Below are 56,554 nucleotides of genomic sequence, written 5' to 3'. Positions count from 1 at the left end.
CATTTCACGATTAGCCATGACTATACCCTCATTCTCTCTCGGGAGACTGCGGTCCCCGCCTGCTAGGTTCGCGGCAAGGGCTAGCCCGTTTCCCCGGCGTTTTCAATCGATCATAGAGGAATAAGACAGCGTTTAAGGACTTTAGATCAGTGAACCTGTTGTGACACTCCTCCAGCCGGTCCCATCGCTGAACACCACGCCCGCCCCACCTGCCAGATCAGGCACGAAATAGAGCGCTCCCGCTCCAGCGTCCGACGCGCCAGGAAGGCTCGCACTCGCCGCGCTGCCCAGCCTTACGGCCCCGGCCACATGCAGGGCACAGCTCGGCGACGTCGTGCCAATACCGACCCGGCCAGCCGACGTAATCCGCACACGCTCATTCACGCTCCCGACGCCTGTCCAGAAGCCGAGCGACATTGGCACCGCTGTGCCAGAGACCGGCCCATCGACCTGCGCATTTACCAGCGCGCTCTGGACCCATGCACCCCCGGTCGCAAACCCGCGAAACGAGAAGCCCCCGCACCAGTCACCAGACTGGACCGGCAGCGGCGTATTAAGGCTTCCGCGCGCGCGCTTCTGAATGGAAAAGGACGAATAGGTCGCCGGGTTCGCATAAGTGTCGAGGCTGGCCGTCGCGAAATAGCCGTCACGGACCATGCTCAAGGTTGGCTGGTCATTCGTGGCAGCGGACTGGTCAATGACTGAAAACCTCCCGGTCGGCGCACCTCCGACCCCAACATTGGCCGTCGCCGTATCCACGCTGAGCGCTGTGTCGAACGCGGTCCCGTCATCGCTAGTGCGGAGCTCGAACCCGCCATTCGCGGCCAGCCCGAACTCCGCCTCGCCGGTAAAATCGGTCTGGAACACCACAGACGCGACCTTCGTGCCATTCGCCCGGTTGATGATCTTGCGCGCATTCCCCGTGCCCGGCGTGACATCATCATAGGTCAGCAATTCAGCGTCGCTGCGCACGGTCAGCCTATTGGTTTCATCGGCCTCGGAATTGATACCCAGCGTCTCAAAGGGCCCGCCCCCGGCGCCCTGCACGGCCTCCCAACCGTCTCCGGTCAGCACTAAAAGAGACGCTTCGTCCTCTATCCATGCAAGCCAGCCTTCGCGCGGCGCGATCTCGAACCAGGCGCCATCCTGAAAGCTCGCTATGGCCCCATCGGCCATGAAATCCCAGTCCTCACCGCTCTTGTCCGTCGGCAGGATGTAGGATGTCGCCGCCAGCGGCGCCTCGGGCTGGGTCGCCTCACTCCGGCTCACCGCGCTCAGCTGCACAACCGCATCCAGCCGCCGCAGGCTTTCATTCAGGGTGACATGCTTCATGGCCTGATTGGCGGAAAGATATGAAAGGCCGATACGTGGGGTCTGGTCCATCTGGGGCTCCGGCAATTGACTGGAGCGGTGACCCTAGACGTGCACCTCTTACGGTCTGAAAGTTCAGCCCTCTCTGGCCAGCGCCTCACTGACAAGACGGGCAAAATTGGGCAGCTCGGATGCGGAAACCTTCTCGTCCGTCCCCGCTTCAGACCAGCCTTTCGCGAGTTCCCCGGCAAGGCCGTCCAGCACCGGCGCCTCACCCGTCAGCCCTTTACAGACCGCCGCCAACAGCGCCAGCCGCCCTGCCAGACTTAAGTGAACCCCATCAGGCTGGAACAGAGCCTCATCGCCGACCTTGGTCGCCAGTTCTCGCATCAAGGCTGCAAAATCCGAAGACGGAACACCCCGTTCACTTGCGACACTGACCGTGACATCATTTGCGCTCGGAGCACCTTCGCTGAGCGGCCTTGACCAGTCGAACCGTTCCATCACGCCAGAGGCTGTCGGCGATGTCAGAACCAGCCCCGATAGCCCCGCATCAACCAGCCGCCCAAGCCTTGCCGACATGAGCGCGGCCAGCGTTTCCTGGGTTGAAGGGTGCGGTCCGCTATCTTGAAGGACGAAGCGCGCCCCGGTCCGGTCGCCGAGCATTTCGATCAGCGCATCGACCGCGTCACCGTCATCCGGGGAGCCTCCGAAGATCGCAAAAAGCGGCTTGTTCGCGGCTTCGAAAAGCCGGTTCAGGCCGAGCTCTGGAAAAACCACCGGCAGAAACACCGCCGGTACACCGTCAGTGCACCGTAAAAATTCGACTTCACCGGCAAAAATGCTGTCCCCGAACAGGAGGACGGGCGTCCTGTTTCCACACACGTCAATCGCGGACCGCCAATAGACTTTCCGGCGGGACTTTGCGTGTTGATCCCCCGCCAGCCAGGCGCTTCGAGGGTCAGCCGCCCCAGCGCTCATCAGCTATTATTGCCGGGTTCGCCGATCAGCTGGATGCTTGGCCTCCGGCCACGATAGCGCTGGCGAAGATGGAAATCCTTGTTCATCGTCAGGATCGGATCGAACATGCCGATATGCTTGGCCATCATCGTATTATAGTAATCGCGCGGCAGGTTCCGGAAGATCGGCTTCGATGAGTTCATCGAGAGATCAAAGCGCTTGGACAGACGCGCTTTCGCCCAGTCCCATGCCCGCTTTTTCAGTCTCCACGTCCGGCTTGGCGCATCATACTGGGCGTAATTCTTCTTGTAGAGCTCATGGAAGCGTTCATGCTTGGCTTGAAGCTTCTTATAGTCTTCGCTTTCCTTGTCCTCGGCCCAGTTGCGATAGTGATGGATGGTCACATCGCGCGTGTAGACAACATCGCGGCCAAGGAAGAGCACTTTGGCCGTCAGGTCAGGGTCGATGCCATAGTCGCGGAATTCCTCGCTGAAGCCGCCAACAGCGCGCATGACCTCGGTCGGCAGCATGCCCTGATTGACGTTCAGGATCCCGATTGGTGAGACGCCGCCAATGTAGGGCGCCTTCACGAATGGGCCTTCCTTGTCCTTCACCTTGAGGCCGACCATGCCAATTTTCTTGTTCGCCTGAAGAATGCGAACCGCCTTGTCGAGGCCGTTATCGACGATCTCATTATCATCGCTGACCCAGCAGACATAAGGCGTGTCGACCTGCATGAAAACGTCATTATAAGCACGCGCCTGACCCAGCAGCTTGCCAACAAAGATCGGGCGTACGCGGTCACTCGCGACAGATTCCAGATACTCGATCGTGCCATCGGTCGAGCCAGCATCGGTGATGTACAGGATGTACGGAATCTTGGTCTCGCGCTGCACGGACTCGACCAGTCTTTTCACCTGGTCACAGCGGTTATAGGTGCCCGCAACGATCGAAAGAACGGCATCCGTCATTCAATTATTCCCATAGTTTTCAGGACTGCTGTGTCTTGAACCAGTCCGCATAGCGTTTCAATCCCGCCTCAAGGTTGACTTTCGGCGAGAAGCCGAGACCGCCTCGAAGGTGTGTCGCATCAGCCACCAGATTCACCGGATCACCAGAGCGCGCCTTGCCGTTAAAGCTCAGCGGCGTGTCATATCCCGCAGCCTTGACCAGCATGGAAGCCAGCTCACGCACAGAGATTGCAGTCCCGCTGCCGCCATTGAACAGGCGCACCGTCCCCTTGCCGCCCGGCCTGGCAGACAGCGTCGCAAGAATGGCAGCCGCGTCATCGACGTGCACGAAGTCGCGCGTCTCATCACCGCTGCCCCAGAGGTCCAGCGTCGTCTCCGGGTCAGCGCTCACGCGGCGCATGATGTCCCAGAGAAGCTGTTTGCGAAGCCCTTCGCCAAAGATGGAGAATAGCCGCACGATGGACACATCCAGCCCGTTCATGCGCGCCTCGCCGGTGACCAGCTCCTCGCAGACATGTTTGTGCAAGCCATAGGGCGACATCGCCTCGCAGGGGTCGCTTTCTGACAGGCGGTCCTTGCCCTGATTGCCATAGACAGCTGCAGACGAGACGAGCACGAGCCGCGCCTCAGGCGCTTCTTCGCGAATGAAATCGAGGATCTCGACCGTGCTGCCAACAGACAGGTTGAAATCGCCGCGCGGATCATCCCATGACCGGCCGACAGACGCCCCGCCAGCCGCATGAATGATGACATCAGGCTTGCCATGATCAGCCATCGCCGCGTGGAATAGCTGGCGCTGGATCAGGCCCTCAGCGTGGTGGACATTGCCCTCGCGCACGAAAGCGCCCTGCGGCGCACCAAGGCCCAGCGTGACAACTTTCCAGCCCTGCGACGCCATCAGCCGGGCTGTCGCGGTTCCAAGAAAACCGCCGCCCCCGGCAATCATCACAAGGCCGGGTGAGGCGCTATTTCCGCCAGTAGTTGGCACGGCGTGGCTCCTCGATCTGCAGCGGCTCAAAGCCCTCTACGCTGACATCATCGCGGGTCAGCAGCCAGATGCCGCGGCGCGGATGACGGGTTTTAAGGTCCCGGAAATCATCATGCTCCACCGGCAGCTTACACTCATAGACATGGCTGAAACCCGCCGCCCACATACCCCGCTCAAGCGCGGCACGGCTGAGTATCGTGGCAAGTGGCTGGATGCCCTGGGTCGCATTTGGGTTCTCGCGGGCAATGCGGCCGACGAAATCGCTATCCGGCACGATCATCGTCTCGAGCAGCATCGCCTTCCCGGTCATCGCCCCCATCATCCGCAATGCGCGCAACGGGTTTTCAAGGTGATAGAGAATTCCGAATGACAAGGAAAAATCGCGCGCCGGCAAAGCGTCGGACGTCGCGCAATTGTCAAAATCGAGCACGCTGAACTCACATCCCGGTGCCCGTTCACGCCCTGCCTGAGCGACGTCCTCTCGGCCTTCGAGCGCAACGACATCAAGCTGAGAGTCCATCAGGCGCTTGGCAAACCAGCCCGGCCCTGCCCCGAAATCATAGGCAGTATCGAGTGCCATACCACCGGTTCGCAAAGCTTTCAGAACCCGCTGGGCAATCGTCCACCGCGCCTCATTGATGGCGAGATAGTTATCGACGTCGAACAGGGCGGTCGCAGGCGCCTGGCTCATGACTCGCGCTCCGTTGACCAGTCCAGGCGAGGACGCAGTCCGCCTGGGAAGTTTCTTGAATAGCGCCCGCGCGCCCGCGCGAGGTCATCGCCCTGCGGCTCATAGACTGAGAACGAGACGGCATTGTCGACGCTTTGGTGACGCGTGAGCGGGTCCGCTGTGACCATCACCACACTGACATAGTGCAAGCCTTCATTCAGAAGGTTAGCCGGAATACGTGCGCGGCTTTTATAACGTCCAGGCTTGTTGATCGCGCCCGGATAATCACCATCGGTAAATGCGACAACGAACATGAGGTCGCCGATCTCATTCTTGACGTGCAGGGCTGGCTCCACCCGCATATCGGCCTGCAGCACGTCAAACGCGATCTCGATCGCGCACGGCGTATCAATCTTGACCGAACGCGCAATCTGGCCGGCATCATCCAGCACGCGCGCCGTCACGAGCTCAGCGACAGGCCCATCGACCTCAGCCTCAAGAACGCTGGCCGTATCGGGCTTGCCCGATTTGCCGCTGCTCTTCTTCTCATCTTTTGCGGGCTCGCTCTTCTCAGGCGCTTGATAGGTCGCGGCGACGTTCATCATCTGGGCCTCATAGGCCTCGGTCACGGTCATGACATCGTCATCCATGACGACCTCACCATGATCGATCCAGATGCAGCGGTCGCAGAAACGGCGGATGGCCCCCGTGGAGTGCGAGACAAATAGAAGCGTCCGGTCATGGCCGGTAATCTCATCCATGCGCTGCAGGCACTTCTTCTGGAACGCTGCGTCGCCGACCGACAGCACTTCGTCCAGCATCAGGATGTCAGGGTCGAGATGGGCGGCGACGGAGAAACCGAGGCGTGCGCGCATGCCGGTCGAATAGGTCTCTACCGGCTCTTCGATGAAGCGGCCAATCTCTGAGAAGGCGACGATCTCATCCATGCGCTGGTCGATTTCCTTGCGGGTGAGGCCATGCAGCGCGGCATTGAGATAGACGTTCTGGCGCCCACTCATCTTCGGGTTAAAGCCAGTTCCGACTTCGAGCAGGGATGTCGCCCGCCCATAGATAAAGGCTTCGCCATCACTCGGATTCAGCACGCGGGACAGGATTTTGAGCAGCGTCGACTTGCCCGCACCATTATGGCCCATGATGCCGACACGGTCGCCTGACCAGACCTTGAAGCTCACATCCTTCAGAGCCTGATAGTATTGCTCCTTGTGGGTGTTGCCGTCCTTGTCTGTCCGCGTCACCGCCGACGTCATCCGGTAGCGCTTCGACAGGCCGCGAACGTCCATGACAAGCTGGCGCTCATCCTTATCGGCTGCCGCCTCGGGCGCAGTTTGTGGCAAGGTGTCAGGCATCATACTCGCTCAGCGTAACTCTTTGCCATCCGGTCGAGAAGCAGCAGCCCCACTATCGTAAAGCCCACCGCCATGAGCGCAGACACACCGAGCGACGTCCAGTCGACCTGCTCTGGAGCAAAAAGCGCGCCGCGCAGACCGGTCAGCACACCGACCATCGGGTTAAGGTTGTAATAGTTCTGGATCACCTCTGGGAGGATCTCTTTGGAGAACAGCACAGGCGACAGGAACAGACCCAGATAGACCGCTGTCTCGAGGAATTTCGAATTGTCCTGGTGGATCAGATAAAGCGCCGAGAACAAAACACCGATCCCGAAGGCGAGCACGAACATGACGAGCACCACCGGCACCATGGCCAGAATGTCCCAGGACAGGGGCACGCCCAGATAAAGCTGGAACGCGATCACCGCTGCGGAAATGATAAAGATATCGACCCAGCGCGCGGCGACCGTCGCGATCGGGCTGAGGATAAGCGGGAAATAGACTTTCTTGGAAATCCCCGAATCGAGCCGCAGGGAGCCTGCCGACTGGATTACCATTTCTGCCCAGAGAAACCAGAAGCAGAGGCCGCTGAAAATAAAGAGCGGATAAGGGATCTGCGCGCCGAGATTGGCCGCCGACATGTGACGGATGAAGACGAGTGCCAGCGCCATGATGGCCGGGCGGATGAACCCCCAGACGATGCTGATCGGCGAGTTCAGGATGCGCGAGCGGATATTCCGGTTGATCATCTGCCCCAGCAGGACCCGGAATTTCCAGATTTCAGACAGGCTCAATATGCCGACAGGTCGCTGCGGCCGGATATGGATCACTTGCTGGTTGGACGGCGTGGACATATCGGAAGGTCTAGCTCCGCAGCTTCCGGCGGATGAAATCCTTTAGCCGGAACAGAAAATTCTGCGACGCAAGTTGCGCGCGTGCGCGAGGAGAATCAATGGCTGACTGCATCCTTGCGATGCGCTCACGCCGCGCTGCCTCATCGCTGACAGGATCGTAATCGAGAAAGCGCTGGCGCATCTCCGGCGGCGCCTTGGCGAGCGTCGCCTGAACCAGCAGCTTGTCGCTCTTTGCCGCAAAAGCTGAATTGCTCTCAGCAATCATGCTTCCAATACGCGCCAGATCTTCTGGATTATCCCGCAGCGATAGACGCGCATTGCCGAGCCAGCGGTCAAACGCCTCCTGCGTGACGTGAGGATGCTTGCCGATCTCATCGAAGAGGGCCGGCGCCGCCTTCGCGATCACGGCGCCCGCATCGTGGCGCGCAGGGTCAAAGCGCTTTGCGGTAAATCGGGCGATGTCCATGAAGGTGCGTGCGCGGTCAGTAACGTAGACGGCGTGCCGCGCGCCAGCATCGGCAAGGCTTGGGCGCGGCGGCAGCTCCGCGCAGAAGCCCTCGAGCGCACTTGCCAGCGAGTTCACGTCATTGGGATCAAAAAAGACCGAGCCTGCTGGCGATTGTTCGCGGTGCACCGGAATGTCGGAGAGAAGCCCCGGCAGACCGAGCGCGCGGGACTCCTCAACAAATGTGCTCCAGCCTTCAAAGAGGCTTGGCTGCACAAAGCCGCGCGCGCCTTTTAGAAGGGCGAGCTGTTCGTCGCGGCTGATCCGGTCGGTGATGGTGACCCGGCGGGCAACGTCCTCGCGGGCCAGAAGCTCACGGATGCTGGCGGCATAGTCCGGCCAGCGCGTATCCTCGATGGCGCCGGTCATCACGACATGAACATCAAGCTCTGGCCGAGCGGCCAGCGCCTCGACGATCTGGAGGTGGTTCTTGTGGCGCCAGAACTGGTTGCAGACGATGAGATAGTCGCCGGGCACATTAAAGCGCGCGCGCACCGTATCGGTATCGCCGCTCCCGTCCTGCCAGAAGCCCTCATCGAAGACGGCTGGGAAGTGGAAAATCTTCCAGTGATCCTTCTCGAACTCCGGAAACAGTTTCGCCGTGTCTTCAATCGCCTGCTGGCTTGAGAAGACGCAGGCCGCCGGGCCGCGCGCAAGCTCTCTATACTGAAGAAAGCGGCGGGCCTGCTCTTCTGGCGGGAACAGCTCCGGATAGTGCTGGCACTGCCAGTCAGGGATCCAGCCAGCCCAGGGCGCGCCGAACGGCGCTTCGGGAAGCTGCGTCGCCGGATAGACGAAATCGAGGTTCAGGGACGCGGCATCTGAAAAAGGCGCGATCTCATCGGCAAGGCCGGCGTGTTCTGCGGCAATCTCTTCGGCTTGCGGCGCGCTGGTCAGAAAGGTGATGTGCGGTTTCTCACCATCGGGCAGCGTTCTCAGCATGCGCGCGATGTTGAGAACGTAGTTCACACCGCCCATCCATGCCGGGTTATAGAATATGCGCAGCCCAATTCTCATGGGAGCTCCTGAGCTTGTTTCGCTTGAGATGCGAGGCGTTATCAATGCTCGTTAATTGGGTAAAGCCATTTGCTCAAGCTGCGGCGCTATAGCAGGCGGGGATATGCTGAACGCTGGACTTGATCCACGGCAAATAGAAAACTAACGCTGTTGAGCTGGTGAGGGAGAGTACCAAATGCGCGGCGCACTGTACCCGGACGATCACGCGTTCGCGGAAGGGCTTGTCTATCCCAGAGTAGCTTCACTCTCCGAAGCTGCAGGCCAAATCCCCGGCAATGAAGCTGACGCCCAGCGTCTTCTGGATGTATGGAATCGGTTCTCAAAGGGCGCTGTCGTCGATGACAATGTCAAACTCGGCATCAAGGCGCGTCTGATCAATGGGGGGGCGCCAGAAAACGTCCGCATTCATGGCCCGACCGCGATACGTGGGATCCTGAAGGCTGAAGGCGACGCTACCATCCAGATCGGTAAGTACACCTATGTCGGCGACGACACGATCCTGTCGGCGTCCCAATCGATCACGATTGGCCAGGCGACCCTGCTGGCGCACGGCGTTCAGCTGTTCGACAATGACTCCCACCCCACGCATGCCGACCAGCGCGAAATCCAGTTTCGCCGCATGCTGGGCGACAAGCGGATCGCCATTCCTCTCGAAATCCGCTCAAAACCGATTGTTATCGGCAGCCGGTGCTGGATCGGACTGGGAAGCGCTGTGATGAAAGGCGTGACAATTGGCGACGACACCGTCGTGGCGGCGCAGTCTGTTGTCACCAGCGACCTGCCCGCAGGTGTCGTTGCCGCAGGAAACCCCGCAAAGGTCGTGCGCGAGCTTAGACCTGAAGAGCGGCGACCAACACCTAATCCGCCCGGTGGCTGACACGATATCAATCAATGATTGATCCGCCTCTGCAAAACGCGCCAGTATCGGCCAACGGCGAAGAATGGAAGTAACCAAGCGCTTATGTCCTCAAAACTGAAAATGCCGCCTCGCTTCAAAGGTGCAACCAAGCCGTTCACGCCCGAGAAAGGCTTTGCGTCCTGGCCTGACCTGATCGCCGCATCGAAAGGCCAGTGGGAAACCGATGTGAAGTCGGCCGCTGGGCCGCGCGTCCTGATCGGCTCGAATACAGGCATGCACGGCGCGGTGACTAATCTGGACGGCGTGCTGGCTGCAGGTCTCACCAAGGCCGGGGCGCAGGTTGGCCGCGTATTCTGTGATGGCTCGATGCCAGCCTGCCTGATGCCGACCTATGGCGAGGCAACGCCGCCCGACATGATTGCCGAGTTCGGCCTTGTGAACCGCCTCTGCAAGGCGTGCTTCAATCGCGGCACGAACAATCATCGCCCGATGGGCCTGCCGGAGTTTCGCTATTCAGACCATCTGAAGCAGGAAGACTTCAGCGAGGCACAATCGCTGGCAGCCAGCGTCGATCTTGCCTCCATCTCGGACTGGAAACTGGACGGCATTGCGGTCGGCGAACACGCGCTGGCTGGCGCGCTTCGTTATTATGCGACCGGCGACCTTGAAGGGCAGCCGCGCGCAGAAGAGGTGCAGCGCCGCTACCTTGAGGGCGCGATCCTTACCAAGCGCGTCTATGAACGCATCATCGCCGCCTGGAAGCCTGAAGTCTGCGTGCTTCACCACGGCATCTACAGCCCGCAGGGCATCGCTGCCGATGTCTGTCGCAAGGCAGGCGTGCGCGTCGTGACCTGGGTCGTCGCCTACCGGAAGAACTGCTTCATTTTCAGCCATGACGACACTTATCATCACACCATGATGAGTGAGCCCGTCGAGACGTGGGAAGAGCTCGACATGTCTGAGGCAGTCCGCGCCGAAGTCCGCGCCTATCTCGAAAGCCGGGCCAGCGGCGGCAAGGACTGGATCTATTTCCACGAAGAGCCGGATTCGGATTTCAAATCCTTTGCCGAGAAGAAAGGCATCGACCTTTCAAAGCCTGTCGTCTCCATGCTGACCAATGTCATGTGGGACGCGCAGCTGCATTATCCGGCCAACGCCTTCCCGGGCATGAAGGACTGGATCATCGACTCCATCCGCTATTTCATTGACCGGCCAGACCTTGAAGTCGTCATCCGTGTTCACCCTGCCGAAGTGCGCGGCGCGATCCCGTCTCGCCAGCGCGTCATCGACGAGGTGAAGAAGGCTTTCCCGGAACTGCCGCGCCACATCCACATCATCGCGCCAGATGAAGACGCCAGCACATATGCGCTGGCGCACGCCTCCAACGCCGTCATCATCTATGGCACCAAGATGGGCACGGAGCTCACTCCGCTGGGCAAACCTGTCATCGTCGCAGGCGAAGCCTGGATCCGCAACAAGGGCGTCACGCAGGATGCGAGCGACAAGCCGCATTACTTCAAACTGCTCGACCAGCTTCCAGCCGCCCCCGGCCAGTGGGCGCCGGACCGTGAGCGCGCGCTTCGTTACGCCTACCACTTCTTCTTCCGCCGCATGATCCCGCTGCCTTTCCTGCAGCCTAACGGGACGGGCGCGATGTTCGATATCGAAGTGCCAAGCGTCGATGAGCTTGCACCTGGCAAATGGCCGGGCCTCGACACGATTACCCGGGGCATCCTCGATGGCGCCCCGTTCGTTTTCAATGCAGAGCATCAGGGTGGGGACCTCTAATGAGCTTCAAGGTGCCGTTATTCGTCGATCAGGCGATACGCTTCGTTCGGCGTAATTTGCCCAAGCGCAAGTTCCAGCCTCGTGACGGGATCGAAAGTGAATCCTGCTCGGCCAAGATGCTGAAACTGTCGAGGTTCAAGAACGGGGTCGCGATCCATCGCCCGGAAGACAAGAGCGAGCAGGAGCAGTTGCTCAACCCGTTCGGTGATCCTTGGATCACAAGGGAAGCCCACAACCCATTCATCCCGACCATGACGGGATCGCTGATTGCGTTCCTGAATTCCAAGGTTGGCAAGATGGGGACGCCGCTGCGTGGCGGCCCCGACGTCACTCACGCCTATACCCGCTATTCCGGATACTCCCCTAGCAATTATCACTACGATGAGAGCGTCTGTAAGCTGACGATGAAAATGCCCGCCTTCGAGAAGATGCGGCAGGTTTTCAAGCGCAAGGGACTGAACAAGCGCTTCATCGGCTATGCCGTTCTGAACTATGATGACGGCTACCTTTTCGGGCCGAATGCGGGCCTGCCGGAAGAGTATTACGTCCACAATCCGGACGAGAGTCTCGAGCCGAAGCACCGTCTGAAATTCGTCGAAGGCCCGGCGCTCGACGCTGAAGGCTGCGTTTTCGATATTCGCAGGCCAGAGGTGCGCTCGGCACTTTGCAACCGCGTCCTCGAAATCATGAAGACCAATGAGATCGATGCCGTCCTGATCGATTACGCCGTCCGCCGCTATGGTTTCGGCGCGCCGAGCCTCATCTTCGATATGCCGAAAGACTGGTTCCCAAACTTTCAGGAGAACCAGATCCTGTTGTTCCGCGAGCTTCATGATCTGCTCAAGGCGAATGGGAAAACGCTCTTCCTGAACGGCACGATGCTCGACAGCATCCTCGTCACTGAGCCGCAACTGGTGCGCCAGTATCTCAAGATTTCGGACGGGATGTTCTGGGAGCAGCCCTTCCGCTGGGAATGGCGCAACTATGAGCGCGACGGCATCGACTATTATGACCGCCTGCAGCAATTCTTCGACAACTCTCATGTCATGAAGAAACAACTCATCGTGAAGTCCGGCACCTACCGGTTTCACGGCACCGAAGACAAGATTTCAGGCTGGACCAAACGTTTCGAGATGACCGATGCTGGCCTTGAGCGTCATCTGGCTGAGTATCTGACCTGCTTCTTCATGCTCTACGCAAACCGGCATTTCGACGTGCTCTTCCATACGCATCCGGCGAAGTTCTTCGATATCTACACCAGCGAAGCCTATTTCGACATCTGGTCCAAACGGGTCGGTCAGGGCGTCACGAAGCGCGTACGCTATTCAAAACATGTGCATATGCGCGAATTCGACGAGGCCTTCGTCTTCGTCAATAATACGCTCGACCCGGTCGAGCTTGACCCATCGGTGGTCGAGGGTGAGTTCTCGCAGCCAATCCCGGCCATCACGCTGGAGCCTCTCTCCGGCAAGATCGTCATGAAGGACGAGCTTGCGGCAATTGAAGGCGGCGCAGCCACCAATTGACCTTGCCCGGGCTGGCTTTAATCGGCTAGCACCGGGACGCGCGCAGCCGCCGCGCGAGTAAAGACGATCACAGGAGCTGTCATTGCTGGACACATTCGATCCGCAGAACGTGAAATCCCTGATCAATGGAGAGGCCGTTTCCAGTCAGACCACGTCTGACATCCTCAGCCCCCATAGCGGCAAGGCGATTGCCAAGCTGCACCATGGCGGCGCCGACGAGGTCGAGAAGGCCATCGCCGCTGCCAAGGCTGCGCAAAAGGCCTGGGCCGATACGCCTGCCGTCCAGCGCGGACAGATCCTGCACGCTGCCTGCAACCTCATCGAAGCGCGCGCCGAAGAACTTTCAAAGATCGTCGCCGAAGAAGCCGGCAAGCCGCTCTCTGCTGCCATGGGTGAGACGACCGGCTCCGTCATGTGCGGCCGCTTCTATGCCGGCGAAGGCCAGCGCCTTTTCGGGCGCACCATGCCATCCGGCGCGCCGAACAAGTCCTGCATGACGGTTCGCCAGCCTTGCGGTGTCGCGGCCCTGATCGCCGCCGCCAATACCCCGGCCCCGAACTTTGCCTGGAAGGTTTTCCCGGCCCTCATCTGCGGCAACGCCGTTGTGCTAAAGCCCGCAGAAGACACACCGCTTTCGGCTGACTGGATGGCCCGGGCCCTGATCGAAGCTGGCGTGCCCGCAGGCGTGATGAACGTCGTTCAGGGCCTTGGCCAGGAAGTCGGCCCGCCGCTGACCGCTCACAAGGATGTCGACGTCATCTCCTTCACCGGCTCGACCCGCGTTGGCCGTGAGATTGCTGGCAAGGCGGGCGCCGACCTCAAAAAGGTCTCGCTGGAGCTTGGTGGCAAAAACGCTTTCATCGTCTGCGATGATGCTGACATCGAAAAGGCCGTCCACTGGGCTTCGCTCTCTGCCTTCTCCAATGCGGGCCAGCGCTGCGCGTCGGGCAGCCGCTTCATCGTGATGGACGCCGTCTATGACAAGTTCGTCGACGCCTTCGTCGCCAAGGCGAACTCCCTCAAGGCCGGTGTCGGCGACGATTGTGAGCTTGGCCCTGTCATCAATGAGCGCCAGCTGAATAACATGCTGAGCGCTATCGAGCGCGCCAAAGGCGAAGGCGCCAAGGTGCTATGCGGCGGCGAGCGTATTGGCGGAGACCTCGCAGGCGGCTTCTACCTTCAGGCCACGCTGATCGAAGGCTCTCCGGCAGACTCTCACCTTTCAACGACAGAGCTCTTCGGCCCGGTCGGCGCGATCTACAAGGTCAGCAGTTTCGAAGAGGCCGTCGCGCTCGCCAATGACAGCCCATATGGCCTCACTGGCACGATCCACACGACCAGCTGGGACCGCGCCTGGACGTTCACGAAAGAGCTCAGCACGGGCGTCGCTGTCGTCAATGCGGGCACGTTCGGTTCAGAGCCGCACATGCCGTTCGGCGGCCTCCGCGCCTCTGGCAATGGCACGCGCGAGCCGGGCACCGAAGCGCTGGATGTCTACACAGAGCTGAAAGACATCTACCTCATCACCGAACCGGGACGGCTCTAGGCTCATGGCAACGGCGTCTTCCCCCAGCTGTATCGCGCTCATCCCGGCCCGCTCTGGCTCCAAGCGCGTGCCGCACAAGAATATCGCGCCGCTGATGGGCCACCCGCTGATCGCCTATACGATCGCAGCGGCCAAACAGTCCGGCATTTTCGGACGCGTCATCGTCTCAACTGACTCGCATGACTATGCGAAGGTCGCCCGCCACTATGGCGCGGAGACGCCTTTCATGCGCCCGCCGGAGTTCTCTGGCGACAAGTCGCCGGACATTGACTGGATCCAGCATGCGTTGCGCTGGTTTGCCGACAAGGGAGAGGCCTATGACGCTTTCGCCCTGCTGCGCCCAACGAGCCCGTGCCGCCTGCCCTCCACCATCCAGCGCGCCTGGGACCAGTTCACCCGTCAGGAAGGCGTCGACAGCCTCCGCGCGGTCGAGCCTTGCGCCCAGCACCCCGGCAAGATGTGGGTCGTGCGCGGTGAGCGGATGCATCCGCTCATGCCGATGCAGCCGGAAGAGATCACGCCTTACCACTCGACCCAGTATCCCGGCCTGCCGCGCGTCTACGCCCAGAATGCGAGCCTTGAGATCGCCTGGTCACGCGTCGCACTGGAAGCGGGCACGATCGCTGGCGAAGTGCTGACCCCATTCCTGACGTCCGGCTCTGAAGGCCTTGATGTGAACTCCCCGCGCGACTGGCGCCTCCTCGAAATGATGGTCGAGGATGGCGAAGCCGAGCTGCCGAAAATCGACCAACCCGCCTGGCAAGGCGACTGAACCGAAAATCTGAGGATACGACCCCATGGGTGACCTGATTACCGAAGCCGTCTCCGGCACACTCTACTATCTCGACAAGCCCGCCTTTGCCCGCGTGCAGGAATGCAACGCCTCTGCAGAGCAGCGCACCAGCCTGTTCGCAGACATGGCGCGCCTCAACACGCTCTACATGATCGCAAATGCAGGCTCCGGCCATATCGGCTCGAGCTTCTCAAGCATGGATGTGGTCGCCTGGCTCTATCTCAATGAGATGAAGGGCGAGGACCTCTATTTCTCCTCCAAGGGCCATGACGCGCCGGGTCTCTATGCCGTGCTCACCGCGCTCGACGTCCTGCCTTTCGACAAGATCCACAAGCTGCGCAAGATCGACGGCCTCCCGGGCCACCCGGATGTCGGCGTTGCAGGCATGGTCACCAATACCGGCTCGCTCGGCATGGGTATCTCCAAGGCCAAGGGCATGGCATTCGCCAACCGGATGCTGGACAAGCCTGCGCGCATCTATGTTATGACGGGCGACGGCGAGCTTCAGGAAGGCCAGATCTGGGAATCGCTGATCTCGGCGGCCAATCACGGCGTTGCCGAAGTCACGGTCATTGTCGACCACAACAAGATCCAGTCGGACTATTCGGTTGAGCGCACCTCCAGCCTCGGCGACCTCGAAGCGAAATTCGAGTCATTCGGCTGGCACACGCAGAGCATTGACGGCCACGACATTGACGCCATGCGCGACGCCCTCAACGCGGCCCGTCAGGACGAAAAGCGCCCGAGCGTGATCATCGCAAACACGATCAAGGGCAAGGGCGTCAGCTTCATGGAAGGCGTTTCGGTCGACAGCGATGTCGAGCGCTTCCAGTTCCATTCGGGTGCCCCGCAGGCCGAAGACTATACCCGCGGCGCGCAGGAGCTCATCTCCCGCATCCTCGACGGCCACAAGGCCGCTGGCCTGCCAGAGCCTGAGTTCGAGACGGTCGAGCGCCCGGCAGCCCCGCAAGGTGGCAACCCGGTCAAGCTCTTCCCGTCCTACACGGCCGCGCTGCTCGATCAGGCAAAGCGCAATGACAAGATCGTCGCGCTGGACGCAGACCTCGTCCTCGACATGGGTCTTGAGCCGTTCCGCGACACCCATCCTGACCGCTTCGTCGAATGCGGCATCGCTGAGATGGACATGGTCAGCCAGGCAGGCGGCATGGCGCTGAAGGGCCTGCTACCGGTCGTCCACTCCTTCTCCTGCTTCCTGTCGACCCGCCCGAACGAGCAGATTTACAACAACGCCACAGAACATACGAAGATCGTCTATGTCGGCGGTCTTTCCGGCGCACTGCCAGGCGGCCCGGGCCACTCGCACCAGTCTGTGCGTGAGATTTCCACCCTCGGCTCCATTCCGAAAATGGCGATGGTCGAACCGGCCCACCCGGACGAGGTCGCTCCGCTCCTCGACTGGTGCCTCAACACCCATGATGGCCCGTCCTTCCTGCGCCTTGTCTCCATCCCTTATGAGACGGCCTATGAAGCAGATGGCAGCTGGACCCCGGCTGCCGGTCAGGGCCGCGTTGCACGCAAGGGTGATGGCAGCGCTGTCCTCATCGCGTCCGGCCTCGTCGGCACGGCTCAGGCTCTCAAGGCCGCAGACCGCCTCTCTGGTGAAGGCGTCGATGCCACTGTCATCTCCCTGCCCTTCCTCAACATCATCGATGGCGGGTGGCTGGCGAAGACAACCGGCGGCGCAAAGCTCATCGCGACCATCGACAACCACTATCGCCGCTATGGTCAGGGCGACGCGGTTGCGACTGCGCTTGCCGAAGCGGGTGCGCTGTCGGGCCGCAAGTTCGTCCGCCTCGGCCTCGACCTCACCCCGCCATCGGGCACCAATGATCAGGTGCTGAAGGCGGTTGGCCTCGATGAGGAAACCATTGCAGCGGCAGTAAAAGCCGCCCTCTAGGTATCTCAGATGACGTCTAGCCGGGCTCCACAGGTGAGACCGGCTGGACGTCCGGCTTCCCGCAAACCATGATCTGGCTTGCCTGACTGGAGTAGCAGACCTTGGTTGCCGCATCGCCTTTCCGCGCCAGCGTCATCATCGTGAACTATAATGGCGGCGACCTCATCCAGTCCGCCATCGATCACCTGAAAGCCCAGACGCTGAAGCCGCTCGAAGTGCTGGTGGTAGACAATGCCTCGACAGATGGCTCTGCTGACCGGCTCGACCTCTCTGGCCTCGATGGCGCCCGCCTCATGCGCATGGATGACAATCTCGGCTTTGCAGGCGGCAACAATGTCGCCGCGAAGGTGGCGACCGGCGACTGGCTCATCTTGCTCAATCCCGATACAGAACCGCATGCCGACTGGATCGAGACGCTGGCCGATGCCGCGCAGCGCTATCCGGACGTGACCCAGTTTGCGAGCGCCCAGTTCGATGCTGAAGACCCGAACCGCCTCGACGGGACGGGCGATTGCTATTCAGTCTTTGGCTTTCCATGGCGCGGCGGGTTTGGCGCGAAGGCGAGCGACCTGCCAGAAGAAGGCGAGTGCTTCTCGCCCTGCGGCGCGACCGCGATGATCCGCAAGGACATCTTCCTCGGCGCCGACGGCTTTGATGATAGCTTCTTCTGCTATTGCGAGGATGTCGATCTTGGCTATCGCCTCCGCCTTGCGGGCGAGCGGTGCATCTTTGTGCCGCGCGCAATCGTGCGCCATCATGGCAGCGCCATTACGGGTCTTCGCAGTGATTTCACTGTCCGCCAGGGCACGCGCAACCGGCTGACCACCTATCTGAAGAACACGCCGCTCCTGCTCCTCATCGCGAGCATGCCGGGGCACATCCTGCTGACGCTGTATCTTTACGTCACAGCGTTCGGAAAGCCGCGCGCAAAGTCGATCCGGCGCGGCCTCTCCGAAGCGTTTGGGCGCTTTGGCGACACGATGAAGGCCCGCCGCAAGGTCCAGCGCGAGAAGAAGCTCTCCAGCTGGCAGATTTCCCGCGCCATGCACTGGAGCCCGATAACGCTCAGCCGCCGTCGTCCGCATGTCTGGCGCGCCCGCCGCTATCCAGCGCCGGGCACCAGCCTTTCAGGCGAAAACTAGATCAGCATTAGTGTCGTCACCCCCGATGAACGCAGTTCATCTGGGGGCCCATCACCTGCCTTCTCTCAAGAGGCCTGACAGCTCAGAAGCTGGACGCTCAGATGAGCAAACTCATCGAGCGTGACGCAGGGTTGAGGACAGAACCGCTTATCAGCGCGTTCTAGCCCCCGATCAGACCTGCCTGCTCCAGCCGTGAGATAATAAGCTCCGCAGCCTCTTCCGGGGCCAGCTTGTCGGCGTCGACATGGATCTCAGGGTCGGTTGGCGCTTCATACGGGCTGTCGATACCGGTGAAGTTCTTGATCTCACCGGCGCGTGCCTTCTTGTAGAGGCCCTTCACATCACGGCTCTCGGCGACGTCCAGCGGCACATCGACAAAGACTTCCCAGAACTCACCCTCCTCGACCATCTGGCGCACGATACGCCGCTCGGCCCGGAACGGTGAGATGAACGAGACGAGCACAATCAGGCCCGCGTCCAGCATCAGCTTGGAGACCTCGCCCACGCGGCGGATATTCTCCACCCGGTCGGCATCGGTAAAGCCAAGGTCATTGTTGAGGCCGTGGCGGACATTGTCGCCGTCCAGCGTATAGGTGTGCTTGCCCATCGCCGCGAGGCGTTTCTCGACAAGGTTCGCGACTGTCGATTTGCCCGCGCCAGACAGCCCCGTGAACCAGAGCATGACGGGCTTCTGACCCTTCATCGAGGCCCGCAGCTCCTTGCTCACATCCAGCGACTGGCGGTGGATGTTGGAGGCGCGGCGAAGCGCAAAATTGATAAGGCCAAGGCCGACCGTCTCATTCGTCATCCGGTCGATGACGATGAACCCGCCCATGCGGCGGTTGGCCTTGTATGGGTCGAATGCGACCTCGCGGTCCAGCGCGACATTGACAACGCCGATCTCGTTGAGACCGAGTGTCTTGGCCGCTTCATGCGCGCGCGTATTCACATCGATGCGGTGGCGCTGTTCAGTCACCTGCATCTGGCATTCGCGCGCACCAACCTTCATCACATAGGACCGGCCGGGCAGCATCGGGCTGTCCGACATCCAGATCATGGTCGTCTGAAACTGGTCTGAGACCTCTGCGGGCGACTTGTCCGCGCAGATGACATCGCCGCGCGAGATATCGATCTCGTCTTCCAGCGTCAGCGTCACCGATTGGCCTTCAACCGCCTCATCAAGGTCAGCGCCCATGGTGACGACGCGCGCCACCTTGCTTGTCTTGCCGGATGGCAGCGCCCGCACGCCGTCGCCCGGCTTGATCGTGCCGGAGACGACCTGACCGGCAAAGCCGCGGAAGTCGAGGTTCGGGCGGTTCACCCACTGAACCGGCATGCGGAAAGGCTGTTCCTGCGCGTCCGAGGCGATCTCGACCGTATCGAGATATTCCATCAGCGGCGGGCCATCATACCAGGGCGTATTTTCGCTGCCCACGACGACATTGTCGCCAGCGAGCGCAGAAACCGGAATGGCCTGAATGTGCTCGAACCCGAAATCGGCGGCGAACTCGCGGTAGTCCGCTTCGATCTCATCGAAGACGTCCTGATCATAGCCGACAAGGTCCATCTTGTTGATGCAGAGGACGACGTTGCGGATGCCTAGAAGAGACACGATGAAGCTGTGACGGCGTGTCTGCGTCAGCACGCCCTTGCGCGCATCGATCATCACGATGGCAAGGTCCGCCGTCGAGGCGCCTGTTGCCATGTTGCGTGTATACTGCTCGTGGCCCGGCGTGTCGGCGACGATGAACTTGCGCCGGTCAGTCGAGAAGAAGCGATAGGCGACATCGATCGTGATGCCCTGCTCGCGCTCTGCGGCGAGGCCATCGACCAGAAGCGCGAAGTCGATCTCCTCGCCCTGCGTGCCGAACTTCTTGGACTCATTCTTCAGCGAAGCGAGCTGGTCATCGAAGATCATCTTCGATTCATAGAGGAGCCGGCCGATCAGCGTCGACTTGCCGTCATCGACAGAGCCGCAGGTGATGAAGCGCAGGAGCGACTTCTTCAGCTGGCTGTCGAGATATTCCTCGATATTGGCGAAATCAGGGGCTGCGTAACCGTCCATCAGAAATAGCCCTCCTGCTTTTTCATTTCCATGGAGGCGGGGGCATCCTTGTCGATGGCGCGGCCTTCGCGCTCTGACGTGGTGGTACGCAGCATTTCCTCGATGATCTCTGTGATAGAAGAGGCTTCAGACTCGACAGCGCCGGTCAGCGGATAGCAGCCAAGCGTGCGGAAGCGCACCTTCTTCATTTCAGGCTTTTCGCCGGGCTCCAGCGGCAGACGGTCATCATCAACCATCACCATGATGCCATCGCGCTCGACCACAGGGCGCTCATCAGCAAAATAGAGCGGCACGATGTCGATATTCTCCTGGTAGATGTACTGCCAGATATCGAGCTCGGTCCAGTTGGAGATCGGGAAGACGCGAACGCTCTCACCCGGCTTGATGCGCGCATTATAGAGCGACCAGAGCTCCGGGCGCTGGTTCTTCGGGTCCCAGCGATGCTGTGCTGAGCGGAACGAGAAGATGCGCTCCTTGGCGCGGGACTTTTCCTCGTCGCGGCGCGCCCCGCCGATGGCTGCATCGAACTTGTACTTGGTCAGCGCCTGTTTCAGCGCCTGCGTCTTCATGATGTCAGTGTGGACCGCAGACCCATGCGTGAACGGCCCGACGCCCTGCTCGACACCTTCCTCATTGATATGCACCAAAAGGTCGATGTTCGGATCGTCCTTCAGCGCGTCGCGAAACGCGATCATCTCGCGGAACTTCCATGTCGTATCGACATGCAGCAGCGGGAAGGGGATCGGCCCGGGATAGAACGCCTTGCGCGCGAGGTGCAGCAGGACAGAGCTGTCCTTGCCGATGGAATACATCATCACCGGATTCTGCATTGAGGCCGCCACTTCGCGCAGGATGTGGATGCTCTCGGCTTCGAGCCGGTCGAGATGGGTCAGTGTCGTCATGATCAGTCCGGTTTGTGGCCAGGTCGCGGCTAGGTAACAACCACGTCTCAAGCCAACAATACAGGGACGGTCAAGTCAGACACGGCGTTTGCTAAACTTGCACCGTTTCTGGGCACGGTGCCGAGCTTGACGAAACGCCCTCTCACGCGCAGACCGCCCCTAAGGCGTTTGATAGACGGACGAGCCCATGAAGACACTTATCGTCATCCCTGCACGGATCGGATCGACCCGGTTTCCGGCCAAGCCGCTGCACCAGATCGCAGGTCATTCGCTGGTCTCCCGCGTGGCCGATGTCGCCGCGCGCGTCGCGGCGGCCCGCTCAGACACATCCTATGTCATCGCGACCGACGTCAATGCCATAATGGACCATGCCGCAGAGATCGGCGCGCCCGCCGTGATGACGGATCCCGACCTGCCATCCGGCACAGACCGCGCCCTCGCCGCCGCCCGCGCGCAAGGCGAGGCACCAGACTTTATCCTGAACCTTCAGGGCGACGCGCCCTTCACCCCGCCTGCCTATCTGAGCGCGCTGATCGAGGCCGCCGCCACCACAACTGCCGATGTGGTCACACCTGTCGTCCAGCTCGACTGGGCCGCGCTCGATACGATCCGCGACCAGAAGACACGTGAGCCGTTCAGCGGAACGAGCTGCATCAGGCGCAGCGATGGCATGGCGCTCTGGTTTTCCAAGCAGATTATCCCGGCAATCCGTAAGGAAGAGAAGCTGCGTGCCAGTGAGCCACTCTCACCCGTCTTCCGGCATATCGGGCTTTACGGTTTCCGCATGGCCGCGCTGGAACGTTTCGCGAGCCTGCCCGTCGGCCACTATGAAGAACTGGAAGGCCTCGAACAGCTGCGCTTTCTCGAAAACGGCATGAGCATCATGACGGTCGCTGTCGAGCCCGGCGCGAATGCGATGTGGGGCATCGACACGCCAGAGGATGCCCGCTTCGCAGAAGGCCTCATCGCTGAGAGCGGCGACCCGATGGAGGCGCCCCGCTAATGGCCCGCACGCTCTATATAGTTCGCCACGGCAATACGTTCGACAAGGGCGATACCGTCACCCGCGTTGGCGCCCGCACCGATCTTGCCCTCTCCGCCTCCGGAGAGGCGCAGGCCGCCGCCCTCGGCACGCATTTCGCCGAGAAGGGCATTGCGTTTGCCCAGGCCATCGCTGGCCCCTTGAAGCGCACCCGCCAGACCGCTGACGCCATTCTCGCGGCGCAGGCAAACCCGCCAGAGCTGGAGATCGGCAACTTCCTGCGTGAGATTGATTACGGCCCGGATGAGAACCAGCCCGAAGACGCGGTCATCGCCCGCATAGGTCAGGACGCACTCGATGCATGGGAACGTGACGCCGTCCCGCCGCCCGGCTGGCGCTTCGACCCGGCCGCCATTGAAGGCCAGTGGCAAAGCCTGTTCGCCAAGCTCGCCAAATCCGCGGGCGCCGGTCCGGTCCTGATCGTGACCAGCAATGGTATCGCCCGCTTTGCCCTGACCGCCGCCGGGCTGAAGCCTGACAGCAGCCAGCATGAGAATCTCAAACTGAAGACCGGCGCCTATGGCGTCTTCCATCTCGATGACGCCGGCGACCTCTCCCTCAGCGACTGGAATATCCGCCCCTGAGCCGCACACGGAGAGTTGCCGCACGCCTGCGGACTGGTTACCCGAGAAGCCTGTTTCTGCCGGTCCAGAGTCCCCGCTGATGAAAGCGTTGCGTTTTGCAATCCTCGGAAAAAGTCCCCTCGCCGTCGAGCGCCTGAAGGCGGTCGAAGCCAGCGAGAATGCGCGTATCGTTCGCAGCTTTTCTGCCGCGCAGGTCGCCCGCTTTGCAGACGCTGACTGGTCGGGCCTGCTTAACCGCAAACAGGTCGATGCCCTGATCCTTGCCCTTCCGGCAGAGCAGGCAGCCGATGCCGCGAGGCGCGCCCTTCTTGCCGGGATCCATGTCCTCAGTGAACTTCCCGGCGGCCTGACGGTCGAAGACATCATCAATCTGCGCGAAGCCGAGACCAAGAGTAGCGCCATCCTGAAATTTGGCTGCTCGCTGCGCTATCATGGCAGCGTTCGCGCCGCTGAAGACCTTGTGCGCACGCAGCCTTATGGCGAGTTGCTGACCGCCCGCGCCGTTTATGGCCATGCGGGATATCCCGGCCCTGACGCCGAAAAGCACGGCGTCCTGCTGGGTCATGGCATCCATATGCTGGACCTTCTGCACGTCTTTTTCGGCCCGTTCGAAAGCGTGAAAGCCATGTGCCCTGAAGGGCGCGGCGGGAATGCCAACCTCTTCGCAATGCTGAAGTCCGGCGATGGCGCGATCGCGCAGCTTCACGCCTCGGCGACCTCATGGCGCCAGACCTTCCGGATCGAGCTTGGTTATGAGCGCGGCTATGTCTGGCTGGATGGTCACCTTCCCGGCCTTGAAGACTATGGCCCGGAAATGCTGATCCATGCCCAGCTCCTGCAGGATGAGACCGGTCGGACCGTGCCGAACCCGGACGAAACCGTGACCGAATATGAGCGCGTCGAGTTTGCTGAGCAGGAACTTGCCGAATTCATCGAGGCTGTGTTCGGCAAGGCGCCCCTGCGTCACGGCACAAGCCGTCACGCCTTTGACGCAATGAACATCGCCCAGCGCATTTGCGCCGCCACAGAAACGTGGGCATAAGCGCCGCTGACCGACGATCCCGCCCTATAGGAGACGGCATGACGACGATTACAGGCGAACAGCTGGCACGCATCGCACTCGACGCAGGCAAGCTGGTGATGGACATCTATTCCACCGACTTCGATGTCGAGAGAAAGGATGACGCCTCCCCTGTCACCGAAGCCGACGCCAAGGCTGAAATCCTGATCCTCGACGGGCTGAAAGCAGCAGAACCAGACCTCAAGGTCATCGCCGAAGAGTCCGTCTCCGCCGGCAAGATCCCTGAGCATGGCCACCGCTTCGCCCTCGTCGATCCGCTGGACGGCACGCGCGAGTTCATCAACCGCAATGGCCAGTTCACTGTGAACATTGGCATTATCGAGCATGGCAAGCCTGTTATGGGCGTAGTTTACGCTCCGGCACTCAATCGTCTATTCGTTGCCGACGGACCTGACAGCGCCTGGCAGGCGGATGTGAAACCGGGCGCGCCGGTCCCGTCGGAAGACGCGCGCCGCCCGCTGCATATCCGCAAATGCCCGGACGCTGGCGTCACCGCCATCGCGTCCAAGTCACACCGGTCACCAGAAACCGATGCCTTCCTGAAGAAATTCAAGGTCGATGAGATTATCTCGGCGGGCTCATCGCTCAAATTCTGCCTGCTCGGCGCGGGCGAGGCTGACCTCTATCCCCGCATGGGCCGCACCATGGAATGGGACACCGCTGCCGGTCAGGCTGTTGCAGAGGCCGCAGGGGCCGTCGTTCTGACTGAAGACGGCGCACCGCTTCGCTATGGCAAGCGCGAGCGCGGCTACGACAATCCGCATTTCATCGTCTATGGGGACGTGTCGCCGGTCTGAGTTATAGCGCCGCTTTGCGCGCGAGCTCTTTCAGGTGCCACTGATAGGCAGTGGCGATTACGCTATCGACGTCTGACTGGACGGGCTTCCAGCCGAGCACGCGCGCGGCCTTCTCGGCTGAAGCGATAAGCGCAGGCGGGTCGCCGGGACGCCGCGGGCCGATCTCTCTTGGCACAGGCTTTCCCGTAACCCGCTCAACGGCGTGGACGATTTCAAGTACGCTTGTTCCGGTTCCGGTGCCGAGATTGAAAACGTCGGAGGCCCCGCCGCCACCAAGATAGTCCAGCGCTTTCATGTGTGCGTCAGCGAGGTCCATCACGTGGATATAATCGCGGATGCAGGTCCCATCGCGCGTCTCGAAATCATCGCCAAAAATGGTCAGCTTGAACGTGTCGTTCAGCACGCCTTCGATGCAGAGCGGGATAAGGTGCGTTTCAGGCTCATGGCGTTCACCAATTTCGCCATCAGGCGAAGCGCCTGCCGCATTGAAGTAGCGAAGCTTCACCGATCGAATGCCATGGGCAACCTCGTAGTCGTCCAGCACCTTCTCAACGAATAGCTTTGACATGCCGTAAGGATTGATCGGCGCCTGCCTCATATTCTCGGTGATCGGCATTTCCGTTGGCACGCCATAGGTCGCGCAAGTCGATGAAAAGATGATCTTGTCGGTTCCGGCCTTGGCCATCGCCTCCAGCAGCCTGACCGTCCCGAGCGTGTTGTTCTCGTAATAGAGACCCGGCTGATCCACAGACTCGCCGACATAGGCGAAGGCCGCAAAGTGGACGACCGCCTCGGGTTTGAACTTTTCGAAGGCCTCATCCAGCCGGTCGGCATCGAGAAGGTCGCCCTCGAAAAGTTCGCCGAACTGAACGAAATCCCGCCAGCCGCGCGACAGGTTGTCATAGACCACGATGCTCCAGCCAGCCTCGGCGAACGCCTTGCAGCTATGGCTGCCGACATAGCCAGCCCCACCGGTCACGAGCACGGTTTTCGTCATTCGGGCGGCCTTTCACCTGATCGCTAAACTCCAGATAAGGCCTAGCGTCTCTTGCCCGGATTTGAAACCTCAATCCCAAATGCAGAAAAGGCGGCACCGAAGCGCCGCCTTCTCCTTTTGCTCAGGGTAGTCTCAGAGACCTAGTTGCCGCCGAAACGCTTCGTCAGGCTGATCTTGAAAGTCCGGCCAAACGGATTGTGCGTGTACGGGTCATAGCTCGTGTCGAACTGTGCGAATGGCGGATCTTCGTCGGTGACGTTGACCACGGACAGACCAAGGTCGAGGTCGTAGTCGGAACGCCAGGTGTAGAAGATATCGAAGGTGGTCTGGCTATCGATGTCCGATTCGCCATTGCCCGTGATATCGCCGCGCTCATCCTCATAAGAGCTGATGTAACGCATCACACCGCGAAGGTTGTGGTTGCCGATCATGTAGTTGGCGAACAGGTTCGCCTTGGTTTTCGGCAGCGAGCGGGAGAAGTTCGACCGGTTGAACTGGTCGACACGGTCGCCGCCCGGAATGACCGCGTCTTCGATCTGGAAGTCGTCCACATCGTATTCGATCATATAGGTGACTTCACCACCAACGGAGAACTCGTTCGCGCCGATATCCCAGACCTGCTCGGCACGAAGGTCGATACCAGAGGTCTGAATGTCCGGGCCGTTCACAACATTGGTTGCGATACGTGCGATTTCGTTCGGCGCGTTGGCCCCGAAGCCGTCACCATTGTTATCGTTGAAGGTGATCCGGCTGACGATCGATGCGTCAGCATTACCTGCATTGATAGCTGCGATGGCTGCACTCACGATCGATGCCTGGTCTTCGACGATGATCGGGTCAGAGAAGTCGAAGTTGTAATAGTCGATCGAGGCCGTGAAGCCGTTATTGTTGTCGAACAGGGCACCGATGTTGAAGCTGAACGCCGATTCCGGATCGAGATCCGGGTTACCGAACTGGTCAACCGCTTTGAACGCGCTGGTCGGTGCCACAAATTGCAGCGTGGTGACCTGACCAGACAGCTGGTTCAGCGTCGGGCCGCGGAACGAGCTTTGAGCCGAGCCACGAAGTGCGAGCGATGGGCTCACTTGCCACTTTGCAGCAACCTTCGGGTCGAAGGTCGAGCCGACATCGCCGCCATAGTCCTCATAGCGGACAGCGAACTGCATGTCGAAGTCTTCAAAGAGCGGCACCTGAAGTTCACCGAAGGCAGCATAGATGGTCTGCTCTTCGTCAAACGGGGTGGTGCCCGCAAGGAAGGAGAACGGACCGGTGCCACCTGGACCCGGGTTCTGGGTCAGATCGGTCACTTCGTTTGGAACGGTCTCATAGCCTTCGCGGCGAACCTGCACACCTGCAGCCCAGCCAACTTCGCCGCCTGCTGCCTCGATGCCGCTCATGCCCGAAACCGTCGCGTCAAAGACGAGGAGGTCTGCGGTCACGACCGTACCGACGCCGTCGGTCATCCAGTTCGCAAGCGTTGCGGAGTTCTCAAGACCCGGCACATAGTTCGGGTTAGGCTGTCCTGTGATGGCGTTTGCCTGAATCGCGTTGGAGAACGGGTTGTAGTATTCACAATCGCCCTGGCCCGCGACTGCGCCGGCAGGGATTGCACCGGTATTGGCGTCACCACAGACACCAAAGCCCTGAAGCGCAATGGTCAGACCGTTGATGTAAGTATCATTCGTGACCCGCTCACCTTCGGTTTGCGACCAAGTAAGGGCGGTATCCCAGTTTACGCCGTTCGCGAACTGACCGTCGAACTGCGCGCCGAGGCGATAGCTCTCATAGGTCCGGAAACCTTCCTGCGCGCCGCCTGTGCCGGGGAAGCCGCCCCAGCCATAGGTACGGCCGAGATAGAGCGCGGCAATCGTGCCTGCAGGGAACGCGCCCGGATTGTCAGCACGATACTGCACGAAACCAGGGTGGTTCACCGGGACGACCTGATTGGTCAGGCTCTGCGGCGGATAGGATGGAGATGTTTTCCACTCCGGCACATCGGAATAGCCATACATGGCCTCAAGGTGCATGCCGACGCCATTAGCGAAGTCGCGGTTGTATTCAGAGAAGACCTGATAGCGCTCTTCTTCCTCGACGAGATTGTCGAACTGCAGGAACTGGAACCGGCAGGTGCCGACAACAATACCGCCAACATCCGTACAGCCATTGTCATTGACGGCGCCTGCAATCGGCGCGACGCCTCCGGGCGTGATGCCCAGCGGGATGTAGTAGCCAGGATTGGAGAGCGACGACCAGCCGCCGACCGGGTTCTCAGAGAAAGGCAGGATCGCCCAGTCCTTCTCGAGGAATGGTACTTCGCTGCGGAAGTTGTAACCAACCGAGGTCACCCAGCTCCAATTGTCGCCCTGGAAGCCATAGGCAGCATTGATGTTGTAGTCGCCGTCGGTGCCTTCATAAGTGGAGTAGTCGCCGCCAATCTCGAAGCCGTCGAGTTCGCTGCGCGTGATGAAGTTCACAACACCGGCGATGGCGTCAGAACCGTAAATCGCGGCTGCGCCGTCTTTCAGCACCTCGATCCGGCCGACAGCGGCGGTTGGGATCATGTTGGTGTCGACAAAGAGCTGTGCCTGCTCACCAATCGCATACGGGTGGAAGGTCTGACGGCGGCCGTTGATCAGGACCAGCGTACGGGCTGGGCCGAGGCCACGCAGGTTGATGTTCGACGTGCCTTCAAGGCCGTTCGAGGCGAACTGGTTGGTCTGGCTGTCCGTACCGGACGAGACGCCGAGGTTACGGATCAGCTCGGTAATTGTCGGGTTGCCTTCAAGCTGCAGATCGGCAGCGGTCAGGACGTCGACAGGCAGGGCTGCATCTTCCGGCGTACCGGCGATCGCAGAACCCGTGACGGTGACGGTCTGCTGGCGCAGTGTTTCGTCATTACCGTCTTCCTGGGCATGGGCAGCACCGGTCGCGCAAAGCGCAAGTACCGATGATGCAACCAGCCACTTATTTCCATTTCTCATGAAGTGTTTCCTCCCAAATACTAGACGATCCGCTCTTTTGGCGGCGGACTCCCGTCGATCTCTGCTGATTTGGAAATTGAATTCAATTGCAAATCGGTGCTGCACCGCCGCATGAATTTCCGACTGCATCGATAGCTATGAAAAGTGACAGGTTATTCTTCAGCGGAAGAACGGGAATTCGCTCGCGCGCATCAGGCTTCCCTAGGGTCATTTTTGCCTCTTCTGCTTGCTGCACCCGGCAAAAACTGTCATCAGGCCGCCATGGATTATCAGCCCGCGCCCGCATTCCTTGCCTTGGCTGACGCCTTCGCAGACGCAGCAGAACCCGCACATTTTCGCATGTCCGTGTTGCGATTTCGCAACACTCGATGGGACAAGCGCGTCGGATTAGGGCAGCTGACCCCCGAAAACTGGCTCGCCCATTTCGCAAAATTCGATCCGCTTGCGGACAATATCGAGACGCCGCTCGCCATGCGGTATCACGGCCACCAGTTCGGCGTGTACAATCCGGAGCTTGGCGATGGCCGCGGCTTCCTGTTTGCGCAGCTGCGCGATGATCAGGGCCGCCTGCTCGATCTCGGCACCAAGGGCTCTGGCCAGACGCGCTGGTCGCGCCAGGGCGATGGCCGCCTCACGCTCAAGGGCGGTGTGCGCGAGGTGCTCGCAGCACAATACCTCGAAGCGCACGGCGTAAAGACGTCCAAACCCTTCAGCCTGATCGAGACGGGTGAGGAGCTTGCCCGCAATGATGAGCCCTCGCCTGCCCGCAGCGCCGTGCTCACCCGCCTCTCGCACAGCCACATCCGCTTCGGCACCTTCCAGCGCGCCGCCTCTCTTGGCGAGACAGAGAATCTTGCCCGCCTCATCCGCTATTGCTGCGAGGTCTATTATCCGGACGCCCTCGACGAAGACATTTCGGTCATGGCGCCTGCCCTCTTGCACAGGATAACAGAGCAGACCGCCCGTATGGTCGCGCAATGGATGGCGACCGGTTTCGTCCACGGCGTGATGAACACGGACAATTTCAATATCACCGGTGAGAGCTTCGATTACGGCCCGTGGCGCTTCCTGCCGGAATCCGACCCGAACTTCACCGCCGCCTATTTCGACAGCCAAGGTCTCTACCGGTTTGGCCGCCAGCCGACCCAAGGCCTCTGGGCGGTGCAACAGTTGGCCATCGCGATGTCGCCCGTCTGCGATACGGAACCGCTCGGCGAAGCGCTTCAGGCCTATGAGCCCGCTTATCAGGCCGCGCTTGCCAGCCATAACCTCAAACTCTTCGGGCTACAGTCCTCAGGCGAGCTACATGACGACCTTGTCTGGCTGCAGGTGCTTTATACCTGGATGTCGGAAACGCGTGCCCCGTGGCCGCAGGTCTTCTTTGACTGGTTCTGCGGCAAGGAGAGCGAAACGCGCGCCGAAAGCAGCCCGATCGCGGACATGTATAGAGACGCAGGCTTCGCCCCGGTGAAGGAAGGCCTCTTCGCCCGCACAGCCGATCGCCCCGAACGCCTGTCACACGCCTACTGGCAACGCGAAAAACCCGTCTCCCTTCTCTATGATGAGGTCGAGGCGATCTGGGCCCCGATCGCAGAGCGCGATGACTGGAGCCTGTTTGAACAGACGCTCAAGGACATCGATGCGGCCCGCGAGGCACTCGACATCACTTTTGAACCCTCTGCCCAAAAGGCATAAGCTGCCCCTGCGGCAATAAATGTCGCTGCGCCGCAGCAAAATTTGTGTCAAATGCGCCCCGGTGCGATAGATACATGGCGCAAGAGACGCCCGGAGGGATAGAAAATGGACGGTACAGCTGCAGAAAAGATTTCACCTGTGATGGACGGCCTGCTTCCTGCGATGAAGGAAGCGGTGGTCAGCCTCGAAGCCTTTGGTGAGGACGCAAAGGCCGCGATGCGCGCCCGCCTCGCCCCTGAGGGCAAGATCGACCGCAAGCTGCTCGACCATCATCAGCATTCCGCCCACGGCCTCGCCTGGGTCATCACCTATGTCGAAACGCTGCGCGAGACGGCCGACTGGGCCGACCGCATGACGGCAGAGGGCAAGTTCGGTGAGATCGAACAGCTTCTCTCCCAGATCCTCTTCTCTGAATATTGCGCCCAGCTGATTGGCGGCATTCCGATGAACCAGGGCGAGATCATCCGCCCGGCAGACATCGGCGTCCCCAAAGAGGGCATGCAGCGCCTGTTTGAACCGGCTATCCAGCGCTTCCTCACCGAAGGCAAGACGACCGAAACCATGGCCGCTGCCGCAAAGCACCTGCCAGATGCGCTATCGCGGGCGACGGTGGAAGAAACCGGCCTCGACGAAACCCTCACCATGATCCGCGACCAGTTCCGCCGCTTTGCGACCGAACGGATCATGCCGCACGCCCATGAATGGCACCTCGAAAACGCCTACATCCCGATGCCTGTCGTCGAGGAGATGGCAGAGCTTGGTGTCTTCGGCCTCACCATTCCGGAAGAATTTGGCGGCCTCGGCCTCGGCAAGACCTCCATGTGCGTGGTCTCCGAAGAGCTCAGCCGCGGCTATATCGGCACCGGCTCGCTCGGCACCCGGTCTGAAATCGCAGCAGAGCTGATCCTGATCGGCGGCACCGACGCGCAGAAGGAAAAATACCTTCCGGCCATTTCCTCGGGCGAGATCCTGCCGACGGCAGTCTTCACCGAGCCGAACACCGGCTCCGACCTCGGCGCGCTCAAGACACGCGCAGTAAAAGACGGCGACACCTACAGGATCACCGGCAACAAGACCTGGATCACCCACCCGGTCCGCGCCGACATGATGACCGTGCTCGCCCGCACCGACCCGGCGACCAATAATTTCTCCGGCCTCTCCATGTTCCTGGCTGAAAAGCCGCGCGGCGATGATGAGACCCCCTTCCCGGCAGACGGCATGTCCGGCGGTGAGATCGAGGTGCTCGGCTATCGCGGCATGAAAGAGTATGAGATCAGCTTTGACGGCTTCGAAGTGCCTGCCGCCAACCTCCTCGGTGAGACCGAAGGCATGGGCTTCCGCCACCTGATGGCAACCTTTGAAAGCGCCCGCATCCAGACCGCCGCCCGCGCCATCGGCGTTGGCCAGAACGCGTTTGAGCTTGGCCTCAAATACGCGCTCGACCGCGAACAGTTCGGCCGCGCAATCTTCGAATTCCCACGCGTCGCCAACAAGCTCGTCATGATGGCCGCTGAACTGATCGGTGTGCGCCAGCTCACCTATTATTCGGCCCGCCAGAAAGACTCAGGCAAGCGCTGCGACCTCGAAGCCGGCATGGCCAAACTCCTCGGCGCCCGCGTCGCCTGGGCCGCCGCCGACAACGCCGTCCAGATCCACGGCGGCAACGGCTTCGCCCTCGAATACCCCGTCAGCCGCGTGCTTCAGGACGCCCGCATCCTCAACATCTTCGAAGGCGCCGGCGAAGTGCAGGCCATGGTGATCGCGCGCAGGCTGGTTGAGGGCAGGAACTAAATCTAAACTATATTTCGTGCCGACGAATCGTGCTTTGATTGACGCATGAAGGTGCTAATTTCATACACGGGTGACCAGACGGCCTCGGCACAGATTGTGAAACAAACAATCGGTGAAATAAACGACACGCTGTCCGCCATTGGCGAAGAGATCACGTATCTCGACTGGAAGGAGAATGTCGCTTCTGGACAAGCCGATGAAGCTCAAGCTGTAGTAAATGCACAAGCAGCTGGCTGCGATACCATTATTGCAATAATCGGCTGTCGACTTGGCACCCCAACACAGAATTTCGACTCAGGCACGGTAGAAGAGATCGAAAAATTCTTAAATTCGGCACAAAAACAGAAGGTCAGTTTTAATATTCATGTATTTTTTAATACTCACACAAATGAAGCGCTTCAAATCAAGCCCGAAGAGTTGAAAAAAGTACAAGACTTTCAGGCATATCTCTCCGAAAAAGGAGTGCTTTATCAGCAATTTTCCGATAATATTCGCCTCGCAAAGATAACCCGAACGGGACTTTCGCATGCCATAAGCTCTACGATCGCAGTATTCGCAACTGAAGAATTCGGCGTCACCGAGGCGCTTCAGGAATTCGAGGAACTCGGATTTGAAGATGCTCTCGAGATATCGTATGATAACTTGAAAACTGTTGCTGAACAGATGGAGATGTTAGGCACGCTAGCTAGAGGACTCACGTCAAAGCTCGATCAAATTCAGAAGCGTCCTGAACCGCTAAGACAAGCAGGGCTTAGAGTTGATTTGCCCAACCACTTAGATTCGGCAGCATTGGAAGCAGACCATATAGGTAGCACAATGGCCGAAGCAGCTAGCGCCGCCTATTCTTACGCCTCGATAGCTTTCACCATAGCACTCGAAGATGGAATGGTTTCGTCAAGCTCTCCTGAAGTGCCTCAATTGGTAGGCAGTATGGAACAGGCGTCAGGGAGTCTGGATGGACTCTGCGAAGCTATGGCTACCTCCCTCAAGGCAATAGAGTCTTTTCCGCGAATAAACAGAACCATGATCAGGGCCAAAAAGAGCTATATAACCTCTTTCTCGAGAGTGCTCGGGATTTGTGAAACTTTCAGCTCAGATATTCGAGATTTGGCACGGCAAATTCAATCTTAATCACCTTTTCAGCGCGCTCACCGGTTTTCGGCCTGAAATTGTCGCATATGTTATGCGGGTCGCTATGATTGAAATCCGGGACGAAACAAATCCATCCCCACCCCCGCAAACCCAACCCATACTACACGCCTCCCATCACCAGACAGGGCGGTCCGGACCGACCGGGTGGAGGTGGCTTCGAAGCTGGTCTGTCCTTGGGCAGATCAATCGATCCGGTGGATCGATTGAAAGCTGAGAAGGCCGCGGCAGCGGCTCGCTTGAGAGCCATGCAGCGGAGAGTGCGAAGGTGACCGGTGCTGCGGGCGGGGTGTAACGCCCCTGCCATGTGGTCGGCGTCATGTGGGGTAATCAGTGCTGCGCAGGCTGTCCTGCGTACGAAAATGTTTCCGAGACGGGCCGGGAGTGAGACATCCGAACGGCCGATACCCTTCGCAAGGGCGCGTCCATGGCGCACGCTCTACAGCCACGCCGAAAGGCTGGCATTACATACAGCGTCCACCTTGGACGCGCCCGGCCCTGTCACTTCAGGGCGAGACTGATGCGCACCGCCAGCGGGAAGTCCCGCGTGGCGATATTGGTGTTTGTGGAGCTATTCCCCTCTCCCTCGGGAGAGGGGCTAGGGGTGAGGGGGAGCCACGCCGAGGGAGCATTAAACAGCGGCAGTGATGCGCCTGTGATCATCAATGCAAATCACAGCGCGTGCTGGAAGCTCAGTCCCCCTCATCCCCGGCCCTTCTCCCCAAGGAGAAGGGGGAAGAACAGCGCCGACACGGGAGCAATCGAAAAAAGGAACCCTACTCCGACGCATTCCCCACAAGGTCGCGGATACCATTTACGAGGCGTTCAGCGAGGCCATCGCCCACTTCTTCCGGATCAGCAAATTCATTCTCCGCGAGGATATTCGCCTCTCCATTCACCTCAGCTTCTTCAAAGAGCCGGAGGGAGCGCCCATCGCCCTTAAGCGCTGTGATCGCGCCGATCAGCGACCCGCCGGACGCCTCCAGCGCATCGGCAAGTTCATCCTTGCTGACGTTCAGATGCTCGCTCACGAGATGCGCACGGAGATTGGAAATGGACGCCCTGATCTCGTCCGGCGCATCGCACTGGGAGGCTTCAACGGCCAAGTCGGTCTCGGTGTCGAAGCCCATGGAGCGGTTGTTCAGATTGGAGGAGCCGACGCGGATCAATTCATCATCGAGGATCAGGATCTTCGCGTGCACATAGATTGGCGCCTCGCTGGTCGTCACCGGATAATAGGCGGCGAACCGGTCATGCGGGTCATGCGCCCAGAGATGTTCGAGCATCCGCACGCGCGCCCCGTCCATCGCCTTCTGGCGCAGCCATCCGTCGGCGTTTCGCGGCAGGACGAGCACGATTTCCGGCCCGTCTTCTTCCTGCAGGCGCTCTGCCATCGCATGCACCAGTTTGGCCGAGGCAAGATACTGGCTCTCGATGTAGAGCGTGTCCTGCGCTCTCGCGATGGCCTCAAGATAAAGCGCCTCGATCTCGCGGACTTCATCGAAGTCGGAAAAGCCGGGAAAGGTGCGCGCGAGGGCCACCGGCACATTGCTCCATGTGAGCTCAAGGTCCGGCCAGACAGGGTCATTGTCGCATTTTGGGGGCGGCAGTTTCTCGGCGGTCGAGCGAAGCCAGCGCTCCCGTGCGACGTCGCCAAGAGCGCAGGCAATGTCGCCGGAGACGGCCACGGTCGCATCGTGCCAGGGCTTTGGCATCTCGCTTTCGCCCGGCAGTGTGCGGCATGGCTGATCGTCAAGGTGCTCGCAGGTGTCCCAGCGGCCTGCCGTCATGTCGATGCCGCCGCAAAACGCGATCTGGTCATCGATGACGATGATCTTGGAATGATGGGCCGCGCCGACCGGATGGGTCGAATCGAGCTGGAAGTGGAAGTTGCTGTTGAACCGCACAGGGCGAACGCCGATCGGCACCATGCCGCGCAGAACGGACTGCACGGCGCCGATATTCCATTTCAGCATGTAGAGCTGAAGGCGTTCGCGCTCATTCGTGATCCAGGACAGGAACTCACCGAGCTGGTTCGGGCCATCCAGGGTCTGCTTATCAGGCTCGAATTCGATACGGGTGTCGAAATCCCAACCGATCATCATGATCGTCTTTTCTGCGCTCAGCATCGCTTCCTTGACGGCCCTGAAATAGTCCCGGCCTTCCAGAATGATGCGCAACTTGTCGGCGGTTTCGATGCGTTGGCAGGTTTTTCCCGGAACCAGCAAATTCTCAACAGCCATGTCTACGGCGTCCCCGTTTCCTGCCTTCTGCTTTCTGGTGGCGATAGCCTTCGCCATCCAGTAACGCAGCTGTTGCCACTGGGTTGCCCGGCTTCGCTGCACGGCCCGTTTCTGTCATAAGGCGCACAAGAATTCTGAGGGTATGAGAATGGACGAAGCAGACTGGAACTTCACCGAGCAGCAGGCCGAGACGGTCTATACGTGCGAGCAGCTGCGCGACACCAAGGGCGTCAAACCGCATAGCGAGATCATGCTGGACCTCTTCTTCGTGCCGATCGAAGGCGAAGATGCCCGGCGCGAGGCGTTTGAGAAGGCGCTTGAGACCTTCGGCTACCAGCCGGGCGAGGCGGAAAACGAGAATGAGGTTGCCGCCTCAATCGGGCCGATCCCCTTTACACCCCAGGACATCTGGCTGCATGAGGAACGCACCACGAAGATGGCGCTGGCCCGTGGATACAAGCCGGATGGCTGGGGCTTCGCTGAACCGGAATAGGCGGAGGCCCTGACCAAGAGGGCCCGCGCAAAAGTTGGAGAGACGGCACATGTCATCTGGACCGGAAAACGACCTCGAAACCGCCCGCCGCGTGGTGCAGATCGAGCGCGAGGCGCTGGACGCGCTCTCCATCAGCCTTGATGCAAACTTCTCTGCCGCCGTCGATGTGATTGTCGGCTGCGCGGGTTATCTCATCGTCGCAGGCGTTGGAAAGTCAGGCCATATCGGCCAGAAAATCGCCGCGACCATGGCGTCTACCGGCACGCCGTCTTTCTTCCTGCACCCGACCGAGGCCAGCCATGGCGACCTTGGCATGGTGCGCCCCGACAGTGTTGTCCTCGCCATCTCCTACTCCGGGGAGACGCGCGAGCTGATCGACCTTTTGCGCTATTGCCGCTCTCACAATGTGAAGCTGATCGCGATGACCCGCTCGGCAGACAGCCTGCTTGGCCGCAATGCCGACATCTTGCTGGCCCTGCCCGAGCATGAAGAAGCCTGCCCGAACGGGCTTGCCCCCACCTCCTCCACCACGATGACCCTCGTCATGGGTGATGCGCTGGCGGTGGCCCTCATGGCGCGTCGCGGCTTCAGCCGTGAGGATTTCGGTGCACGCCATCCGGGCGGAAAGCTCGGCAAGGCGCTGCATACGGTCGCTGACTATCTCATGTCCCGCGATGCCTCTCCGCCCGTGGTGAACCAGGACGCAGGGCTGCAGGACGTCATTCAGGCGATTGCCGAAGGCCGCCAGGGCTGCGTTGCCGTGGTCGATGAGGACGGGCGCTATATCGGCATCGTCACTGATGGCGACCTTCGCCGCTATATGCAGGACGCCAGCGAAGCCGGCACAGCGCGCGAAATGATGACGCGCGGCGGCAAGACCTTTGCCAAGGGTGACCGCATCGCGCTCGTCGTTGATGTGATGACCAAGCTTCGCATTTCGAACGGCTTCGTGCTTGAGGATGGCACGCCGGTCGGGATCATCCACACCAAGGACCTTCTAGAGGAAGGCTACATCTAGCAACCGGCCGCGCGCGGCCCATCTCAGGCTCGTCATGGAAACCCTCGACGTCGATATCGTTCACAGCATCGAACTGGCCGTTGCGCCGGTCTTCCTGATTGCGGGTATCGGCGCACTCCTCACCGTGCTGACCAACCGGCTTGGCCGCACGGTTGACCGCTCCCGCGCGCTAGAGATGGAGCTGATGGTCGAAGGCGCGATGGAGAACCATCCACGCTGGCGCTCCGAGATCATCCTGCTGGATCAGCGCATTTCGTGGATCAATCGCGCCATTGTCCTTTCAACACTTGCGATGCTGCTCATCTGTCTGGTCATCGTGACGCTGTTTACGGGACAGCTATTCCGGCTGGATGTCGGGATTCCTGTGTCCATTCTGTTCATCATGACGATGGGCGCACTCATCACTGCGACGGGCAGCTTCCTCTGGGAAATTCACCTCGCCGCCGCCATGATCCGTGTGCGCACCGATGTGCTGCAGCGGGCGAGGCCGGTCGCACGCCCGAAGGTGCGCTTCTGGAAACGCTGGAAATAGGCTGACCAGACGGCCTGTAAGCCGGGTTCTGTCCAGCGCCTTGCGGCGCCTGTGCAGTCATTCCTCTGGGAGCCCTGTCGCCAGGACCCTCACGCGACACACCCGGGGCGCGGGCTGGAAACGGGCCATGCGCACCCCCTATTCGGTCTTGCTCCGGGCGGGGTTTACCATGCCAGGGACGTTACCGCCCCCGCGGTGGGCTCTTACCCCACCCTTTCACCCTTACCCCAGATCAGATCTGGGGCGGTCTGCTCTCTGTGGCACTTTCCCTCGGCTCACGCCGGGCGGACATTATCCGCCGCCCTGTTTCCATGGAGCCCGGACTTTCCTCCAGCATGGCCTTGTGAGCCATGCCAGCGACTGCCCGGCCGTCTGGTCAGGGCCCTATACGCCAGAATGTCCTCCCCCGCCAGATCACCATTATGATCGCGCTGAAGTCGAGGAACATTCAGAGTGAGCAATCGTTGGCAGAGCATGAAAAAGACACTCACATCCTTCGCCGCCCTGTCTGCCGGACTGCTTCTGGTGGGCTGTTCGCCGGGTAGCGATGAGACAGACACTGATGCCAATACTCGCATCGGTGAGGCCCCTATCGTCAATGCGCAGGACAGTGACGAGATCACGGCCTCTGACAGCATGCTGCCAGACGATACCGCCGAGGCAGATCTCGGCGTCACCGGAAGCGACGCCACACTGACTTCGCTTCAGCCGGTCTCTATGCAGGGCGCAGACATGCTGGACGGAGAGCTGCGCTGTTCGTTTCAGGCATCAGATAGCGGCGAACCGCTGCTCGTAGCCGCCGCCGATGTCGACCCTGACGGCCGCGCCACCGCAGCGATCAACAATGCTGGCGCTGACCTGCAGCTTTATGGCGAGCAGCTTGGCGGCTTCAGCGGGCTTGAGGAAGATGGCGGCACGTTTGCCGGAGAAGGCATGGTAATAGTGGTTGAGCTGGGCGACGCCACGCTTGATGGCTCGCAGACCGAACAGACCAGCCAAGCCGCCACCATGACGGTCAACCGGGCAGACGGTGCGACTCGGACCGTCGATGGTGAATGGGTCTGCGGACCGTAGCCGCTACTCGATGTTTTCGAGTAGCGGCGTCACGGCCTGCATCAGCAGCTCCACCAGTTCCGGCTGCATGAATTTGAAGTCGTCCGGAATGCCAAGGACATGCATCCGTTTGAACGCGACCGCCTGACGGAAATCTGCCCGCAGGCGGCGCGCATGCTTGTCTTCCATGCAGATAATCATGTCGGCCCAGCGGATATCCTCCATCTGGACGGCGTGCACCGCATCTCGCGCGGTGCCCGCTGACCTTGCTTCCACGCCTGCCACGCCGCTGAACACCTTCTCGCCCGTGGGGCTGCGAAGGCGGTTCTGCGAGCAGATGAAAAGAATTTTTACAGGCTCAGCGTCCGCCATGATCTTTTCCCATTCATTATGGGGCCAGATCTTGCCTATCTGACGCGCGCGGTGAAGCTTGTTCTTGCGCCAGTAGATTTTCTTCCAGTCCTTCTCGATGCCATAGCGGCGGAAGGACTGTTCGCGATGATTGATGCGTCCATCGAGCTTGCGCGCAAGGGCGCGGCGCTCGGCACGCGAGTTGGGGTGGGACATTGTCTTCCTCAGTGTTTTGCCAGTCGGGTCAGCAGCCGCGGCAATACGAGGGAGACTTCTGGGGCGGGCACATAGCCTTTGTCTGGGCAGAAGGCAAGGAAATCGAGTTTGGTGGCAGGAAGCTATGGCGTCGCGCGCCGGGCTGATCCATGCTGCACGGATCAATACAGCCTATGCAGGGGAGCCCCGATGGAGGCCTGGCTGACAAAACTGCCAATGCCGCAATTCCTGCGGGACTGGATTATCCTTCCGCTATGGCGCGCCATTGTCCGGCTCTCGCGCCCGGAAGTGAGGATCGTGACCGGCGGGATCAGCTTCTACGCGCTCTTCTCCATCTTCCCGCTGATCTATCTCACGCTGACCCTGCTCTTCTCGCTATTGCCGCATGACCTGTCCGACGCACTATCGAACACGGTCGACCAGGTGCTGACCTCTGCCGTTGCCCCGCTCCAGCAGGCTGACCTTGCCACTATTCGCGATTCCACCCCGCAGGGCCTGACGATCCGGGCCGTGGGCGCAGTTCTGGTCGTGCTCTATACAGCAACGTCCGGGGCCAAGGCCGCCATTACCGGTATCCGAATGGTCGCGGGCAGTGAGCGGCGTTCGAACATCATCCGCTTTCAGGGCGTGTCGCTTCTGATGACGACGCTCCTCATCCTCATTGTCTGGCTACTTGGTGCATTGCAGCTTTTGATGTCCTTCGCCACTGAGCGCGAAGGATTCATCGCCTTTTCACTGGCGCGCGACATTTCCAATTTCGCAGCCCAGCTCTGGCTTGGAAAATTCGTCGCCTGCTTTGTGATCTTCTACCTGATCATCTCATTGTCGCTGCACGGACGGATAAATTCGGGTCGCTCCATGATGCTCGGCGCAGCTGCCGGCGCGTTCAGCTGGAGTATCGCGACCTGGGCTTATCACCTCTATCTGCGGATATCGGTTCTCGACACTTTCTACGGCGCGCTGGCGTCGGTGATCCTCGGTTTCATCTGGCTGGTCGTGTCGGTTTCATCGCTGCTTCTGGGCGCAGCGCTCAGTGTCGAATGGTCGAAACTCTTGTCGGAAGAGCCCGCCGCGACCGAAGCGCCAGACGATCTGGCGATTGAAGGCGCAGATCAGACCGCAGAATAAGCGGCCGCCACAGCTGCCGCTACCGCCCGCAGGTCTTCGTCGTCACCGCCATCGATGCGGTCCGGCATCCAGCGGCGCCGGAATGCGGTGATGGCCGCCGGGAGGTCGCTGACGTCATAGCCAATCGCGCGCAGCGATATCTCTGCGGGCTGGTCCGCTCCACCGCTGACCGAAGGCCAGAGCCCGATGCCCGCTTCGGAGAGGCGTTGCCAGGGGAAATGCTCGCCCGGGTCCGCCTTGCGGGCTGGCGCAATATCGCTGTGGCCGACCACACGGTCCGCCGGGATATTCCAGCGGTCTATGATCGCTTTCGACAAGGAAATGACGGCCTCGATCTGCGCGTCCGGATAGTCCGGCAGGCTGCCATCCGGGGCGCGCCAGTCATGTCCACCATTCACGATCTCGATCCCGACAGAGCGGGAATTGAGATCCTCATCGCCCCGCCAGCTGGAAACGCCCGCATGCCATGCCCGTTTGTCCTCATCGACCAGCTGCAGGATTTCGCCGGTCTCGCGCACGACATAATGGGCAGAGACGCCAGCTTCCTTGTCGGTAAGCCGTTCAATCGCCGCGTCGCCCGTTTCCATCCCGGTATAGTGCAGCACCAGCATATCAAGCGCGAACTGGCGGTCATTGAAGTTCGGGCTGGAAAGGTGAGTGATTTTCATTTCACCACACGGGCTTTTTCAGGAATGGCTGCTTCTGGAAGGGATTTGTTCCGGCGCAGGGCAATGACAAATACCCCGCTCAGGGAAATCGCCGCACCGACCACGAGGCGCGATGTCAGCGGTTCGCCAAGCAGGCTGACCGCAAGAACCACGCCCCAGATCGGCGTCATAAGCGTCAGCGGCGAGAGGAGCGAGATATCGTACTTCTTGATGAGGTAGTAGTAAGCGCCATGACCAAAAACGCTGACGCCCAGCACAGCGAACACGGTCGCGGTGCAGACCAGCCAGCCGCCGCCGACAAATGCCTCAACCTGTCCGCCTTCTGTCAGGAAAGAGAAAATCAAAAGCGGGCCAAAGCTGAACAGGCCCAGCCATGCCTGAAGCTGCAGCGCGCTGATCGGCGCCATCTTCTTCATCATGATGCCGCCAGAGGCGCCGATGAAGGCCGAAACAATCACATAGATGAGGCCAAAGCTGACCGAGAAACTGTCTGGATCGAAAGCGATCAGGGTCACCCCCGCAAAGGCCAGCATGATGCCGAGGCCACGCCGCCAGCCGACCTTCTCACCAAGGAACGCCATGCTCATCAGCGTTGCGAACGGAACGCCAAGCTGCCCCGTGACGGACACTGCGCTCGCTTCTGCATTGGCAAGGCCCATGAAGAGCAGCGCGAAATGCACCGCGCCCATACACATGGAAATGCCGAACAGGGTCAGCATCTGTTTTGGCGCCGGGAACAGGAAGGGAATGAGAACTAGCGCGATACCCGCGAAGCGGACGGCCGCAAAGAAGACAGGCGGCACGGCGGCGTCTGCGACAACCCAACGGGTCACCACGAGGTTCAGCCCCCAGACAAAGCAGACGGCGAAGAGAAGCAGGAAATCGCGGAAACCCATGACTGGCGCTCTAGCAGTGTTTCTGCGCCCGCGTCACCGGTTTTCGGCGGGGAAAGGCCTAGCTCGGAAGGTTTTGGTCGTAAGGACTGTCGAGCGAGAAGGCAGGCACGCGCGCGACGAATTCTGCGCCGTCATCCGACACGAACGTATAGCTGCCACTCATCATGCCGGATGGGGCGGCCAGCGGCGCGCCGGACGAATAGCGGAACTTGTCGCCTGGCTCGAGACGAGGCGTCTGGCCAACAACACCTTCGCCGTCGACCGTCTGGCGCCTGCCGAAGCTGTCGATGATGTCCCAGTGGCGAAGCGTCAGCGTCCAGGTCGTGTCGGAGCTGTTTTCCATCTCGATCGTATAGGCCCAGACAAAGCGGCCCTTTGCCGGCAGCGATTCCTCATCGAGGAATTTCGGCGTGACGGCGATCTTCATGCCGTCCGTCACCGCTTCATAGCGGAGGGCCTTTCGAGACGATGCCATATCCGTTGGGCCCCCAGCCTAGCCGTTCATCGCCGAGAGCGCCGCGAGGAGATCGGCTTCGAGGTCACCGGCGTCTTCAAGGCCGACAGAGATGCGGATCCAGCTTTCATCAAGCCCCATCGAGGCGCGCTCTTCCTCATTGAGGGCGCGGTGCGTGGTCGAGGCCGGGTGGCAGGCAAGCGATTTGGTGTCGCCAAGATTGTTCGAGATATCGACCAGCTTCAGCGCATTCAGCACGCGGAAAGCTTCGGGGCGTCCGCCCTTCACCGAAAAGGCGATCAGCGTGCCGCCCTCTTCCATCTGCTTGGCATGGACGGCGTAATGCGGATGATCGCTGCGGCCCGGATAGCGGACGGCGGCAACATTCTCATGCCCGGCAATGGCGTCGGCGAGCCGCGCGGCGTTCTTGCTCGCCTGACGCACGCGGAGGTCGAGTGTCTCCAGCCCTTTGAGGACAACCCATGCATTGAAAGGCGAAGCGGCAGGCCCTGTATGGCGCAGCCATGGGTCGACGAACTCCTCCATCCAGTCCGTAGGACCGAGGATCGCGCCAGCCAGAACGCGGCCCTGCCCGTCCATATGCTTCGTCGCCGAATAGACCGAGATGTCCGCGCCAAGCTCCAGCGGGCGCTGAAGGATTGGCGTGGCAAACACATTGTCGACGATCAGCTTGGCGCCCGCCTTGTGGGCGAGCTCTGCCACGGCGGCGATGTCCACGGCTTCGAGAAGCGGATTGGACGGCGATTCGATGAGAACATAATTGGCCGGGCGCGACAGTGCCTTCTTCCAGGCATCGAGATCAGAGCCCTGAACGAATTCGGTCTCCACGCCATAACGCGGCAGGATCGTCTGACAAATGACACGGCAGGAGCCAAAGAGCGCACTTGCGGCGACGACGCGGTCGCCCTGACCAACAGGTGCGATCAGCGCTGTCGAGATGGCGCCCATGCCGGACGCGGTGACGCGGGCTGCCTCTGCGCCTTCCAGCATGGCGAGCCGGTTTTCCAGCATGCGGACAGTCGGGTTGGCGTAGCGCGAATAGACATAGCCTTCCTCTTCGCCGGACATGCGGCGGGCCGCCTGCTCGGCGCTGTCATACGCATAGCCAGAGGTCAGGTAGATCGCTTCGGAGGTCTCTCCGAACTCGGACCGCATTGTGCCACCGCGCACGAGTTTCGTCGCTGGTTTCCAGTCCTTGCCATCTTCAGCCGCCATGGACTTCATCCTTCCAAACATGAGCGGTCCGTCTTAAGCCTCTTGACGGAAAAGGATCAAGGCATGGTTGAGCCAAGACAGGGCGTCCTGCCCGACGGGGAATTAAAAGAGCTGTTCGAGAAAGGCTCGATCAGCGCTGACCGGCCGTTGGACGCCGATCAGATCCAGCCTGCCAGCCTCGATCTTCGTCTCGGCACCGTCGCCTATCGCATCCGCGCCAGCTTCCTGCCGGGGGACCGTCGCCGGGTAGCTGATGTGTTGGAAGAGCCGGGCCTTGCGCTGCATGAAATCCCGCTGACCGATGCGGGCGCCGTGTTGGAAACAGGCTGCGTCTATCTCGTCCCGCTGATGGAAACGGTCCGCCTGCCGGAAGGCATTTCAGGACGCGCGAACCCGAAAAGCTCCACCGGGCGGATCGATGTTTTTACCCGGCTCGTCACCGACCGCGCGAACGCATTCGACGACATCCAGGAAGGCTATGACGGCCCGCTCTGGCTGGAAATCAGCCCGCGCACCTATTCAATCCTCGCGCGGCCCGGTGACAGGCTCGCCCAGTTGCGCCTTCGCCGCGGCAAGCCGCAGAATGTCAGCGACCTGATCGTCTCCATCGATATGGAAGCGGCAGATGGCAAGCCAGTTGGCTGGCGCGCCAAGCATCATGCAGGGCTGATCGACCTTCGCGCCATTGGCGGCCATGAGGTTGCCGACTACTGGGAGCCGCTTTTCCCGCATAAGGGCCGGGTCGTGCTGAACCCGGAGGATTTCTACATCCTCGCCTCACGTGAAAGCGTCAGCGTCGCCCCTGGCCAGGCCGCCGAGATGGCCCCTGTCGCGCCGGAGCTGGGTGAGTTTCGTGCGCACTATGCTGGCTTTTTCGATCCGGGCTTTGGGACGAATGCAGGCGGCTCGCGCGCCGTTCTGGAGGTCCGCTCACGCGATGTGCCCTTCATCCTTGAGCACGGCCAGCCGGTTGCAAAGCTCGTCTATGAGGACATGGCAGGCGACCCGGCCGCGCTCTATGGCGGCAAGTCTAGCAATTATCAGGGCCAGCGGCTCAAACTGTCCAAGCATTTCGCCTGAGAGCCTGAAATCGCTGGACAATGTATCCGGCAGCCTTTTGGATTGCCGCATCCTTGCAACTTTGGGGGCTTAAGCCATGAAATTCCAAATCCTTAGCGCGGCCGTTGCCGGTCTGGCGCTTGCAGCTTGCGGCGGCGGCGAAACCGACCCGGCCGAAAGCGCTGAAACCGCAGACGAAACTGTGATCGAGGCCGCCGAGGAAGCTCAGGCGCCAGAAGTCGATGACGTGGCCGCGCTTGAAGCCGACTGCCTGATCCTCGCAAGCGACCCGGAAGCGCAGGAAAGCTTCGTCGACATGGGCACCGACACGGAAGGCTTCTGCGAGTGTTTCGTGGACGTCATCGACAACAGCCCGGAAGAAGAGCGTGCGCAGATGCTCATCACGCTCGAAGAAGTGACCGACGGCATGGAAGCCAGCGGTGAAGGCGCCGAAGACGTCGTCAGCCGCATGATGAGCGCCGCCATGACCGACGCCGAAGGCGAAACTGCGCAGGGCACCATGGCTGGCGTCCGAATGATTGGCGACGTGATCGACCGCATCGATAACAGCATGGAAGACACGGGCACCTGCCCGGCCGCCTAGGCGGTTTTCGGGACTGCGGTTCCGATTGACTTCCCAAGCGTCAGGGGCGTTTCTCTCTAGCCAGACAGGCCTGCCATCAGAGCAGGCCGAACGGAGGAACGCCCATGACCCATGATCTCGTCATTCGCAATGGTTTCGTCGTCGACGGAACAGGAGCGCCCGGCCGGGAAGCCGACATCGCTATCGATGCTGGCCGCATCACCAGCGTCGGAAACGTCCCCGCCAAGGGCCGCGAAGAGATCGACGCGAAGGGCGAAATCGTCACCCCGGGCTTTGTTGATGTGCACACCCATTATGACGGGCAGGTCACCTGGGGCGACACGCTGACGCCATCCTCTATCCATGGCGTGACCACCGCCATCATGGGCAATTGCGGCGTCGGCTTCGCCCCTTGCCGCGAACAGGATCACGACCGGCTCATCCGCCTCATGGAAGGCGTTGAGGATATTCCGTTCCCCGTCCTCTCGACCGGCCTTCCCTGGGACTGGGAGAGCTTCCCGCAATATCTCGAAAGCCTGTCGGACAAGTCTTACGACATCGACTTCGGGGCGCAATTGCCCCACGCCGCGCTTCGCGTCTTCGTGATGGGCGAGCGCGGGGCCAATCGCGAGGAAGCGACAGCCGACGACATCGCCGCCATGGCAAAGCTCGCCCGCGAAGCTGTTGAGGCAGGCGCGCTCGGCTTTTCCACCTCTCGCACGCTGAACCACCGCACCTCTGACGGCCAGCCGACCCCGACGCTGACCGCCAGCGAAGAAGAGCTGACCGGTATCGGCATGGCGCTGAAGGAAGCTGGGAAAGGCGTGCTCCAATTCGTGTCGGACTTTGACGATCCCAAAAAGGAAGCGGCCATGCTGCGCCGGATCGTGGAGCGGACGGGCCGCCCGCTTTCTGTCTCGCTGGCACAATCCGATGTCGCACCGGAAGGCTGGCGTGTCCTGCTCGGCGCCATTGAGGAGGCGGTCGATGACGGCCTGCCAATGCGGGCGCAGGTCTGCGGTCGCCCGGTCGGCGTCCTGCTTGGCCTCGACCTCACCATGAACCCGTTCACCGCGCATCCGGTCTATCAGGAGATCAAGGACAAGACGCTTCAGGAGAAAGTCGCTGCCCTGCGCGATCCGGACTTCCGCGCGCGGCTGCTCTCATCCAGGCCGGACCCGAACAACCCTTTCGTGAAAAGCCTGCTGCGCAATTTCGGCAAGCTCTTCACGCTCGACGCCGTGCCAAATTATGAGCCTGAGGCCGACCGCACGGTTGAAGCCATCGCCAAGGCGCGCGGCATCACGAATGAGGAAGCCGCGCTCGATATCCTGCTCGAGGATGATGGGCGGGGCATGCTCTACCTGCCCTTCCTCAACTATGCGAACGGCTCGCTCGACCCGTCCTATGAAATGCTGAGCAGTAAGGCGACCATTCCAGGCCTTTCCGATGGCGGCGCGCATGTCGGCATGATCTGCGACGGCTCTTTCCCGACCAGCATGCTGACCCACTGGACGCGTGACCGCTCTCGCGGACCGAAATTCTCTCTCGAGTGGACGGTCAAGCGCCAGACGGCGGACACCGCCCACTGGATCGGCCTGCATGATCGCGGGTTGATCGCGCCGGGCTACCGCGCAGACCTCAATGTCATCGATTATGACAATTTGACCCTGCACCGCCCGGTCATCCTGCGGGACCTGCCGGCAAATGGGCGCCGCCTCATGCAGCGGGCCAGCGGCTATACCGCGACCATCGTGGCCGGCCAGACGATCTACCGCGATGGTGACCCGACAGGGGCAAAACCCGGACGGCTGGTCCGCGGCGCGCAAAGCGTCCCGGCGCAGGCAAAGGTCGCCGCAGAATAGACGTCAGGCGCTGGCTGGTGGCTTTTCGCTGACGGCCTGTTCCTCGATATTCTCGAACCGGTCCGCGCGGGCGAGATCGGGGAAAAGCCGCGTCCATAAAAGCGCAGTGGTAATCGCTGCGCAGCCGCCGAACACGACAGCGCCGACAGGGCCAAGCAGCCTTGCGGCGACGCCGCTCTCAAACTCTCCAAGCTCATTCGAGGCAGAGATGAAGATGAAGGAGACCGAAGACACACGGCCCTTCATCTCATCCGGTGTCGCGAGCTGGATCAGCGAGGCGCGGACATAGACGGAAATCTCATCAGCGGCGCCCGTCACGATAAGCGCTGCCATGGAGAGGAAGAAGTAAGGCGAGAGGCCAAAGACCAGAGTCGCGACGCCGTAGATGCCGACGGCCCACATCATCCATGGGCCAGTATTTCTGCTCAGGGGCCGTGTCGCGAGGATGAAGGCCACTGTGGCCGCGCCGATTGCGGGCGATGCTGCAAGGATGCCGAGGCCTTCCTGCCCGACATGCAGGATGTCGCGCGCGAACACTGGCAGCAACGCCTTCGCGCCGCCGAAAAAGACAACGACGAGATCCAGGGAGATCGCGCCAAGAACGATCTTGTTGCGGCGGATATAGCCAAGCCCCTCGAACACCATGGACCAGCCGCGAACATTCAGGACTTTCTCATGCGGCGGGGTCTTTGCCGTCGCGATGGCGAGAATGGCGAAGGAGGCGAGGATGATGGCAACTGTGTACACCGTGGCTGCACCAAAGAAGCCATAGATCAGCCCGCCGACAGCAGGCCCAACGATCACAGCGGTCTGGAAGCCGAGCGAATTCCAAGCGATCGCGTTTGGCAGCTCCTTGCGCGGCACAAGGCGCGGGAAAAGTGAGTTGGCAGCGGCGGGCGTAAACGCATTGACGCAGCCCAGCATGATCGCAACGCCAAATATGATCGGCAGGGCGTTCGATGCGGGCAGGAAGACCGACGCCAGCAGGCCGAACGAAAGCAGCACCCGCACCGTGTTTGACACAATGAGGATCATCTTCCTGTTGAGCCGGTCTGCGGCCTGTCCCCCGACAAGTGAGAGCAGGAGCACGGGCACGAACTGCGCGAGGCCGACGAGGCCCAGCAGGAAGGCCGATTCCTCAATGCTCCAGCCGAGACCACCTGTCTCTGCGGGCCTGCGGGCGAGGTCATAGACCTGATAGCCAATGGTTATCGCTTCCATCTGGCGCGCCGCCGCGATCGACACCCGCATCAGCCAGAAATGCAGGTATGCGCGATGCCTGAAGACCTGAAGAGAAGGAGCGAGCGCCATGGGTGGGCTGTCCTATACCCTGCGCCGCCATTGGGAAAGCACGAATTTTGTCAAGGACGCTTGACTGACAAGTTTCCTTGTCATAGTGTCAAGGAAACACGACAATTCGGAAGGAGCAAACCATGGCTCACCAGCTCGGCTTCAACGCCGCAAAAAAACGTTATCAGCGGCTCTACTGGCCAGCTGTTGCCGCTTATGTCGCCATCTGTCTTGGCGGCGCCGTCATCGTGAACAAGGACACCTCACCGGTCTGGCTGACAGCTACCTTTTCAGTGCTGACGGCCGCGCCGCTCGTTTTCATGATGTGGCTGATGTTGCGTCACTCAGAGGAGACGGACGAGTATACGCGTCTGCGCCAGCTGAAGGCTTTCGCCCGCAGCGCGTGCATCACGCTCAGCGCAATCTGGGTCGTCGGTAGCTTCCAGCTTTGGGACGTGGTTCCCGGCGTCAACGTTTTCTGGTTCGGCCCGTTCTTTCTACTGGTCTATGGGCTCAACTACTGTGCGGACAATCTCTTCGGCAAGACGGTCTGAAGGGGCGGTAGATGGAGAACATCATCCGCACCCTTCGCGCCGAGCAGGGCTGGAGCCAGGCCGCACTGGCCGAACAGCTCGACGTTTCCCGCCAGTCGGTAAACGCCATCGAGACAGGCAAGTATGACCCGTCCCTGCCGCTGGCCTTTGCCATTGCCCGCCTGTTCGGCAAGTCGATTGAGGAGGTTTTTCAGGACCCGGCCGCACCGGTGTCAAAGGCTGCTGAATAGGCACTTTCTGCAACGGCCAAGATATCGCCCGCGTGGTTCGACTTCGCTCACCATGCGGGCTTTCTCATTCGTCTCATAAGGCCGGTAGGTGAACGAAGCATGCCCTAGCGGCGGCTGGGCTCGAACCACAGGCCGGGCTCGCTCGCCCCGACGGGCTCTCAAGCCGAACAACTTGCTCCGCCCAGCACGCAGAAGGTCGCGCACCAGGGGTGGTTGAGCTGAACCGGGTCTTCAGTCGCGGCGGCCAGCGTGTCGCCAAGTTCAAACTCCGGCGAATAGGCAAGCAGGGTGCAGGCCGTCACAGTGGCGCGGCCTGCACCTTTGCGCCGGATGACCATACGCTGGCTGGCGCACATCATGTCGCCCGGATCGACATCGAGAATGCCCCAGCAGGCCGTGGTAATTTCTGGCGGGCTGTCGCCCTCAATCATTTCAGGAAACAGGACGAGCGCCTTGGTGTCAGCCGGGTCGATGCGAAGGCCAAGCCGTTCGATCAGCGCCCCATAGCCAAGGCGAGCTTCATCCTCGCTCTCGGCAAGGTCCTGCCGCCCGGCGATGGCGACTGAAAAGCCATTCTCGGCGAGCCAGGCCAGGCCTTCACCGGCAATCTCGAAACTTCCAGTGCCGCGCTCAGCATCGTGAAGTGGCTGCGAATGGTGATCCATCGACACACGCATGGTGATCCTGTCGCCATACCGCTCATTGAGCGCGAGCAGGCCCTCGCGGATTTTGGGGCGCATCATCGGGCGCATCGCATTGGTCAGGACGAGCAGCGTGTGACCGCGTGCCAGCACCTCTTCCATGATCGCCAGAATGTCGGGGCACATGAAAGGCTCACCGCCCGTGATCCCGATCTCCTTTGCGCCCTCGGCGAGTTCATCGATCTCATCCAGAAACGGCACCACATCGCCAAGCGTCAGATAGACGAGGTCATCATTGGTCGGAGAGCTTTTGATGTAGCAGTTGCGGCACTCGATGTTGCAGAGCGTGCCGGTGTTCAGCCACAGCGTTTTGAGGCCGCGCCAATCCACTGACCCACGGGTCTCTCCCTTCGCCGTTATGAAAGGGTCGCGAAACTTCTGTTCGATCAATGTCGTATGCGCCATGGGCCCGGACATTAGTCTTGCACACCAGCATGACAAGCAGACGTTTTCATGCACTCGCGCAGATGTGAAGTCGGCTTTCCACCAAGGCGAGGCTGACAAATCGCTGGCGTTTCCCGCCAGAAAAGCTATTCAGCCAGACCGGTCGGCGTGCGGGTGTAGCTCAATGGTAGAGCAGAAGCTTCCCAAGCTTAAGACGAGGGTTCGATTCCCTTCACCCGCTCCAGCGCATCAGGTTTTCCGACAATCCGCGTTTTCGAAGGATTGGTTTTTCTCGCCTTAACCGTTTTCCCATAGAGTATTGCGCGTACGATATTCTGCAATTCTGACGGGCCATGGCGACCAAATCAGATCTCATTGATTTTGCCGACCTGACCGGGGCGGACCGGGAAGCATGGGCCGCACTTCAGGCCAGCGACCCATTCCTGTGGAGCCCCTACTTCTCGTATTCCTACGCCGCCGCCGCGAATATCGCACGGCCCGGCGTGAAGGTTTTGAAGTTCTCTGAAGGCAGCACGCCGGTCGCCTATTGGCCTGTGCGGCCCGGCCCGCTAGGCACCGCACGCCCTGTCGGCGGGCCGATGGATGACCTTCACGGCATCGTCGCAGCGCCCGGTACGGCGCTGGACCTCTGTCAGAGATCCGTCACCCGGCATGTCGGTGGATATGCGTTTACTGCGGCGCCCTACACCCAGCAGCGCCACGGCCTGACCGGCCATATCGGCGACGGCAATCAGGTCATGGACCTGTCGGCTGGCTATGACGCATGGCTTGCAGAGCGCCAGTCAGCCTCCTCGAATTTCAGGCGTGAGCACCGCAAGGTCGACGCGCTTCTGAAAGCGCCGGGCACCGTTGTCGCGCATGACGTAGTCGATGACGCCGCCTTCGACCGGCTACTGGAGCTGAAGCAGGTCGCCTATCAGCAGTCGGGCCACTTCCCGCTCTTCTCGCTGGATTGGCCACGCCGCCTTCTGGAAACGCTGGCAGAGCGCAAGGCCAGCGACGCGCGCGGCGTGCTCTCAACGCTTCACATTGAGGGTGAACTCGCCGCCATCACCTACTGCATGCGGTCAGAGCGCGTGATGCACTACTGGTTCCCGGCCTATGAAAGCCGCTATGCCAAACAGAAGCCGGGCCTCGCCCTGCTCTTCAGCCTTGCGCAATGGAGCGCGGGCGAAGGCATCAAGGAGCTTCACCTCGGCCTCGGGGGGATGCAGTACAAGCGCCAGCTGGCAACCTATATGGCACCGGTACGGGCAGGCGCGCTGGCGCTGGCGACGCCGCAGAAGATCGCGACATCGGCCTCAAGCCTTGCGGCCCGGATAGAGGGGCGCCACCGGCTTCTGGATGTTCCGGCAAAGTTCGCCCGCAAATACCACCGGGTCATGCTGGCCGGGGCATTGCGGGCTTGAACCTTCTACTGTTTCTGGTGCGGACGCCCTTCTAGGACAGCCTGCCAGTCACTTTCGATAGCGGTGCCAGAGGAGCTTCGACCCGGCGGTGAGCGATGTGCTCAGGGCGCTCTGAATTGGCTGCGAATGGCGCCTTCAGGCGGTTTGACCACGCATTGAAGACGAAGAAGGCATTCATCCGTTCAAACGGGGTGATGTTGCCGTTCGAGGCGTGCAGCGTGTTGCAGTCGAAGATCACGACGGAACCCGCCTTCGGAGCCGGGGCAACAATGCCGCCCTCATCGACCAGCTGGGCGATGGAGTCCGCATCCGGAATGCCGGTCTCCTGACGCTTTAGCGACGATTTGTAATTGTCCTCAGGCGTTTCACCAACGCAGGAGATGAAGGTCTCATGGCTGCCCGGGACGAACATGACAGGGCCAGCCTGCGGGTGATTGTCCGTCAGCATCACGGACATGGAGAGGGCGCGCATATCCGGCATGCCATCCTCAGCGTGCCAGGTCTCAAAGTCGGAATGCCAGTAGAACTCCTTGCCTTTGAAGGCTGGCTTATAGTTCAGGCGCGACTGATGGATGTAGACCTCATCGTCCAGGATGTAGCGGGCGACATCAGCAAGGCGTGGGTCACGGGCGACGACATCGAAGTCGCTCGTCTGGCGGTGGATCGCGAAGACGGAGCGGACTGCGCCGCTATCGCGCTCTGAGATGACGGTTTCGTCGGCGAGGCTGTCTGGATAGTCGCGCATCTCATTGGCCGTGCCGCGCATGCGGGCGACCTCTTTTGGCGAAAAGACATCCTCAAGCACGATGAATCCATCGCGTTCAAAGTCGCGGACAAGCGAAGGGTCGATTGGTGGATTGGTGCCGCCTTTCGCGTGGACGACGCTGTCGCGGCGAGCGATCTGTTCAGGTCTGGTGCTGAGACGGGTGGTGTATCGGTCCTCATGTACCTGTTGCATGGCTAATCGTTCTGATCCTCTTGGTTTCGCGGGCGCTTTCTGCGCCAGTTCTCGTTTGCGATGGCGGGATGTGCCGCTCATCTGGCCCCACCTACGCAAGGCCACACTCATAGGTTGCAAGCAAATCTGACGACTAATCATAATCTTAATTGAGGTTATGCAGACGCAGCGCCGCGCGCATGCAACCGGGTGGTGCGCACCCGTGAACAGGCAAGGTGCTGGACGGCAAAGCGCTTCTCCTTCAAAAGGCCGCTGATGAGCCCAGACCTTCTCATGGCCTTTGCCGACCGGTTCGGCGTCTTCGTCTTCGCCATCTCTGGCGGCGTGCTTGCCGTGCGCAAGGAGATGGACCTGCTCGGCGTGATCGTGCTCGCCTTCCTGCCAGCTATTGGCGGGGGCACGCTGCGCGACCTCCTGCTCGGCGCGCCCGTCTTCTGGCTGTCCGATACGCTAACGCTCGTGCTGGCGATTGCGGGCGGGCTGACCGCTTTCCTGTTCTATCGCTATGTCAGCCAGTTCCGCGCCCTTCGCTGGCCAGACGCGGTGGGCATGTCGCTCTTCGCCGTCACAGGCGCCGCCAAGGCCATGTCGCTCGGCCACGGTTTTCTCGTCGTTGTTATCATGGGCGCGATCACGGCGAGCGCGGGCGGCCTGCTGCGCGATGTGATCGCCAATGAGGAACCGCTGGTGCTGAAAGAGGGGGAGCTTTACGCGACCTGCGCACTGGCAGGGTCCGGCGTCTATTTCGCGGCGGTTGCACTTGGCGCGCCTGAAGCCATCGCCTTTGCCGCGGGCATGGCGACGGCCTTCATCTCCCGCGCGATGGCTATCATCTTTGGCATCAAGCTGCCGCGCGCCAAAGGTTGACCTTGCGAGCCCCTGCCTCAGCCGCCCTCCCCGTGCTAAGGCTGAGAGAACAAGAAAAGCCAAAGGGAGGATAAGAATGGCAAAGGGCGCAGACGATCCGAGACTGGACCCGCGCATTCGCGCAATGCTCACAACCATGCCGCAGCCAGCGCCGAACCCGGCGACGACGCGCGAGGAAATGGTCGCACGCGCCAATTCACCCGAAGCAAATGAGCGCGCCGCCATGGTGCAGAAGCTCTTCTCCCAGATCGACACTGAGCCACTCGCCCCCACCAAGGGCCTCGATATCTCGACCCATGGATTCACCTCTCAGCCCGATGGCAACACGGTGAAGATCCAGCTCATCAAGCCGGAAGGCGCCGGAGCGCTGCCTTGCGTCTATTACATTCATGGCGGCGGCATGCAGGATTTCTCCTGCTTCGACGCGATGTACCGGACATGGGGCCGCCTGCTGGCGCATCAGGGCATGGCGATCGCCATGGTGGATTTCCGCAACAGTCTGCGCCCCTCCTCGGCCCCGGAGATCGAACCGTTTCCAGCGGGCCTCAATGACTGTGCGTCCGGCGTCAGATGGGTCAGCGAGAATGCTGGCAAGCTCGGCATCGACAAGGACCGGATCATCGTCGCAGGCGAAAGCGGCGGCGGCAATCTCACGCTCGCCACGGGCCTCAAGCTCAACCGGGATGGCGATATCGGCCTCGTCAAAGGTCTCTACGCGCTTTGCCCGGACATCGCGGGCAAGTGGCCTGACGACCGCCTGCCCTCCAGTATCGAGAACAATGGCATCCTGCTCCACCTTGAAGGCATGGGCGCGGCAATCGCCTACGGCATCGACGCCTATGAGGCGAAGGATCCGCTTGCCTGGCCGCTCTTTGCCAGCGAAGAGGATGTGAAGGGCCTGCCGCCCGTGATGATCAGCGTGAATGAGTGCGACCCGCTGCGCGATGAAGGCATCGAGTTTTACCGCCTGCTCCTGCGCACCGGACAGCCGGCCCAATGCCGTAATGTCATGGGCACCAGCCACGGCACAGAAATCGCCGCGCATATGTGCCCCGACATCAGCCGCCAGACAGCGGCCAGCATCGCGCAGTTCCTGAAAGAGGTGTCAGGCTAGAGGAAGTCCTGAAGCGTCTCGATGAAGAGATCGAACTGGTCATGGTGCAGCCAGTGGCCAGCTTCTGGGAACATCTTCACATCGGCATGTTTGAAGTGCTTGATCCGGCCATCTTCGGCCGGGTTCGAGGCCCAGCTTTTCTCGCCGTAGAGCAGCAGGGTCGGACAGCTGATATTCGACCAGAGCTCGGCCACCTGCTCATGCGTGATGTCGACTGACTCCCAGACGCGGAGGTAATTGTCGAACTTCCACGAATAGGTACCGTCCTCATTGCGGGCGATACCATTGATGGTGAGGTGGCGTGCCTGCTCGGCCGTCAGGAAGCTATTCTCTTCCTTCATCCGGGCATAGGCCTGCTCCAGTGACTCGTAGCGCTTTGGCTGGCGGCCAGCGAGACCGCGCTTGTCATCGATCATCTTGCGGAAATGATCCTGCCACGGCGTCTTGCGGCGTTCTTCCAGGCGGCTTGGGCTCGGCCCGAGGCCCTCGATGGCCACGATCTTGCGGACATTTTCCGGATAGAGGCCGGTATAACGCAGGCAGATATTCCCGCCGAGCGAATGGGATACGATGGTGACAGGCGCAAGCTTCAGCTGATGGATCAGCTGGGCGAGGTCGTAGATATACGCCTGCATGTTGTAATTGCCTTCAGGCGACCAGGCGCTGTCGCCATGGCCGCGAAGATCCGGCGCAATGACGTGCCAGTCCTTGCGCAGGGCCTCTGCCGTCCAGTCCCAGCTGCGGCAATGGTCACGCCCACCATGCACCAGAAGGAGCGGCGGCGCGTCTTCATTGCCCCAGTCGGCATAGTGCAGCTTGAGGCGCTGCGAGAAATAGGTGTGCGAAGTCGGTCCGAGAAGTGTCATTAAAGCTGTTTTGACCGCATCGCCTCATAGAAGGCAATGGCTGCCGCGTTGGAAACGTTGAGACTTTCCATGCCAGGCACCATGGGAATGCGCGCCAGCGTTGCGCACGCCTTGGCCACAGCCGGGCGAAGACCTGATCCTTCCGCCCCCATCACAAAGGCGATCTTGCGGGCCCCGCTGACGGAATCAGAAAGGTGTTCCTGTCCTTCACCGGCGAGACCCACCGTATGATAGCCCGCTGCCCCCAGCGCATCGAGCGCGCGGGCGATGTTCACGACGCGAATTTCCTCGACCGTCTCGATGGCGCCTGCCGCAGACTTGGCGACCACGCCGGTCAGCGGCGGTGTATGCCGCGTCTGCAGGACAAGGCCGCCGACACCGAATGCGGCTGCGGACCTGAAGATGGCGCCGAGATTATGCGGGTCCGAAATCTGGTCGAGAATGCACAACGTGTCCGGCGCATCAGGACGGTTGATCACGTCTTCCAGTGCGGACGGCTCGGCCGGCTCGACCTTGATGGCGATGCCCTGATGGACCGCGCTGGGCGGCAGCAGCTTGCTGAGCGCCTTCTGGTCCATGACTTCAAAGCCTGTCAGGCCGGTGCGCTTGGCCGCATTCTCTGTCGCGACCCAGCGCAGAATGACCCTGTTCTTGTTGGAAATTGCGGCTTCGACGGCATGCTGACCCCAGAGCCAGAGCGGCTCATTCGGGTCTGGTGCAGATCGCGCTGCAAATCGCCGTTTCTCATGGTTGCGTGGAATGGGCTTCATCCCTATAAAGCGCGCTTCGGAGCGACCGGGTTGTTGATGACAGCCTTTTGGCGGTCCGATGTGGCAGCGTCAATTACCGACGCTGCAAGGCAATCCCTGGAGGGGTGGCCGAGTGGTTAAAGGCAGCAGACTGTAAATCTGCCCGCATAGCGTACACAGGTTCGAATCCTGTCCCCTCCACCATTTTCATCCAGTTCACTGCGTGAAAAATTCGATCCAGTGGATCGAATTTAGGATGAAAATGCCCCGGCAGGGGCTTTTCCTAGTTGATCCCCGCTTCACTACGTTCCGCGATGGATCGCGCTCAGGGCTGC

51 protein-coding genes, 2 tRNA genes and 1 other RNA gene (1 of these 54 only partly in view) are annotated in these 56,554 nt (G+C 60.8%); 29 read left to right on the top strand and 25 right to left on the bottom strand.

Translation table 11 applies throughout. The features are described from left to right. The 9 genes from D1222_RS08070 to D1222_RS08030 form a co-directional block, all read right to left on the bottom strand. Positions 1 to 18 carry the beginning of an N-acetylneuraminate synthase family protein gene (locus D1222_RS08070; RefSeq protein WP_182481905.1) on the bottom strand. The gene continues 1,071 nt to the left of window position 1, outside the view, so the window shows 18 of its 1,089 coding nt (coding positions 1–18); it begins with the start codon at positions 16 to 18; its stop codon lies beyond the left edge, outside the window. A gap of 123 nt (positions 19 to 141) precedes the next feature. Then, positions 142 to 1,383 (bottom strand): DUF2793 domain-containing protein, encoded by a 1,242-nt coding sequence (locus tag D1222_RS08065; RefSeq protein WP_119453653.1) that lies wholly within the window; start codon positions 1,381 to 1,383, stop codon positions 142 to 144. Between the two features lie 63 nt (positions 1,384 to 1,446). Continuing rightward, on the bottom strand, positions 1,447 to 2,103 hold the full coding sequence (locus tag D1222_RS08060; protein WP_119453652.1) for a hypothetical protein: 657 nt from the start codon (positions 2,101 to 2,103) through the stop codon (positions 1,447 to 1,449). Positions 2,104 to 2,291: 188 nt separating this feature from the next. Then, positions 2,292 to 3,242: a glycosyltransferase gene (locus D1222_RS08055; RefSeq protein WP_119453651.1), complete on the bottom strand. Its 951-nt coding sequence runs from the start codon at positions 3,240 to 3,242 to the stop codon at positions 2,292 to 2,294. 19 nt (positions 3,243 to 3,261) lie between these two features. Then, positions 3,262 to 4,230: an NAD-dependent epimerase/dehydratase family protein gene (locus D1222_RS08050; protein ID WP_147371829.1), complete on the bottom strand. Its 969-nt coding sequence runs from the start codon at positions 4,228 to 4,230 to the stop codon at positions 3,262 to 3,264. Then, a complete protein-coding gene (locus tag D1222_RS08045) occupies positions 4,208 to 4,921 on the bottom strand; it encodes a class I SAM-dependent methyltransferase (protein ID WP_119453649.1) in 714 nt (237 codons plus the stop codon). Before D1222_RS08045 ends, D1222_RS08050 begins: the two co-directional genes overlap by 23 nt. Beyond that, positions 4,918 to 6,267, bottom strand: coding sequence for an ABC transporter ATP-binding protein (locus tag D1222_RS08040; protein WP_182481904.1), 1,350 nt, complete (start codon positions 6,265 to 6,267; stop codon positions 4,918 to 4,920). The genes D1222_RS08045 and D1222_RS08040 overlap by 4 nt, the downstream gene beginning before the upstream one ends. Next, positions 6,267 to 7,103: an ABC transporter permease gene (locus D1222_RS08035; protein WP_119453647.1), complete on the bottom strand. Its 837-nt coding sequence runs from the start codon at positions 7,101 to 7,103 to the stop codon at positions 6,267 to 6,269. The genes D1222_RS08040 and D1222_RS08035 overlap by 1 nt, the downstream gene beginning before the upstream one ends. A 10-nt stretch (positions 7,104 to 7,113) precedes the next feature. Next, positions 7,114 to 8,625, bottom strand: a complete 1,512-nt coding sequence (locus D1222_RS08030) for a glycosyltransferase (RefSeq protein WP_119453646.1) — start codon at positions 8,623 to 8,625, stop codon at positions 7,114 to 7,116. A 175-nt stretch (positions 8,626 to 8,800) separates the two neighbouring features. On the opposite strand from D1222_RS08030, the gene D1222_RS08025 reads away from it, so the two are divergent. The 7 genes from D1222_RS08025 to D1222_RS07995 all read left to right on the top strand — a co-directional run bounded on the left by D1222_RS08025 (position 8,801) and on the right by D1222_RS07995 (position 18,197). Continuing rightward, a complete protein-coding gene (locus D1222_RS08025) occupies positions 8,801 to 9,502 on the top strand; it encodes an acyltransferase (RefSeq protein WP_119453645.1) in 702 nt (233 codons plus the stop codon). 84 nt (positions 9,503 to 9,586) lie between these two features. Further along, complete coding sequence (locus D1222_RS08020; protein ID WP_119453644.1) at positions 9,587 to 11,272, top strand: capsular polysaccharide export protein, LipB/KpsS family; 1,686 nt, start codon at positions 9,587 to 9,589, stop codon at positions 11,270 to 11,272. Continuing rightward, positions 11,272 to 12,798 carry a hypothetical protein gene (locus D1222_RS08015; RefSeq protein WP_119453643.1) on the top strand — a complete coding sequence of 509 codons (1,527 nt, stop codon included), beginning with the start codon at positions 11,272 to 11,274 and terminating at the stop codon, positions 12,796 to 12,798. The genes D1222_RS08020 and D1222_RS08015 overlap by 1 nt, the downstream gene beginning before the upstream one ends. A gap of 82 nt (positions 12,799 to 12,880) precedes the next feature. Then, positions 12,881 to 14,344, top strand: coding sequence for an aldehyde dehydrogenase family protein (locus D1222_RS08010; RefSeq protein WP_119453642.1), 1,464 nt, complete (start codon positions 12,881 to 12,883; stop codon positions 14,342 to 14,344). Positions 14,345 to 14,348: 4 nt separating this feature from the next. Then, a complete protein-coding gene (locus tag D1222_RS08005; protein WP_119453641.1) occupies positions 14,349 to 15,116 on the top strand; it encodes an acylneuraminate cytidylyltransferase family protein in 768 nt (255 codons plus the stop codon). A 25-nt stretch (positions 15,117 to 15,141) separates the two neighbouring features. Further along, on the top strand, positions 15,142 to 17,055 hold the full coding sequence (locus D1222_RS08000; protein ID WP_119453640.1) for a transketolase C-terminal domain-containing protein: 1,914 nt from the start codon (positions 15,142 to 15,144) through the stop codon (positions 17,053 to 17,055). 101 nt (positions 17,056 to 17,156) lie between these two features. Next, positions 17,157 to 18,197, top strand: coding sequence for a glycosyltransferase family 2 protein (locus tag D1222_RS07995; RefSeq protein WP_119453639.1), 1,041 nt, complete (start codon positions 17,157 to 17,159; stop codon positions 18,195 to 18,197). Positions 18,198 to 18,357: 160 nt separating this feature from the next. Here D1222_RS07995 and cysN read toward each other — a convergent pair whose 3' ends face one another. Both cysN and cysD read right to left on the bottom strand, forming a co-directional pair. Next, positions 18,358 to 20,262 carry a sulfate adenylyltransferase subunit CysN gene (gene cysN, locus D1222_RS07990; RefSeq protein WP_119453638.1) on the bottom strand — a complete coding sequence of 635 codons (1,905 nt, stop codon included), beginning with the start codon at positions 20,260 to 20,262 and terminating at the stop codon, positions 18,358 to 18,360. Continuing rightward, complete coding sequence (cysD, locus tag D1222_RS07985) at positions 20,262 to 21,164, bottom strand: sulfate adenylyltransferase subunit CysD (protein ID WP_182481903.1); 903 nt, start codon at positions 21,162 to 21,164, stop codon at positions 20,262 to 20,264. Before cysD ends, cysN begins: the two co-directional genes overlap by 1 nt. A gap of 187 nt (positions 21,165 to 21,351) precedes the next feature. On the opposite strand from cysD, the gene D1222_RS07980 reads away from it, so the two are divergent. From D1222_RS07980 to cysQ, 4 genes are all read left to right on the top strand, one after another. Next, positions 21,352 to 22,167: a 3-deoxy-manno-octulosonate cytidylyltransferase family protein gene (locus D1222_RS07980; RefSeq protein ID WP_119453637.1), complete on the top strand. Its 816-nt coding sequence runs from the start codon at positions 21,352 to 21,354 to the stop codon at positions 22,165 to 22,167. Continuing rightward, the gene (locus D1222_RS07975) at positions 22,167 to 22,790 is read left to right on the top strand and encodes a histidine phosphatase family protein (RefSeq protein ID WP_119453636.1); all 624 of its coding nucleotides are present in this window, start codon (positions 22,167 to 22,169) and stop codon (positions 22,788 to 22,790) included. Before D1222_RS07980 ends, D1222_RS07975 begins: the two co-directional genes overlap by 1 nt. A 79-nt stretch (positions 22,791 to 22,869) precedes the next feature. Then, a complete protein-coding gene (locus D1222_RS07970) occupies positions 22,870 to 23,832 on the top strand; it encodes a Gfo/Idh/MocA family oxidoreductase (RefSeq protein ID WP_182481902.1) in 963 nt (320 codons plus the stop codon). 38 nt (positions 23,833 to 23,870) lie between these two features. Next, positions 23,871 to 24,668: a 3'(2'),5'-bisphosphate nucleotidase CysQ gene (gene cysQ, locus D1222_RS07965; protein WP_119453634.1), complete on the top strand. Its 798-nt coding sequence runs from the start codon at positions 23,871 to 23,873 to the stop codon at positions 24,666 to 24,668. A 1-nt stretch (position 24,669) separates the two neighbouring features. Here the strand turns inward: cysQ and galE are convergent, their stop codons facing one another. After that, complete coding sequence (gene galE / locus D1222_RS07960) at positions 24,670 to 25,665, bottom strand: UDP-glucose 4-epimerase GalE (protein ID WP_119453633.1); 996 nt, start codon at positions 25,663 to 25,665, stop codon at positions 24,670 to 24,672. Between the two features lie 140 nt (positions 25,666 to 25,805). Next, entirely contained in the window at positions 25,806 to 28,646 is a 2,841-nt protein-coding gene (locus D1222_RS07955) for a TonB-dependent receptor plug domain-containing protein (protein WP_119453632.1), read from the bottom strand. A 261-nt stretch (positions 28,647 to 28,907) separates the two neighbouring features. Here D1222_RS07955 and D1222_RS07950 point away from each other — a divergent pair, with 261 nt between their 5' ends. The 3 genes from D1222_RS07950 (at position 28,908) to D1222_RS07940 (ending at position 33,263) form a co-directional block, all read left to right on the top strand. Continuing rightward, a complete protein-coding gene (locus D1222_RS07950) occupies positions 28,908 to 30,341 on the top strand; it encodes a protein adenylyltransferase SelO family protein (RefSeq protein ID WP_119453631.1) in 1,434 nt (477 codons plus the stop codon). Between the two features lie 105 nt (positions 30,342 to 30,446). Further along, positions 30,447 to 32,132: an acyl-CoA dehydrogenase family protein gene (locus D1222_RS07945; RefSeq protein ID WP_119453630.1), complete on the top strand. Its 1,686-nt coding sequence runs from the start codon at positions 30,447 to 30,449 to the stop codon at positions 32,130 to 32,132. 45 nt (positions 32,133 to 32,177) lie between these two features. Beyond that, positions 32,178 to 33,263: a hypothetical protein gene (locus D1222_RS07940; RefSeq protein WP_119453629.1), complete on the top strand. Its 1,086-nt coding sequence runs from the start codon at positions 32,178 to 32,180 to the stop codon at positions 33,261 to 33,263. Between the two features lie 794 nt (positions 33,264 to 34,057). Here the strand turns inward: D1222_RS07940 and D1222_RS07935 are convergent. Then, complete coding sequence (locus tag D1222_RS07935) at positions 34,058 to 35,524, bottom strand: phospholipase D-like domain-containing protein (protein WP_119453628.1); 1,467 nt, start codon at positions 35,522 to 35,524, stop codon at positions 34,058 to 34,060. A gap of 148 nt (positions 35,525 to 35,672) precedes the next feature. On the opposite strand from D1222_RS07935, the gene D1222_RS07930 reads away from it, so the two are divergent. The 3 genes from D1222_RS07930 to D1222_RS07920 are packed head-to-tail and all read left to right on the top strand — an operon-like array spanning position 35,673 to position 37,567. Next, positions 35,673 to 36,017, top strand: a complete 345-nt coding sequence (locus tag D1222_RS07930; RefSeq protein ID WP_119453627.1) for a hypothetical protein — start codon at positions 35,673 to 35,675, stop codon at positions 36,015 to 36,017. 49 nt (positions 36,018 to 36,066) lie between these two features. After that, positions 36,067 to 37,035 carry a KpsF/GutQ family sugar-phosphate isomerase gene (locus D1222_RS07925; RefSeq protein ID WP_119453626.1) on the top strand — a complete coding sequence of 323 codons (969 nt, stop codon included), beginning with the start codon at positions 36,067 to 36,069 and terminating at the stop codon, positions 37,033 to 37,035. Between the two features lie 34 nt (positions 37,036 to 37,069). Then, positions 37,070 to 37,567: a DUF2721 domain-containing protein gene (locus D1222_RS07920; RefSeq protein WP_119453625.1), complete on the top strand. Its 498-nt coding sequence runs from the start codon at positions 37,070 to 37,072 to the stop codon at positions 37,565 to 37,567. A 1-nt stretch (position 37,568) separates the two neighbouring features. Here the strand turns inward: D1222_RS07920 and rnpB are convergent. After that, positions 37,569 to 37,943: RNase P RNA component class A (rnpB, locus tag D1222_RS07915), an RNA gene on the bottom strand. 98 nt (positions 37,944 to 38,041) lie between these two features. Between rnpB and D1222_RS07910 the strand changes: the two genes are divergently transcribed. Continuing rightward, positions 38,042 to 38,641 (top strand): hypothetical protein, encoded by a 600-nt coding sequence (locus tag D1222_RS07910; RefSeq protein WP_119453624.1) that lies wholly within the window; start codon positions 38,042 to 38,044, stop codon positions 38,639 to 38,641. Between the two features lie 3 nt (positions 38,642 to 38,644). Here the strand turns inward: D1222_RS07910 and D1222_RS15860 are convergent, their stop codons facing one another. Beyond that, complete coding sequence (locus D1222_RS15860; RefSeq protein ID WP_233348568.1) at positions 38,645 to 39,187, bottom strand: low molecular weight protein tyrosine phosphatase family protein; 543 nt, start codon at positions 39,185 to 39,187, stop codon at positions 38,645 to 38,647. A 189-nt stretch (positions 39,188 to 39,376) separates the two neighbouring features. Here D1222_RS15860 and D1222_RS07900 point away from each other — a divergent pair, with 189 nt between their 5' ends. Beyond that, positions 39,377 to 40,315 (top strand): YhjD/YihY/BrkB family envelope integrity protein, encoded by a 939-nt coding sequence (locus tag D1222_RS07900; protein WP_119453623.1) that lies wholly within the window; start codon positions 39,377 to 39,379, stop codon positions 40,313 to 40,315. Here D1222_RS07900 and D1222_RS07895 read toward each other — a convergent pair. Genes D1222_RS07895 through metZ form a run of 4 tightly spaced genes read right to left on the bottom strand, consistent with a single transcriptional unit; the run spans position 40,300 to position 43,569 of the window. Next, complete coding sequence (locus D1222_RS07895) at positions 40,300 to 40,983, bottom strand: N-acetylmuramoyl-L-alanine amidase (RefSeq protein WP_119453622.1); 684 nt, start codon at positions 40,981 to 40,983, stop codon at positions 40,300 to 40,302. The genes D1222_RS07900 and D1222_RS07895 overlap by 16 nt on opposite strands. Continuing rightward, positions 40,980 to 41,879 carry a DMT family transporter gene (locus tag D1222_RS07890; protein WP_119453621.1) on the bottom strand — a complete coding sequence of 300 codons (900 nt, stop codon included), beginning with the start codon at positions 41,877 to 41,879 and terminating at the stop codon, positions 40,980 to 40,982. Before D1222_RS07890 ends, D1222_RS07895 begins: the two co-directional genes overlap by 4 nt. 58 nt (positions 41,880 to 41,937) lie before the next feature. After that, complete coding sequence (apaG, locus tag D1222_RS07885) at positions 41,938 to 42,354, bottom strand: Co2+/Mg2+ efflux protein ApaG (protein ID WP_119453620.1); 417 nt, start codon at positions 42,352 to 42,354, stop codon at positions 41,938 to 41,940. Between the two features lie 18 nt (positions 42,355 to 42,372). Beyond that, the gene (gene metZ, locus D1222_RS07880; RefSeq protein ID WP_119453619.1) at positions 42,373 to 43,569 is read right to left on the bottom strand and encodes an O-succinylhomoserine sulfhydrylase; all 1,197 of its coding nucleotides are present in this window, start codon (positions 43,567 to 43,569) and stop codon (positions 42,373 to 42,375) included. Positions 43,570 to 43,632: 63 nt separating this feature from the next. Between metZ and D1222_RS07875 the strand changes: the two genes are divergently transcribed. The 3 genes from D1222_RS07875 to D1222_RS07865 all read left to right on the top strand — a co-directional run bounded on the left by D1222_RS07875 (position 43,633) and on the right by D1222_RS07865 (position 47,076). Further along, positions 43,633 to 44,649, top strand: coding sequence for a 2'-deoxycytidine 5'-triphosphate deaminase domain-containing protein (locus D1222_RS07875; RefSeq protein WP_119453772.1), 1,017 nt, complete (start codon positions 43,633 to 43,635; stop codon positions 44,647 to 44,649). Positions 44,650 to 44,725: 76 nt separating this feature from the next. After that, positions 44,726 to 45,232: a hypothetical protein gene (locus tag D1222_RS07870; RefSeq protein ID WP_119453618.1), complete on the top strand. Its 507-nt coding sequence runs from the start codon at positions 44,726 to 44,728 to the stop codon at positions 45,230 to 45,232. Positions 45,233 to 45,336: 104 nt separating this feature from the next. After that, positions 45,337 to 47,076 (top strand): N-acyl-D-amino-acid deacylase family protein, encoded by a 1,740-nt coding sequence (locus D1222_RS07865; RefSeq protein WP_119453617.1) that lies wholly within the window; start codon positions 45,337 to 45,339, stop codon positions 47,074 to 47,076. A 3-nt stretch (positions 47,077 to 47,079) separates the two neighbouring features. On the opposite strand, the gene D1222_RS07860 is transcribed toward D1222_RS07865, so the two are convergent. Then, on the bottom strand, positions 47,080 to 48,387 hold the full coding sequence (locus D1222_RS07860; RefSeq protein ID WP_119453616.1) for an MFS transporter: 1,308 nt from the start codon (positions 48,385 to 48,387) through the stop codon (positions 47,080 to 47,082). Between the two features lie 122 nt (positions 48,388 to 48,509). On the opposite strand from D1222_RS07860, the gene D1222_RS07855 reads away from it, so the two are divergent. Both D1222_RS07855 and D1222_RS07850 read left to right on the top strand, forming a co-directional pair. Next, positions 48,510 to 48,920 (top strand): hypothetical protein, encoded by a 411-nt coding sequence (locus tag D1222_RS07855; RefSeq protein ID WP_119453615.1) that lies wholly within the window; start codon positions 48,510 to 48,512, stop codon positions 48,918 to 48,920. Positions 48,921 to 48,931: 11 nt separating this feature from the next. Then, on the top strand, positions 48,932 to 49,150 hold the full coding sequence (locus D1222_RS07850) for a helix-turn-helix transcriptional regulator (RefSeq protein WP_119378992.1): 219 nt from the start codon (positions 48,932 to 48,934) through the stop codon (positions 49,148 to 49,150). A gap of 158 nt (positions 49,151 to 49,308) precedes the next feature. Here D1222_RS07850 and D1222_RS07845 read toward each other — a convergent pair whose 3' ends face one another. Further along, a complete protein-coding gene (locus D1222_RS07845) occupies positions 49,309 to 50,256 on the bottom strand; it encodes a radical SAM protein (protein ID WP_119453771.1) in 948 nt (315 codons plus the stop codon). A 149-nt stretch (positions 50,257 to 50,405) separates the two neighbouring features. Between D1222_RS07845 and D1222_RS07840 the strand changes: the two genes are divergently transcribed. After that, positions 50,406 to 50,479 (top strand) — tRNA-Gly (locus tag D1222_RS07840). Positions 50,480 to 50,588: 109 nt separating this feature from the next. Beyond that, positions 50,589 to 51,665, top strand: coding sequence for a GNAT family N-acetyltransferase (locus D1222_RS07835; RefSeq protein WP_119453614.1), 1,077 nt, complete (start codon positions 50,589 to 50,591; stop codon positions 51,663 to 51,665). Positions 51,666 to 51,696: 31 nt separating this feature from the next. On the opposite strand, the gene thpD is transcribed toward D1222_RS07835, so the two are convergent. Beyond that, complete coding sequence (thpD, locus tag D1222_RS07830; protein ID WP_119453613.1) at positions 51,697 to 52,623, bottom strand: ectoine hydroxylase; 927 nt, start codon at positions 52,621 to 52,623, stop codon at positions 51,697 to 51,699. Positions 52,624 to 52,878: 255 nt separating this feature from the next. Between thpD and D1222_RS07825 the strand changes: the two genes are divergently transcribed. Together D1222_RS07825 and D1222_RS07820 are read left to right on the top strand one after the other, a co-directional pair. Continuing rightward, entirely contained in the window at positions 52,879 to 53,490 is a 612-nt protein-coding gene (locus tag D1222_RS07825; RefSeq protein ID WP_119453612.1) for a trimeric intracellular cation channel family protein, read from the top strand. Positions 53,491 to 53,566: 76 nt separating this feature from the next. Further along, entirely contained in the window at positions 53,567 to 54,604 is a 1,038-nt protein-coding gene (locus D1222_RS07820; protein ID WP_119453611.1) for an alpha/beta hydrolase, read from the top strand. Here the strand turns inward: D1222_RS07820 and D1222_RS07815 are convergent. Together D1222_RS07815 and rlmB are read right to left on the bottom strand one after the other, a co-directional pair. Beyond that, positions 54,601 to 55,470 (bottom strand): alpha/beta fold hydrolase, encoded by an 870-nt coding sequence (locus D1222_RS07815; protein WP_119453610.1) that lies wholly within the window; start codon positions 55,468 to 55,470, stop codon positions 54,601 to 54,603. The genes D1222_RS07820 and D1222_RS07815 overlap by 4 nt on opposite strands. Further along, a complete protein-coding gene (gene rlmB / locus D1222_RS07810; protein ID WP_119453609.1) occupies positions 55,470 to 56,240 on the bottom strand; it encodes a 23S rRNA (guanosine(2251)-2'-O)-methyltransferase RlmB in 771 nt (256 codons plus the stop codon). The genes D1222_RS07815 and rlmB overlap by 1 nt, the downstream gene beginning before the upstream one ends. 98 nt (positions 56,241 to 56,338) lie before the next feature. Between rlmB and D1222_RS07805 the strand changes: the two genes are divergently transcribed. Further along, positions 56,339 to 56,423, top strand: a tRNA-Tyr gene (locus tag D1222_RS07805). The last annotated feature ends 131 nt before the right edge of the window (positions 56,424 to 56,554 follow it).

This window comes from Henriciella algicola, from assembly GCF_003576245.1.
GTDB lineage: Bacteria > Pseudomonadota > Alphaproteobacteria > Caulobacterales > Hyphomonadaceae > Henriciella > Henriciella algicola.
The sequence above is the reverse complement of the archived record's forward strand: the minus strand, read 5'-3'. Positions and strand labels throughout refer to the sequence as shown.

What these genes read in the sequence shown, in the direction of transcription:
- D1222_RS08065 (WP_119453653.1), bottom strand. Translation starts at nt 1,383, where the DNA reads ATGGACCAGACCCCACGTATCGGCCTTTCATATCTTTCCGCCAATCAG.
- D1222_RS08055 (WP_119453651.1), bottom strand. Translation starts at nt 3,242, where the DNA reads ATGACGGATGCCGTTCTTTCGATCGTTGCGGGCACCTATAACCGCTGT.
- D1222_RS08045 (WP_119453649.1), bottom strand. Translation starts at nt 4,921, where the DNA reads ATGAGCCAGGCGCCTGCGACCGCCCTGTTCGACGTCGATAACTATCTC.
- D1222_RS08040 (WP_182481904.1), bottom strand. Translation starts at nt 6,267, where the DNA reads ATGCCTGACACCTTGCCACAAACTGCGCCCGAGGCGGCAGCCGATAAG.
- D1222_RS08035 (WP_119453647.1), bottom strand. Translation starts at nt 7,103, where the DNA reads ATGTCCACGCCGTCCAACCAGCAAGTGATCCATATCCGGCCGCAGCGA.
- D1222_RS08030 (WP_119453646.1), bottom strand. Translation starts at nt 8,625, where the DNA reads ATGAGAATTGGGCTGCGCATATTCTATAACCCGGCATGGATGGGCGGT.
- D1222_RS08025 (WP_119453645.1), top strand. Translation starts at nt 8,801, where the DNA reads ATGCGCGGCGCACTGTACCCGGACGATCACGCGTTCGCGGAAGGGCTT.
- D1222_RS08020 (WP_119453644.1), top strand. Translation starts at nt 9,587, where the DNA reads ATGTCCTCAAAACTGAAAATGCCGCCTCGCTTCAAAGGTGCAACCAAG.
- D1222_RS08015 (WP_119453643.1), top strand. Translation starts at nt 11,272, where the DNA reads ATGAGCTTCAAGGTGCCGTTATTCGTCGATCAGGCGATACGCTTCGTT.
- D1222_RS08005 (WP_119453641.1), top strand. Translation starts at nt 14,349, where the DNA reads ATGGCAACGGCGTCTTCCCCCAGCTGTATCGCGCTCATCCCGGCCCGC.
- D1222_RS08000 (WP_119453640.1), top strand. Translation starts at nt 15,142, where the DNA reads ATGGGTGACCTGATTACCGAAGCCGTCTCCGGCACACTCTACTATCTC.
- cysN (WP_119453638.1), bottom strand. Translation starts at nt 20,262, where the DNA reads ATGGACGGTTACGCAGCCCCTGATTTCGCCAATATCGAGGAATATCTC.
- cysD (WP_182481903.1), bottom strand. Translation starts at nt 21,164, where the DNA reads ATGACGACACTGACCCATCTCGACCGGCTCGAAGCCGAGAGCATCCAC.
- D1222_RS07980 (WP_119453637.1), top strand. Translation starts at nt 21,352, where the DNA reads ATGAAGACACTTATCGTCATCCCTGCACGGATCGGATCGACCCGGTTT.
- D1222_RS07975 (WP_119453636.1), top strand. Translation starts at nt 22,167, where the DNA reads ATGGCCCGCACGCTCTATATAGTTCGCCACGGCAATACGTTCGACAAG.
- D1222_RS07970 (WP_182481902.1), top strand. Translation starts at nt 22,870, where the DNA reads ATGAAAGCGTTGCGTTTTGCAATCCTCGGAAAAAGTCCCCTCGCCGTC.
- cysQ (WP_119453634.1), top strand. Translation starts at nt 23,871, where the DNA reads ATGACGACGATTACAGGCGAACAGCTGGCACGCATCGCACTCGACGCA.
- galE (WP_119453633.1), bottom strand. Translation starts at nt 25,665, where the DNA reads ATGACGAAAACCGTGCTCGTGACCGGTGGGGCTGGCTATGTCGGCAGC.
- D1222_RS07955 (WP_119453632.1), bottom strand. Translation starts at nt 28,646, where the DNA reads ATGAGAAATGGAAATAAGTGGCTGGTTGCATCATCGGTACTTGCGCTT.
- D1222_RS07950 (WP_119453631.1), top strand. Translation starts at nt 28,908, where the DNA reads ATGGATTATCAGCCCGCGCCCGCATTCCTTGCCTTGGCTGACGCCTTC.
- D1222_RS07945 (WP_119453630.1), top strand. Translation starts at nt 30,447, where the DNA reads ATGGACGGTACAGCTGCAGAAAAGATTTCACCTGTGATGGACGGCCTG.
- D1222_RS07940 (WP_119453629.1), top strand. Translation starts at nt 32,178, where the DNA reads ATGAAGGTGCTAATTTCATACACGGGTGACCAGACGGCCTCGGCACAG.
- D1222_RS07935 (WP_119453628.1), bottom strand. Translation starts at nt 35,524, where the DNA reads ATGGCTGTTGAGAATTTGCTGGTTCCGGGAAAAACCTGCCAACGCATC.
- D1222_RS07930 (WP_119453627.1), top strand. Translation starts at nt 35,673, where the DNA reads ATGGACGAAGCAGACTGGAACTTCACCGAGCAGCAGGCCGAGACGGTC.
- D1222_RS07925 (WP_119453626.1), top strand. Translation starts at nt 36,067, where the DNA reads ATGTCATCTGGACCGGAAAACGACCTCGAAACCGCCCGCCGCGTGGTG.
- D1222_RS07920 (WP_119453625.1), top strand. Translation starts at nt 37,070, where the DNA reads ATGGAAACCCTCGACGTCGATATCGTTCACAGCATCGAACTGGCCGTT.
- D1222_RS07910 (WP_119453624.1), top strand. Translation starts at nt 38,042, where the DNA reads ATGAAAAAGACACTCACATCCTTCGCCGCCCTGTCTGCCGGACTGCTT.
- D1222_RS15860 (WP_233348568.1), bottom strand. Translation starts at nt 39,187, where the DNA reads ATGTCCCACCCCAACTCGCGTGCCGAGCGCCGCGCCCTTGCGCGCAAG.
- D1222_RS07900 (WP_119453623.1), top strand. Translation starts at nt 39,377, where the DNA reads ATGGAGGCCTGGCTGACAAAACTGCCAATGCCGCAATTCCTGCGGGAC.
- D1222_RS07895 (WP_119453622.1), bottom strand. Translation starts at nt 40,983, where the DNA reads ATGAAAATCACTCACCTTTCCAGCCCGAACTTCAATGACCGCCAGTTC.
- D1222_RS07890 (WP_119453621.1), bottom strand. Translation starts at nt 41,879, where the DNA reads ATGGGTTTCCGCGATTTCCTGCTTCTCTTCGCCGTCTGCTTTGTCTGG.
- apaG (WP_119453620.1), bottom strand. Translation starts at nt 42,354, where the DNA reads ATGGCATCGTCTCGAAAGGCCCTCCGCTATGAAGCGGTGACGGACGGC.
- metZ (WP_119453619.1), bottom strand. Translation starts at nt 43,569, where the DNA reads ATGGCGGCTGAAGATGGCAAGGACTGGAAACCAGCGACGAAACTCGTG.
- D1222_RS07875 (WP_119453772.1), top strand. Translation starts at nt 43,633, where the DNA reads ATGGTTGAGCCAAGACAGGGCGTCCTGCCCGACGGGGAATTAAAAGAG.
- D1222_RS07870 (WP_119453618.1), top strand. Translation starts at nt 44,726, where the DNA reads ATGAAATTCCAAATCCTTAGCGCGGCCGTTGCCGGTCTGGCGCTTGCA.
- D1222_RS07865 (WP_119453617.1), top strand. Translation starts at nt 45,337, where the DNA reads ATGACCCATGATCTCGTCATTCGCAATGGTTTCGTCGTCGACGGAACA.
- D1222_RS07860 (WP_119453616.1), bottom strand. Translation starts at nt 48,387, where the DNA reads ATGGCGCTCGCTCCTTCTCTTCAGGTCTTCAGGCATCGCGCATACCTG.
- D1222_RS07855 (WP_119453615.1), top strand. Translation starts at nt 48,510, where the DNA reads ATGGCTCACCAGCTCGGCTTCAACGCCGCAAAAAAACGTTATCAGCGG.
- D1222_RS07850 (WP_119378992.1), top strand. Translation starts at nt 48,932, where the DNA reads ATGGAGAACATCATCCGCACCCTTCGCGCCGAGCAGGGCTGGAGCCAG.
- D1222_RS07845 (WP_119453771.1), bottom strand. Translation starts at nt 50,256, where the DNA reads ATGGCGCATACGACATTGATCGAACAGAAGTTTCGCGACCCTTTCATA.
- D1222_RS07835 (WP_119453614.1), top strand. Translation starts at nt 50,589, where the DNA reads ATGGCGACCAAATCAGATCTCATTGATTTTGCCGACCTGACCGGGGCG.
- thpD (WP_119453613.1), bottom strand. Translation starts at nt 52,623, where the DNA reads ATGCAACAGGTACATGAGGACCGATACACCACCCGTCTCAGCACCAGA.
- D1222_RS07825 (WP_119453612.1), top strand. Translation starts at nt 52,879, where the DNA reads ATGAGCCCAGACCTTCTCATGGCCTTTGCCGACCGGTTCGGCGTCTTC.
- D1222_RS07820 (WP_119453611.1), top strand. Translation starts at nt 53,567, where the DNA reads ATGGCAAAGGGCGCAGACGATCCGAGACTGGACCCGCGCATTCGCGCA.
- D1222_RS07815 (WP_119453610.1), bottom strand. Translation starts at nt 55,470, where the DNA reads ATGACACTTCTCGGACCGACTTCGCACACCTATTTCTCGCAGCGCCTC.
- rlmB (WP_119453609.1), bottom strand. Translation starts at nt 56,240, where the DNA reads ATGAAGCCCATTCCACGCAACCATGAGAAACGGCGATTTGCAGCGCGA.